Below are 57671 nucleotides of genomic sequence, written 5' to 3'. Positions count from 1 at the left end.
CAGTAAGAATTTAACCACTCTTTTTTTTCTAATCGCTTTAATGCAGGGTAAAGGGTCCCTTCACTCATCTCATAAGTTCCTTGACTCTGTTCCTTTAACGCTTTCGTTATTTCATAGCCGTACATATCATTCTTAGATACAAGGGAAAGTAAAAGAATATCAATGCTCCCTTTCATAATTTCCTTATCCATCATTCATCCCTCCATCCTCTATAGGATACTAACAATGCTATCGTAACACGATGTACATCGTATAACAAGGATAGTTTAAATAAAATAGTGACCCATTCATACATGCCTCTCTAGATCATTTATACAAAACTACATTACTATAGTTATCCTGTTCACTATATGGGAAAATAAGTAAAAAGAAATCAATAAATATACTATAATATACATTAATTCGACATGGTTCTTGTTCTACATATAGATCTTATCCTCGATGTTTGTCTTATATTGCGCTTGCCAAGGAAATAATTTATTTATTCCCTATAAAGAACGATGAAGCATTTATGCATAGAGAGTAAATTTTATGGATTATTACTAATTGATATTTTACAAAAAGATTAACGATTTCTTCTTCTATTTGATAAGGATATTTTGTGGAATAGGCTATCTGAGGTCAAAAAAATACCCATCACCAACACGAGTGACAGGTATTTTATCATAATTTACTTATATTAAAGGTGTAGATTTTTCCCATAACTTTCGTATAGAATCTTTTCTTCTTTTTTTGTAAATGGGTCGCCTAATTCAAAGAATGGTCCATTTTCAATCTGGTCTTTCGTAAGGTCGACAGTAACACTACTATCTTTCCAACTAATATCTTGAATCCAATCGACGGAGAGAACAACATACTTTCCTGGAAGCCAATTTCCCGTTCCAACAACGAAATAGCGGATCTTCCAGTTCTCGTCATCTATTAGAAAATCAGCAACATTTCCAATCTCCCCATCAATTGTATTTATTTTGTATCCAGTAAACTCACCTTTTAACTCCTTTGCACTTCTAAGTTTATTCGTTTGTTCTACTTCTTCCGGATCAAATACTTCAGGCATTGTTTCCTGTTCTTTTAATTGATGTGGTGTGTTGTAATTGCCCCAGTATCTTTCCGGTTCATAATAGCCCCAATAAAGAGGCCAACTGTAATAGACACTTAATCGTGCTTCATATTGTCTTGAAACTGGTTTGTGTTCATCAATCGGAGGGCTTTCTTTTATTTTTTCTTTTGTTTCCAAAATATTAACCTTTTCATTTTCAAAATCAATGTGATCGAATGCTATTGGAGATAGTAATACCTTTCTTCCTGGTAACCATTTCAGTGTATCAATAACTAAATATCGAATAACCCAATTCTCTTCATCAAAATAAATATCCTTTACTTTTCCTAACTCACCATCTGTAGCTTGTACATGAAATGTTTCCAATCGTTGTCCAAACACTAACATTAAATATACCTCCATATTCGAGAGTTTTAAGAGTGATGGTTTAGTATAGTTATTCATGTTATTGTTTTTCTAACCATCTAGTATTTCTTTAACCGTTAAGTGGAATTAGTAAACATATTGGAAGGTAGTATAAGTAATGGATAGTTGATACTTTGAAAAAACTAGTAATATATTTCATTGTGGTTGTATCTTGTATACCATCATACATAAACACTCACTTGTATCCCGGCCTACCAGACTTCACTCCCTCTTTTTACAATATACTGCTAACTGGAATTGACTTTGCATTCCTGCTTTTTCGTAAAGTCTATTCGCTCCCGTTATACTATTCGCATCTACCATTAAGGAAATTCTTTTTATATTCATCTCATATGACTTAAGGAATAGCGTTTGGAGCAGTGCTAGACCAAGCCCTTTATTACGTGCGGCCTTTTTAACCCCAAGTAAATCTATAAATAATCCATCCGGTATGATCTTACTAATAACATATCCAACAAGATCCTTTCCGGAATATGCCACATACCAAAATTGTTTATCATAATCCGAGCCATTTTTTTCTTCCATCCACTCATCGTAAGAGATGGGACGGAATTCTCTTGTGTCTTGAAAAGTCTCCAAGTAAGCTCTCCAAACGGATACTCCATCACGTTGCTCCTCATAAGGACAGATGATACTTTGTCCAGTTTTGCAAGGGGGATCAGGTTCCTTTGTTAATACCACTTCCATCTTGCTATGGAGACGTTGAAATACAAATTCCCTTGACTCAAGTAAGTGTCGGGCATCTGCATTAAGAGCTGGGATAATATTATTCCATACAAAGCTTTTCCCTTTTTTTTCGTAAGTTGTCGCATAGGTTGCTATCCTTTTTTCCATCATATTTAACAAAATGGTACCTATGCCTTTGCCTTTGTCACTTGGATGAACATATCCATAAGAATCTAATCGTCCTTCCGAAACTTCTTCGAGAAAACCATAACCTGTAATTTTATCTTCCTCATTTCTAATAACCCAAGTATTTGTCTCCATTGGGATATCATTCCAAATCTCCAATAAATCATCAAGAGAAAAATCTGGAACTCCAAATTGTTCTATATCACAGGCGATGATCAAATCAGCGATTTCCTTTGCATCTATTAATTTAGCAGCAACAACTTGATAAAAGTGTTTTCCCATTTGCATCTTTCATTTCGTCCTCTCGGGTATGTATTTTTCTCATAGATTAATATAATTCTAGACAAACACGTCAGCATCCTTTAACAGAGGATGATTCTTATCTTTATCTGATAATATAGTATTATCTTTAGGCCAAGAAATCCCAATATTGCTATCATTCCAAAGGATGCCCCTTTCTAAAGTTCGAGAGTAATTGGCATCCACTTTGTAGATAACTTCTGTATTATCCATTTTCGTGCAAAAACCATGGGCGAAACCTTTTGGGATATAGAGTTGTTTTTTGTTATCTGACGATAGCTCCACTCCAATCCATTCCCCAAAGGTAGAAGAACTTTTTCTTATATCTACAACGACATCAAAAATAGCCCCCCTAATAACACGGACGAGTTTCGTCTGTGCCATCGGGGGAAGCTGATAGTGTAAACCTCTGATTGTGCCTGTATGATAAGACATAGAATGATTATCCTGAGAAAAAACAGTATTTAACTTATATTTAGTTAGTTTCTCGTATTGGTATGTTTCCATAAAAAATCCACGATCATCATAATGAGCTTTAGGAGTTATCAGTTTAACTTCTCCATTAAAGAATGTTTTTGTAACTTTCATCTGTCTCCCTCCAGACTCAGTATAGGAGAATTACGTTATCTGATAACAGTATATTCACATATCTCGTACGTTTTTCCACCAAGACTTATTATTTTTATACCATAAGATTGTTTCGGTCAATCCTTCGTAAAAATGAATAGAAGGCTCCCATCCCAATTTTTTATGAATCTTGGATGAATCAATCGCATAACGCCGATCATGACCTTTTCGATCTTCCACATAATGAATTAGCTCTAAAGGTTTGTTAAGAATGCGGAGTATTTGAGAGACGATAGATATATTTTCTTTTTCATTATTTCCGCCAATATTATATATCTCCCCTGGTTCCCCGAGATGTAAAACACGATCTAGAGCAGTACAATGATCATGTACATGCAGCCAATCCCGTATATGTAGTCCATCACCGTAAATAGGCAATTGTTTATCTTCTATTGCATTTGTAATCATTAATGGAATCAATTTTTCTGGATGTTGAAAAGGGCCGTAGTTATTGGAGCATCGAGTAATATTTACATTCAATCCATATGTTTGATGATAAGCCCTAACCATCATGTCTCCAGAAGCCTTACTGGCAGAGTATGGGCTGTTCGGATTTAGTGTGGTTTCTTCTGTAAAAAGTCCAGTTTTCCCAAGTGTGCCGTATACTTCATCTGTGGAAATCTGAATATATTTTTGAATAGTATATTCCTTTGCTGCCTCTAGTAAGGTTTGGGTCCCAAGGACATTAGTTTTAACAAAAATACTTGGTGAAGTGATGCTTCTGTCCACATGGGATTCTGCAGCAAAATTGATGATAGCATTAATTTTTCGTTCTCGGATGACGTTTCCTACTAAACTGGAATTACAAATGTCCCCTTTGACAAAGTGATAGTTTTTAAGTTTCTCACAATCCTTTATGTTCTCTATATTCCCGGCATAAGTTAATTTATCAAGGTTCGTAATCGAGTATGTGGGGTATTTTTTCATTACATATGTGATAAAATTACTCCCGATAAAGCCAGCCCCTCCAGTTACTAATAGATTCATCCTTCTACCACCCCGTGAATTTCCATTTTAGATTCATTTCAAAATAATTAGGATATCTCAGATTTTTTCCTTGTTTTCTCCCCGTTAACATTAGATATGGAAATGGTATTTATTCTTCCTACGATATATTTACCAAAACTCAACTTGTTAACAAAATATATAACTATCATCGATAATATGATACTAGTAATAAAAACATACAATGTAAACCCGTAGCTATTTAAAATTGGCATAGGTTTTAAATAATACATGAAGATTTTGTGAAGTAAATATATTCCAAACGAGTAGTTACTGATTTTAACGATGATGGGATGCAAGTGTTTGACACTAGATGACAGATAAATAAGTAAAAATATCATAGTAGTTGTGTAAAAGATTATATCTATTCGCTTAGAGGATACAACCCCTATGATTTGAGTATAACTTAGGATCAAAACGAGCAAAAACACAGGTATTGGAATGAAGAAGACTAATTTCTGAAATTTAGATAAAATCATCTTAAACTCATGATAATGTCTGCCGCAATAGTATCCCAAGGTGAAATAAAAAAGCCATCCAGGGAACGGCAGCCAGCTTAAGTGGTACCATAAAAAGTCTACATTGGGAATAAAGGATATTGGGGGCACAAAGTTAAAAAAGGCAAGATATAAGAGATTTATTATTAAACTTGTAATCAAAACAATGTTTCGATTCCATGTTTTTAGATAGCTATGGAGGAAAAAATGCAGTAGATAAAACTGGAATATAATTAAGACAAAATAAACAGTAAAATCTGCCAAGAATATATTTTTTAGAACTGCAATAAAAACAGCATTTAAACTTTCGTTTGCATGAAAGATTACTCCATACACAACTGCCATGGAAAGGTATGGAAGCAATAAATACTTTGCACGGGTGGACAAGAAGTTTGCAGGGAGATCCCCCTGATACGACTTAGCTAAAAGTAATTCGGATAAGAAAACAAACGTTGGAGTACCAAACATCATGGCCATTCTAATGGTGTGATAAAAGAGAGTTTCGATGGTAGATAATTCTCCAGTGTAATTCTCTAAACTTGTTTCAATTGCATGGATCATGACAACGGCAAGACAAGCTACAAATCGTAATATAACAAGTTCCGATATAATTGGACGATTCTTCTGCTGAACTATGCTATTCTTCATCCCCATTACCCCTTTTTAGAAATACGTCAAATATAATCACTTAACGATGGTGGTTTTATTTGACGATGACAGAACTACAAATGTATCGTACCTGACCATTGTTTTTCCTTCCGCATATGGCCCGGAATATTCCTCTGTGGGAACTGAACTAACCCCCTGTAAATTAGAGATAATCTGGGTGATAAAATTATTCCCCATTTCATGGGCGTACGGATATCCCCCACCAAAACGGGGATTGATTTCAGAGATCACATACCCCTTCTCTGTTTTAAACCAATCGATGTCAATCGGTCCCACAGGTTTTAAGATAGTGACTAACTCCTTTGTTAATTGAAATAACACACTGTCATGGATTTCAATGGATTTATCTGTCTCTCCAGAGCGCATGTTTAATTTTCTTTTACTGAAAAAACTGGTTATTTCGTGAGTATAGATGTCTACGTAGCACTCTACACAAAATTCATCCCCTGATTGGAATGGCTGAATAATATAATCATCATGATTTTTCATAAACTCCGAAAGTTCTTTTAAGGATGATATTTTGTGGACCCCTATACTCGCACTTCCATATTTCGGTTTTACAATAAATGGGCATTGTATTTTACTTTTTGTGACTGCCTCTTTAACAGAATGGAAGTTATCATATGTTGGAATATTGGGAAGCCCTTTCTCTTGTAAAAATAAAGATGTCAAGTATTTATCATAACAAAGGTCCACAATCCATTTGTCAGGTAATATAAGAGAGATTCCTTCCATCTGAAAGCAATCTTTATAAGTTGACAATAAAGACAATTCAGGATCTATTAGGGAGAGAATTCCTTTTATTTCGTGTTTTTTACAAATAGTTATTAGCGAATCCATATAGTCTGCGTGAGTTATGCGTGGAACAAGCTCATAACTATCAGCATGGTATAAGGCTGGTGCTGTCAGATCACAGTCAACCGCAACCACTTTCCCTCCAATTTTATTTAACTCTTCTCTAAAATAATTCACTAATTGTACACGACGTCCTACACTGCACAATAAGATATTCATGTTAAACCCCCTTTTTGTTTAAGTTATCCTGAAAAACACAGTATTAGTTGAAACCACTATAGACATCTCTATGGTTTGAGTTGAACGAAAGTTTTGTTTCTATCATCAGAACTGGTAGAGTTTGTCGTTAAAGAATTCTTTAAAACTTTCTTTTTTTCTAGCAATTGTTGTCTTTCCGTCATAAAATGCAACCACAGCGGGCCTTTCTTTGATGAATGGAGGATTAAACACAAGGGTATATGCCCCAACATTCTCAAAAATAATAAAATCACCAATCAATGGCATTTGACTTTTTACATCACATGCTAAATAATCCTTTTCGAGACATGTATAGCCAACAATATGATAGGTATCGGATCTATTGGATCCATCATCGACGGAAGAACGAATGACTCTCATAGGTAAATTTTTTTTGTGCATTGTAGGTTTAATATTATGGACACTTCCGTCCACCAATACGAAGGTCTCATTCCTTATATTCTTGGTTTCCACAACTTTTGCCACGAACTGGAATGTATTGGCCACCATTGAAATACCCGGTTCTAGGATTAAGTAAGGTTTTTCTTTTTTATCCCCGAACTCCTTGTTCATAATTTTACATACGGCTTCTCCGTAATCATCAAATGTTGGTGTATTACTAATCAATGATCGAGGAACTTCTCCAAATATGCCACCGCCAATGTCTATATACTCCAGGTCTGTTAGCTTATACTCTTTTACGATGTCACATAAACTTTGTGTAATTTTCTCAAATGTACTCACACTTCTGTTAGCGGTGGAAAAGTGACCGTGTAATCCAGTTATTTTGAGATTAGGAAGTTCTTTTAATTGTTTCCATACTAATTGAAAACTGCCATTTTCTACACACATTCCAAACCTGCTTTTTTCAAAACCTTCCACAAGTGGACTGACACCATTAGTGGAAATATCAAAATTAACTCTGAAGCCTACCTTGAACGAAGTGTCGGGATTTTGTAAGCAATGTTCCTTAACGTATTTCATTTCATACGTAGAATCGATATTTAATATGCTGCCCATATTTAAAGCTGTTTCAATATCATATTTTGTTTTTAGAGGACCATTAAATATTATTTTTGTTGGAACTACTCCAATTTTTAATGCTAAATCGTATTCCAGTTTAGAAACTACTTCTGCATAAGCCCCTAATTTATCAAGTTCCTTACATAAATAGGGTATATAATTAGTTTTGTATGAATATCCAATAATAAATTTTTCATATCTGCTTTTAAAAGCCGTTTCCATTTTTTTATAATTCATTTGTAGTCTATCAATGTCTAATAAGTAAAAGGAAGAACCGTGTTCTTGTTCTAAATTAGAGAGTGTTTTATAATTTTGTGAATAAGTACTTAGTTCGGTAGAATTCGTAATCATGGTTTTCATTGATTTCCCCCATCATGTAAAAAAATGTGAAAGACAACCCACTTTTGTTGTTGGTTGTCTTTAAATGGTCAATCCTTTTAATTGAGTTTCTTTGCTGGATACTGTTGCAACTGTTTTCTCAGAAAAATAACTTACAACTTCTTTATCAATGCTTTCATCAAATTTTCTTCCGAAAAATTGATTTGAGTTCTCAATTTGTTCAACATTATTCATCGTTAAATATATTGGTGAATTCGTTTCACCAAATTTTTTACCCCAGATTAAGAAAAGAAGATTGTTATTTGTAATAACATTTGATTTGTATGGAGAGTTCATGATTAAGGTTTGGAAGAACCATTCATCAGGGCACATAGTATCTTGAAAATAGTGATAGTACCATTCATTATCATCGATGAAATCTATTATATATAAAGCTACTTCCATAGGAATTGTAAACCATTGGGATCCCACATAAAACTGAAATTTTTTAGGAAAAGTATTTTTATTTGGATACAAATTAATTCCACTTCGGTATAAACTTTGAATAAGTCTTCGGTAGATTCTAATAGGATGTAAAATTCCATAACGTTTTCTTGTAACTTTCGGCCAATTCATATGCATCAGACCTAAATTAAATTTTGTCACATCTTTTAGAGCGAGAAATATAGAATCTTTGTTTTCGGCTAAAAAATCATGGAACCCCTCTTTCACAACTAGATCCTGCCCGCTTCTTAAACAAACAAAGTCATATTTTACCCCGCTTTTAATTACTTTCTTTAATAGTATAAGGGTGGTTTCCACTTGGCTAAAGTCTCCCCAAATACAGTCAATGGATGTATCTAGAATATAAACATTTTTGTTTTTAATTATTTTGTCTTTTAATTCGTCATAACTTTTTTTATCTATATGTACATAGACGTCAGCTTGATTCCCTTTAATCAACTGCTTAATAAATGTATTGATTTGATCAGCATTTTTATGAACTTGCAAAATATAGGCAATCCGCTGTGGTGAATCCATAATCAAACCTCCATATTAGAGAATTTCATACCATTGTTTTCAAGTCGTTATTTTTACCGTTATCCTTCACACCATGCAGTGCATATATTTCCCTTAATTCTTTTAACACAGCATCAAGTGAATATTGTTTAATTATTTTGAGATTCTTGTCCCCAAATTTTTTCCTTATTTCAGGAGAATAATAAAGCTTTATTATTTTATCAGCAAATTCATCTATTTCATCCAGTTCAACGACATAGCCATTATTGTTGTTCATAACTAGATCTCTATTTCCTCTAGAGTTTGTTACTATTAATGGTAAACCAGTTGCCATTCCCTCCATGAGATTAACTGGCAACCCTTCTTGTCTAGAGGTGGAGACGACAACATCCGCTAAGGACATTAATTTATTTACGTCCTGCCGATACCCTAAGAACTTCACGCAGTTGTTTAAATTAAGTTTTTTAGTCATATCTTTATATTGGTCCATCTTTTTTCCGTCTCCAACAAGGAGAAGTTTTATATCAGGAATAGAGTTATTAACTAACTTCATCACTTGAATAAGCATATCTTGATTTTTGCGGAAGCACATCTCTCCAACATAAATTAACAAGAAATCCTTTTCTTTAAAATTGTATTCTTTTCTTATCTTAGTTTTTAGATTAGAGGTAAGGGGTTGAAACCTCTTCAAATCTAGCCCGATTCCATTAATTTTATATAATGATGCTTTTTTTCTAATATTAAATGTTTTAGCGGAATCAAAATCTTCATCGTTCATTGTGATAATCGTGTCGGTCCATTTCGCTATATACTTTTCAGCAGTATAGTAAACTAGCCAATTGAAAAGAGGTGCACCTTTATAGAAATGAAACCCATGAGCTGTGTATATAACTTTAATGCCTTTGAGTTTTCTACAGGCGAATCTTGTTAGGATCGATGCAATTGGAGTATGGACATGAATTAACTCATATTTCTCTTTTGAGATGACAAGATTTATTCTTCGATATGCTTTAAAGTTTTCTCTTTTTAGTGGGCTTCTCTGAAATGGGATTAGATGAATTTTACAGCCCATTTCCAATAAATCTGGGTGAATTTCTTCTAAAATATTACATGCTATTCCCACTTCATTTCCTTGTTCAATTAAGAGTTTAATATGGGGAATTAAAAACGCATTTATCGTATCTGAAATTGTAGTAATATAAAGAATCTTCATGTTATACTCCTTTTGAAAATCCTTTTTTATTTATAAGAATTTTCTTCATAGTAATAATGATAACCGACATCTTTTTTCTTATTTAATACAACTCCTAATAAATTTCCTCGGGTTTGAAGCAAAAGATCCTTCGCCTTTTTTGCTGATCTCTTATCTGTCTGACCACTGCTTACAACAAGTATGATTCCATCACTTTTATCACCTAAGATTTGTGCGTCTGTAACTGAAAGTATTGGAGGGGTATCTATAATGACATAGTTGAATTGTTTTCTTACTTCTGATAGAAGCCAGTCCATTCGTAACATACTTAATAATTCAGCTGGATTTGGTGGAATTGGACCACATGTTAAGAGGTGTAAATTTGGAATTGGAGTATCATAAATAACATCTTCTAAAGGAATCTTATTTATTAGAACTGTCGATAGTCCAGAGAAATTATCAGCACGAAATGTAAAATGGCTGCTTGGCTTCCTCATATCTGCATCTATTAATAAAACTTTTTTACCTTGTTGTGCTAGTATAATCGCTAAATTAGTAGCTGTAGTTGACTTACCTTCTCCTGGAGATGCAGATGTTAATGTAATGACACACATTTCATTATCCAGACTAGCAAAATGAATGTTTGAGCGAATGGTTCGGTATTGTTCTGCAACTGGTGATTTAGGGTGGTAATGGGAAATTAAGGAACAATTTTTTATCGACTTTTTCCATCTCCGTTTACTTTCCATACTTTCCACTCCTCTGTTTCTTTATTTATAAATGCTAAAGTACTTAATCTAATTTCATAAATCTTTTACTGAGCGGTGATCTGAAACTTTTTTCTTGAATCAATGGAAATGATCTTGTTCATGATATTTGACTTTTCGAGAATTGTACCCCACAAATAGTCATTCATGTTTATGCCTGACTTAAATTTATAGTTTTGCAGTTTTTTTAAATCAAAATCAAATTCATTACTTATCTTATAAAACTTACATTCATTTTCTTTCTCAAATTCCCTTACCCATCTATAATCCGTAGTTATGACTTTTAAATCTAAAGCTAAGTATTCAAGAAGTTTGGTCGATGTTTGGATGTTATAAGGGTACTTATCAGGAATGTAGTTAATTCCGTAAACTCCTTTTGAGGCAATTTTCGGAACTTGATGATAAGGTATTTTCCCAGTGAAGATAAGATTTTTATTTTCTTTATAGTCATTGTATATCTCGTTTTCCACATTACCAATCAAACATAATTTCCCGTTGTTTTTTCCAACAAACTTGTTTAATAGTTTGTCTATTTCTCTATCTTTACTTACAGCACCTACATATATAAAGTCATATTCTTTTCTATTATTTTTTTGTTGAAGGAAACTTTCATCAATACCCATATCCCGATAACAGTAGTCAATCTCATCATTAAATGGGAATCCATTTCTTACACGTGCATTAAGAAAAATACGCAAATCAGGTTTTGGGTTTATCCTTGCTTTTAATCCGTTTTTAATAGTTGGAAATATTCCTGTAGATAAAGATGCATATTCATGTATTAATAGTTGATCTTTTACTTTCATCCCACCTAGACCCTTAAATTCCCATATAACATCAAATTCATTTATTGAAAAGGAACCATCGATCGTTGATGAATCAAAAGCTGTTACTCCTTGGACTGCATTTAGATAATTTAAATAGGCATCTATTTCAGGTAAAAATGCTTTTTCCCCTCTAACCAATAGAATTTTTTTCATTTGGAAGCACCTCATTTAACTTAACTGCATCACTAATCTGTCTTTGCTTAAGTTTGCTTTCGTTACCGGAAAAATTACATATGCCTAAAAATAATGTAAATAACAATGAAGTAATACCAATTCCCCCTAAGTTAATAGAAATGGAATTAGCGTTTATCAGTATTAGTACAATACACTTTATTATGGATTGAGGGATTTCTGTTTTATAGCCCATATAAACAGATTTAACTATTACCAGACTGTAAATCACAAAAGGAATTATTCCGTTTGTCATTATATAATCTAAATAAGCATTATGAGAACTTACATTCGATGCTCCATGTGAATGCAATAAACTCCCGACAGTCCCGTAGCCGTATCCCCATAATGGTTCGTTTTTTATTAGATGAAATGAGATATCCCAGAGATATTCCCTCGAACTAAGGCCTTGAAAAGTTCGAAAAAACATACGTTCTTCTAAGAAACCAATGAAGTAGTATGTTAGAAAGCAAATAAACAAAAAGAACAGGAAGGAGTTAATGGAAACCCTCTTTTTATAAAAATAAAATAAAACGGTGACAATTAGTAAACCAATCATCGCTGCTCTTGAACCTGTATAAAATAAAGCAACGAGATTAAGGACTGCAAAAAATTTGTACTTCCCTTTTTTGTGTATGCTTAAAATAAAACCCATTGCACATAACGTCCCAAAGTAATTAGGGTCAAAAAATATAGAAGATACTCTATTGTAATGGGTATAGGTATAACCCAAAAATTCTCCTCTTAACCCTATAATGATTCCGATAACAGAAAAAAAAGTGATTAAAGAAATTATAAATACTATTAATCTATCTTTGTTTTCAGATATCATTGTTGGTATCAATAAAAAGAATACATATATGCTTAAAATACTTATAATTACATTAATTACTCCATTTGTTGTAACTAAATCTAATTTGAGGGATGAAACAAAAATAGACAATATTAATAAAAGGGATAACAAATGAACTAATAAATTGTTTTTTAGGCTAATTAGATATACATCAGTGATGTCTGGCCCAGAAAGAATCCCTAAAAGTACCATTAATAATCCAAAAGAGAAAACTATTAACAATAATATTTGATATGCATTTGTATAAAGGGTGTATTCATAGGAAATAAAACTAAATATAATCATTAAATAAAAGACGGAAGAATAGATACTTTTATTATTAATAATAATTTTCATTTTTGTTATCCAACACCTTGTATAATAATTATTTGCGCCATTTTCATTTGGTGAATTTATCTAAGGATTTTTTATGAAATTACCCAATGTTTACATTTCCTCTTCGTTGTCGACTCAAGTTTGATTTTTTTCCAGAAGTTTTTCTAATCGTTTTGTCATTTTGCTGATTTATTATCATAATTGATCCAAGTACAGGCAATTCAAGATCCTTTTCTATATCCTCTTCGGTAATAATGGAATTATCAAAAATCTTTTTTAAAAAGATAAAACCTATAGAGATGGCTATACCTAACGCAAATCCAATAAATAAATTCACAGAATGGTTTGGACTTATTGGACTATTTGAAACTTCTGCTGATGTAAGAATGGTTATATTATCTACATTCATTATTTCTACTATCTCTCTTTGTGAAACCTCTGCAATTTTATTTGCAATAACCATTGCTTTTTGAGGATCCTCATCTTTGACACTAATAGATACAACTTGCGATTGACCCTGGTTTCCAATGCTTATTTGATTACTTAATTCTTTATATGTTTGAGGTAAGGAGAGTTCTTCAATTACATAATCTAATATCCTAGGTGAAGTAATAATGACATTGTAAGTATGAATTAGCTCAAGGTTTGTTCTAATATCACTAGAAGAATATATGTCCCCTTCAACTTTTGATTGATTTATTAGAAGTAATGTGGTTGATTCGTATTTAGGTGTAATTAAATAGAAAGATATAAGTGAAGTAGTGACCAAAGTAATTAAAGTAATAGAGAGAATCAATTTTATTTTGTTTTTTATTTCATTAAATAAATCTAAAAAGCTAATTTCTATTTCCATAATTACCCTCCTATTGACTTTTTCCAAGAAAATAAAAAAGCCAGATCATTAAAGATCTGCTTTCAAAATACTGAAAATCGTGGCGTATAAACTAAGAGACATTTTTTTCTTCTGTTCTATTTGTAATTCTTCTTTTAATTTGATTGATAACTATATCTAACTCCCTAATTCTGAAAATGAATATAAAAACAAAGTAAATAACTACACCAGTAAAAACTGCTAGAAAAAAAGAAACTGTTAAGTTCATTTTTGTAAATAAGTACGTAAATGTTATTTTACTTAATACTCCCATTAAAAGAGACGCTACTAACATTTTTATGAGCGAATAAAAGAGATCCCTTATTCCGAAACCTTGTATTTTAGTATGAAGATTTCTAAATAATAACAAAGTACTAAATATTGCAGCTAAACTAGTTGCTAATGCAAGACCAGCTATCCCTAAATATCTGGATAATACAATATTAAGTATGATATTTACTATCATAGATATGGAGGAATTAACCATTGGTGTCTTGCTATCATGTAGTGCATAGTAAACTCTTGTTAATACCATTCTTAATCCAATACTACTTATACCGATAGAATAATAAAACAAGGCAGAGGAAGTCATTGATACTGCGTTTGAATCAAATTCCCCTCTACCAAATAAAACTTGAACAATTTGTTCTGAAAATATCATATACCCAACCGTAGCAGGTAATACTAATAGGTTTATGCCTGTTATAGCACTTGCTAATGATTTCTTTAATTCTTCCATATTATTTTTTTCAGCCATCTTTGTAATTGTTGGAAATAGAACAGTAGTAATTGATGCAACTACAATTCCTAAAATAAACAAATTTAAATTATGAGCATAATTTAAAGCGGATATTCCACCTTCTGCTATATTAGATGCTAAAGTTCTGTCAATAAGAAGATTCAATTGAATGACAGACGAGCCTACTATGGCAGGTGTTGCTAATAAGAACATTCTTTTAATACTACTGTCTTTATAATCAAGTTTTGGATAGTATTTATATTTATACTTATAACTATAAACAGAAAGCAGCAATGCTTGTGACACAATGGCGAGAACACTACCAAAGATAAGAACATAGATATTTGAATTAGCACTAATTACTATAAATATAATAATTATCGTGTTAAACGGAAGGCCGATTATGCCTGGTATAACAAAATTCCCTTTAAGTTGCAGGAACGAAGAAAAAACATAGATTAAACCGGTAAAATAAACGCCTACAATAGAAATTCTAGTAAAAGAAACTGCAAGTAATAATGTGTCCCCTTCAAAACCAGAAGCAAATAACCTCACTATTTGTTCAGTAAATAATAATCCGATAATAAGTATGATCGTACAAAATAGCATGAGAACATTAATTAGATTATTTGTAAATTTATTAGCTCTTTCAGTACCATAATTATTTTCAATTCGGGTATACATTGGGATATAACCAGTTGAAATTCCCTCCCCAATAATGGCGAAAATAACACTAGGAATGGTAAGCGCGATTAAATATACATCAGTTATATTGGACGCACCATAGAAGTAAGATAGAATTATGTCTCTAAAAAAACCTAAAAATTTTGACCCAACTGTCAATACCATAATGATTATTACTGTTTTTTTCATGTAATCGCCTACTAACTATATAAAATAGGGGAAATAAGGAATCTGTATTGTTTTATTTAGTTAACTTTAAAGGTAATTACTAAATGCTTTAGGGGTCTAATCTATTTAGAGAACATTTATAATACAATATGATCATCATTCCTTTTATGATTGTAAATAGTATATTTAATTAGATTAATAACCTTCAGAATATCTTCCATGGACATATTTGACCCTGATGGTAGACAAATACCTGCAAAAAACAGTTGTTCTGAAACACTTCCCCCTTCCTGATGGGGATAATAAGTGCACCCTTGGAACAGTGGTTGGAGATGCAGTGGTTTCCATACTGGACGTACTTCAATATTTTCCTCCAACATGAACTTCATCAGTGAAGTTGGTGAAATACCTGATTCTTTTTCGTTAATGGTAAATGTCGTTAGCCAGCGGTTTGGCCGGGAGTATTCGATTTCCGGCATAAACTGAATTCCAGGGAGTGAAGCTAATGCTTTTTTGTATTTTTCGAAATTACATCGCCTTGCCAAAACCCTTGATTCTAACACTTCCAATTGGGATCTTCCAATTCCTGCAATAATGTTACTCATCCGATAATTAAACCCAAGGGAGCTGTGCTGATAATGGAGGGCAGGGTCTTTTGCCTGAGTTGCTAAGAACAATGCACGATCAGCCTGGTTTTTATCTTTGCAAATAAGCATGCCACCAGATGATGCTGTAATAATCTTGTTTCCATTAAATGAAAAAATACCAAAATCCCCAAAAGTACCACTTGAAATTCCTTTATAAAAAGTACCTAAAGATTCTGCAGAGTCCTCGATAATAGGCACATTAAATTCTGCACACAAGTTGATAATTTCTTCTATATTAGCCATTTGGCCATATAAGTGAACAACAATGACAGCTTTTGGTAGTTTGCCACTCGCATTTGCGTCTTCTAATGCATTTTTTAATGCTTTAGGAGACATATTCCATGTTTCAGGTTCAGAATCAATAAAAATAGGTTCTGCCCCCTGATACAGAACCGGATTTGCACTTGCAACAAAAGTTAAGGTAGAACAAAATACAGTATCTCCCCTCTTCACATCTAACAATAAAAGAGCTAAATGAATGGCAGCAGTTCCGGAACTGACCGCAACCGCATGACCATCTCCAATATAGGATTCTATTTCTCTCTCAAATGCATCAATATTGGGGCCTACTGGAGCAATCCAGTTAGACTGAAAAGCTTCTTCAATATATTTCATTTCATTCCCTGACATGTGGGGCGAAGATAAATGAATTTTACTTTTTAATGGTAGTTTAGGATTTAACATTGTCATCACCGCTCCCGCTTCCTCTGACTGGAGACACTGATCCTGTGAAGTCTTCTGCGCTGATAAAACCTTGTTGACTAATACCTTCCGTTCTAAAAACCTTCACAGCAGTAAGATAAAGAATTTTTAAATCGAGTAAAAAGGAATGATTTTCCACATACCAGACATCCAGTTCAAATTTTTCCTCCCAGCTAATTCCGTTTCGACCATTCACTTGTGCCCAACCGGTAATCCCTGGGAGAACGTTATGTCTTTTTAGTTGTTTCTCCGTATATAACGGCAAATACTCCATTAGTAAAGGACGGGGGCCAACTAAACTAAGATCTCCCTTTAGAACATTAAACAATTGAGGAAGTTCATCGAGACTAAATTTTCTTAAAAACTGACCAAAGGAGGTTATCCTTTCATCATCATCCTTCAATTGTCCCTTTTCATCCCTTTCCTCTGTCATCGTTCGGAATTTGTATAGATAAAATGGTGTATGATTTAATCCAGGACGTTGCTGTTTAAATATTACTGGTGAACCGAGTTTCCATCTTACTATTAGAGAGATGATTACAATAAGGGGAAACAAGAAAAGGAGAAGAAAAATTGAAACAGCTATATCGAAAATTCGTTTCAATTGATATCACACTCCCAACGTTTTTTTTGATTATCCTGGCATTGAATAAGCACTATTTTGATGGTGTTTCCGATTAGCTAACTGAATGAGGGTTTGCCTCAAAACTTCCTTATCCAATTGGCTATATGTTTTCAACAATAGTCCAATCTCTTCCACATAACTTTCGGATGCTTTTCCTATATAAATATTAGGATAGATTTGTTTTTCATGTACTTCGTTATCATTTAACAGTTCCTCAAACAGTTTTTCACCTGGTCTCATACCAGTGAATGATATTCCGATGTCATCAATGGAGTTACCTGATAAGGTCACTAAGTTTTTAGCCAGATCAAGAATCTTTACAGGTTCCCCCATATCAAGGACAAAAATTTCTCCACCCTTAGCAAGACTACCTGCCTGTATAACCAATCTTGACGCTTCAGGAATAGTCATGAAGTAACGGACCATTTCAGGATGGGTTATTGTTACTGGTCCCCCATTTTTGATTTGTTTCTTAAATAATGGGATAACACTTCCCCTGCTACCTAATACATTTCCAAAACGAACAGCAATAAAATTGGTTTTACTTGTTTTGTTCAGGTGTTGAATACTCATTTCTGCTAACCTTTTTGTCGCTCCCATAACGCTAGTAGGATTAACTGCCTTATCAGAAGATATTAAAACAAAAGTTTTAACCTTTGTAAGATGCGCTGCATTCGCCACATTTAACGTACCAAGTAAATTGTTTTTTACCGCTTCCTCTGGACTGTGCTCCATTAAAGGAACATGTTTATGAGCCGCTGCATGATACACCACATCTGGACGATATAAATTCATTATTTGCTGAATCTTCTCCGCATCTTGGATATCAGCAATTTCCGGAAAAAATTTAATTGGTTGTTCTGAATAAAGATCTCTCAGTTCCATTTCGATAGAATAAATACTATTTTCCCCATGACCTAGAAGTATGAGATGTTTCGGAAGAAAACGGGCAATTTGCCGGCAGATTTCTGAACCAATGGAACCCCCTGCACCAGTCACAATAACAACTTTATTAGTGATGTATTCAGATATCCCTTCCATATCTAATTTGACAGGTTCTCTTCCTAATAAGTCCTCCACTTCCACATCTCGGAATTGCTCTATTGACACTTTTCCGGTTACAAGATCTTCAATCATAGGCAATGTTTTAGTATTAATGTTCGTCTTAGCACATTCCTTAAAAATCCTGTTTAATTCTCTACTATTTAAGGACGGTATTGCAATTACAATATTTTCTATCATGAGATTGGATACAGCACTTTCTAATTGATTTACCCCACCAATCACAGGGATTCCCAAGATATCAAGGTTATGCTTTCTATGATCATCATCAATAAACGCAACTGGCAGTAAGGAAGAATCATTATTTTTTATTAATTGGCGGGCAATCATTGTTCCAGCAGCACCAGCACCAATAATCAGTGTTCTTTTTCGATTCTCTTCTGTTTTAAAATAAGAGTCTCTGATTGCTCTCCATGTGAAACGTGATCCCCCAATAAATGACATTTGAATCAGCCAGATAATGAATAGCATTCGGAGATGAACGGCGTTATCTATTGATAATTGTATAATTGCAGTGAAAAAAATGGAGAAAGAAACGATCTTCAAGATGATCAACAGTTCGCCAATACTTGCATACTCCCATGCTTTTTTATATAGCTTATAAACTTTTGAAAAAAAGTGGTGAAAGACAATCAACGACAATAAAGTAGATACTGTTATGTGATGATAAAGATCAAATGTTTCATAGAGTAGAACCTTGCTTAAAAGGAAAGCGACTATTATAAAACTCGAATCAATAAGTATCAGGAGTGACAGTCGTTGATGATAAGCCATTTACTTTCATCTCCTTTCTATAAATGATTAATACGATACTTGTACGTCCGGAATTGCACAAGTACCGTATTAATTTAAAAGGGCATCTAACCCTCCCTCACATCATACTTTTGACGACTAGCATCTAAGGTTTCGTCAACCCACAGTATGATCGAGTGCCTCCAATAGATAATGGCAAGGAGACATCACCAAATGATTTACGGATGTGTTCGTAATAACGAACTAATAACCTAAAAAATATATGTACATCACTTATAATTCTTTTGTGTTCATTATAACGCACGACAATTGTAAAAAAAAGGGGTGAAATAAACTATTTAATATTTTAGTAATATGTATATTTTATTCTTATTCTACTCATTAGTCAATAAATTTTTAATTATTAGTTTTTTCACCAAGATTCCAATTTATGGAGATTCATTAAAGTACTGTAGAGAAATCCACCCGCACGAGTGAAGTCTTAGCAGGTGGATTCGCTGATTTTATTTTGAAAGTTATGTTATATCGGCATAGTAATTAAACCAGCTCACAATCCTTTCAAAGCGGTCATGTTGATGTACAGGTCGAGTTAAACCATGAAATTCATCGGGGTATCGGACCATAATCGCCTCTTTTCCAAGACGTTTTAATGCGATATAAAATTCTTCCGTTTGTGAGATTGCTACTCTTAAATCATTTTCACCATGCATTAACATCATTGGTGTCGTCACATTCTGCACATGTCCAAGGGGGGAATGCCGTTTGAAATGCTCCGTATGCTCCCATGGGCTTCCGCCGTATTCGTATTCATCAGCGAGAGTAATATCAGATGTTCCGTATCCACTGATCATATTTGTAACACTGGCCCCTGCACAAATAGCCTTAAATCGATCCGTTTGCGTGGCTATCCAACAAGACATATACCCCCCATATGACCAACCATGTACAAACATTCTATCTTCATCTATTATTTTACGATCCACCACGTAGTCTACCCCGGCCATTATATCTTTGTAATCCTGATCGCCCCATTTCGTATCAATATGGGATGCGAAATCCTGACCATATGTCTCACTGCCCCTTGGATTTGTATATATTATAATATATCCTTGAGCTGCAAACTGATGTGCCGTAAACATAAATGTGGGACCGTACGAGCCGTGTGGACCACCATGGATTAATAAAACGAGAGGGTATTTTTCTGTTGGCTCATAATTCGGTGGAAAAACGAGCCAACCATCGAGCTTTTCTCCATCGTTACTACTATATTGAAATTTCTCCCACTCTCCAATTTCCACTTTTTCGAGAAAATGCTTATTAAATGAAGTAAGTTGTTCCGTCTTTCCAGAACGAGTTTTAAAATAAATTTCTTGGGCTTTTTCGGGAGAAGAAAAAGTATATGCTATTCCGTTTTCACCAGCATCAATACCAACGATAGAACAGTTATCGTCCCCCAAAATTTTTGTGGGAAACTGATCTAACTTGTCCAGACGTATTTCATAAACTTGACCAGCACCATGGTCTGTGATCACAAAGTAAATTCTGTCCTTTCCCCAAACCACGGCCTTTCCGCCACGATAACCAACATCTGACCCCGCTCCACCAATAGGTCGATCAAGAACTTTGGAAAGATTCTTAGCAGTTTCTCTGTTTATTGGTACCACTTTTCTTTTAGTGTTTATGTCAACGAGGAAGGATCTCATATCAATCAACCATAAATTCATTGTAGTAGAAGCACCAACTTGGTTATCGTGTCCTGTAAATGCAATGTAGTTTCCACAAGGTGACCAGGATGGGTTACTTGTTGGCCCTGGAGAATCATATAATAGATGGGATTTTCCTGTTGGTATATGAATTAACCAGAGGTCTACTTTTTGTTCCATGTCAGCATCCTTAGTATGACGGGAACTTACAACTAGGTATTCCCCATTTGGTGATAAAGAAGGTCCTGAATGGTCGTAGTCTCCTTTGGTGAGTTGTTGGCCTTTTGGTTCCCAGTCTCCAGGAGTGGTTTGAGGCACAGGTGTCGTAAAAATCTGATTCCTAACGTGTCCAAAGTATCCTTGTCCATCAAAACGGTAACTGAATCTAGTAATGATTTTTACTTCGTTTTCTTTTTTCTTATTGTCATCTTTTTCTTTCTCTTGGTGGATTTTATCGGACAGTTCTTTTAATCTCTGTCGATCTTTTACAGGTGCCCCTGGGTAGGGTACCCAATCTAACGAATCATGACTAAATACACTGGCTGAATAAATTAGACATTTTCCATCTGGTGTCCATATTAAGGGAGCTTGAACAGCCTCTTTTGTTTTTAAACACCACGTTTCTCCTCCGTCTAAAGGAAGAATCCATATTTGTGCTTTTTCTGAACGGGAAGAAACAAATGCAACTCTTTTCCCGTCTGGTGAAAAACTGGCATCACTGTCTTTTCCTGAAAAAGTCAATTGTTTTGTTTCTGACGTATCAATATTGATTAAAAATAGATTCGTGACATTTTCATCCTTTTCTTTATCCAGTTCCTTTAAGGTAAATATCATATGTCTGCCATCTGGTGACAATTTTATATCTCCAGGTGCTTTAAATTGAAAAATATCTTCAGAGGTAATCCTTTTTTTCAATGTTACGAATCCTCCTCTCCAATGTTAATGAGTATGGTTTTTAATTGAATCGGGTCAACGAAAAGAGAAATTCTCTGATAGTGTCTCTTTGGAGAGAAAAACTATGTATGATTGATCAATTCTAACATAAGCACGAAAGTTCTGGGAATAATAGGTTATGGAGGTGGAAAAATGACAAAACCTTATTTATGTCCAAGTTGTAAAACGAACCGTTCAAGATTTAACGTAATAAAACAGGTGGCAACCCCTGTAAAAATGGATCCACAAACAGGAACTATAATTGATGAATTCACAAATGATAATCTCGACCCATTTCATGTAGTGTATAAAGGACCGGAAAATAAAGTTCAATGCGGCTCTTGTGGTCTCGTAGAAGATGAAAATTCGTTTATTAAATTTGCTGAGCACAATCAACGGTGATCGACTGAAAAACCACTTACTCAAAAAAGTAAGTGGTTTTTCAGTAACCGCTTTTCTTTAATCACGGCTAATATTTTTTCCGTAATAGATCTCATCCATTTCGAGCTTTAACCGTTCACTAATCTCTTGTTCTTCTTCTGGAGTTAGTTTATCTTTTGAATAGCCGAACAAGTAATTATTGATATCAAATTCCTTTAACCGGCATTTTGTATGAAATATATTTTCCTGGTAGATATTCACATCGATCATATCATATTGTTCTTTCGTTTCATCAGGAATGTAATTTTGAATGGAATTTATATCGTGATCAATAAATAATTTATGGCCATATTTATCCCTTGTGAACCCCCGAACACGGTAATCCATGGTCATGATGTCAGTATCAAAGGAATAAATTAAGTAGTTTAATGCTTTCAAAGGAGATATTTCCCCGCAAGTGGACACATCTATATCCGCACGGAATGTACTGATCCCTTCATCGGGATGGTATTCTGGATATGTGTGAACAGTAATATGGCTTTTATCTAAATGGGCGGTGACCGATTCCGGGAGAGGGCCGGGCGATTCTGCAAAGTTTTCTTTCGGGACTTCCACCACTGGTCCTTCGGAAACGAGAATGGTGACACTTGCTCCCTGTGGTACATAATCTTGCTTGGAAATATTTAAGACATGGGCACCAATAATGTCTGATACATTGGTAAGGATCTTGGTTAATCGATCTGCATTATATTGTTCATCAATGTATTCAATATAAGCTTCCCGTTCTGCTCTTGTTTTCGTATAACAGATATCATACATATTAAAGCTTAATGATTTGGTCAAATTATTAAATTCGTGTAGTTCAATAACTTGTTGTGGTGTTAATTTCACAGTTCTTCCCCACCTTTTTATATTGCTTGGAATATTATAATTTTTGTTTCGGCATTATGTAAAGATGCTGAGCTCTTTGTGCAGTTGTGAATTAGTACATTCTTTTTTATTATAGTACCCACTCTTATAAGAATAAAACAAATATGGTTCTTTTTAAAGGAAGGTTAATTAAGAATAGAAAAAAGTATCATATCTTGTTTATGATACTTTAAAGGAATGGTTATAATTCAATTTTAAAAGAATGTTTAGGATGTTCATATAATAATTGAAAATTCTCATCTTTCATTAGTTCATCATTTAAGTTTTGCGGGGAAAACCATAGTCCATCTTTTTTGAATTCATAATTTGAACCATGATAATAGCAAAGCCAAACGAGCTTTGAACAGTAGATTGTTTTCCATAACTCTTTCATATCATTGGTTGGGACAAAAGAAAATTTTGGCTTTTTTATCCCTTTTTTAATATTTTCTAAATATTGCTTTCGATAATTCAGTCCCCACTTTACGGCTCCTTGGCCAAGAGTAGGTTCCTTAGGGCGGTATGCAGCATACCATTCATGTTGTTTAAAAAAGTGACTGATTGGCTTTCGAGAAATACTATCTCCATAGAAATCCGATTCAAGCATCATATCTTCGTTAATGATTAAAACGGAATGGCCCATATATCCATCTGGTATACCAAATTTATTGTCGCTCGCAACCAAAATGTCTCCTGGTTTGAAGTCGTGACTCCGAATAGGATGAGGCTGTTGTTTTGGTGGAATGGTAATGATATAAGAAGATTCACTGGTTAGCCCAGAATGCGTACCAGAATTGTTCCCTATGATATGAAGTGCATGGCTGCCAGACGGTAGAGCGTGTTTTTTTATTTTTATAAATGGAATTGGTGAAGAAACCGTCAGTGCCTCTTGTTCATTGATATAAATATGGATATGGGAAAAAGTTACAGATGTAACTGTTTGAATGTAGACATGTTCATAGTCTTCCGTCACATAAAAGCATGGATACCCTAAATAATACAAACGAATCCCTCCTCTACCTTTCCAGTCTATGCCGGATCTGGGCAGAGGTGATATGTACACAAAAAGTTCAGGAACCAGGTCCCCGAATTTTTATTCGGGGATCTGGTTCCTGACAAATTTGTGACTATGCTATGCTTTATGTGGATGTGAAAGAGCGTTTATTAACGGTAACGCTCTTCTTTAAAAGGATTCGCTGTCATGGAGTATCCAAGTTCTTCCCAGAATCCTGCCTCATCTTGTTTCATGAATTGAATGCCTGTTGCCCATTTAGTACCTTTCCAAAGATAAAATGATGATGGTGGTATAAAACGTAATGGATATCCGTGTTTCGGGGATATATCCCGCCACTCTCCCTCAATCCCATCTTTCCACCGATGTACGAATAAAGCATCGTCATTTAATAGAGATTCAAGTGGCAGGTTGGAAGAATATCCAAAAGGATCTCCGTTATAGTAGCCGAAAATTTTCACAAACTTTACATCTCCATGCAATGTAACAAGATGAACAAGTTCACGCATTGGGACACCTTCAAAAACAGACCCAAACTTAGACCATGTCGTAACACAGTGCATATCGATTGTGGAAATGGCTTTTGGTAATGCCATCATCTCTGAATAAGTCAAGGTTATTTCCTGCTGAACTTCACCAAATAATTTAAAACTCCATGTTTCCTCATCGAATTCGTAAACATCTCCTTGGTGTAGGACTGGCCATTTTTCCGTTTTAAACTGGCCAGGAGGTAATATATTTTTCATTAAGATTCCTCCCTTGAACTAGGATAATGAATTAATTTCCATATCAAACTAATGATAGTTATATACTCGGTGTAGTGCAAGGATAGATAAGCATTTTATTTTTAAAAGAGACTATTCCTTGATACACTAAGTAAAATTAAACTCCACCATTATCCATTAATAAGGTGATTAACTCTTAGAAAGTAGTGACAAAAATGAGTGAATTAAATAATAATAGTAAACTAAAAGATATAAAATATTCGATACTTGATCTAGCCCCTATCATCGTTGGGGGTTCAGCAACAGACACATTTCAAAATACACTGGATCTTGCAAAGCACACAGAACGCTGGGGTTACCATCGCTATTGGCTGGCAGAACATCACAACATGCCCGGAATAGCCAGTTCAGCAACTTCTATTTTAATTGGGCAAGTGGCGGTAGCAACTTCAACTATTCGGGTTGGATCTGGGGGTATTATGCTTCCTAACCACTCTCCACTTGTGATTGCGGAACAATTTGGTACATTGGAATCTCTTTTTCCGGGACGGATTGATTTAGGACTCGGACGGGCGCCAGGGACGGATCAAAGGACTATGCACGCTTTGAGAAGAGACCATGGAGGCAATGGGCATGATTTTCCTCAGCAATTAAGTGAATTGCGGTCCTATTTTAGCCCAATCGATTCTTCAAGGTCTAACAGCGTCAAGGCTATACCAGGTGAAGGCCTGGATATTCCAATTTGGTTATTAGGTTCAAGTGGATTTAGTGCTCAGTTAGCTGCCCAATTAGGGTTGCCATTTGCATTTGCAAGTCATTTTTCACCGGAAAACACATTACCTGCACTTGAACTTTATTATAATGAATTCCAACCATCTGAGGTATTGTCAGAACCTTATACGATGGTTGCAGTGAATGTTATCGCTGCCGACACCCAAAAAGAAGCAAATCGATTGGCAACTTCCATGCAACAGCAGTTTTTGAATTTAGTGCGTAACACCCCAACGAAACTTCAGCCACCTGTAGAGAACATGGATGAGATTTGGAATGACTTTGAAAAAAAAGCATTACAACAACAACTAGGATCTTCTATCATTGGGGATCGTACTAAGGTGAAGGAGAAATTAGAGGATTTTATTGCAAATACAAAAGTAAATGAAGTTATGATAAATGCACAAATATATGATCAAAAAGCACGATTACGTTCTTTCGAAATTGTTTCTTCTCTTTGGACTGATTTATAACAAAGTGGAGTGTCTTATGTAAATCTACAAAGGACACTCCAAAAAATCGTTTCTATAAGTCAGTTAATTATGATTTGTACCTTTTATAACTGGAAGTGAAAAAGAAAAAGAACTCCCTTCTGTAAGACGACTTTCCACCCAAACTGTACCATCATGAGATTCTATAATTGATTTTACAATAGCAAGCCCTAAGCCTGTTCCACCATGCTCTCTTGATCGTGATTTTTCCCCTCGATAAAACCGATTGAAAATGTTGGGTACATCCTCCTCTGAGATTCCAGGTCCATTGTCCTTCACATGGACGGTTAGTCTGTTAGCCTCCTTATCTGTTTCGAAATGAACAACAATCCTTTTTCCTCCATATTGTAGGGCATTATCAATCAAGTTGGTAAATACTTGTTCAATACGTTTTGGATCCATATGTAAAACGACAGACGGGATAGAGCCCTCCACCTTTAATTCCACATCATGTTGTTGACAATCAGACTCAGCATCTTTTAATAAAGTTGTAAAGAACTTCCCACTATTTATAAGGATTTTATCCATGACTAGTTGATCTAGCTCTATTTTTGAAAACTCAAACAGGTCCTCAATTAATCGGTCTAACTGCTCTGTTTTAGATAAGATAACTTGTAAGTATCTTTTTTTCATTTCTTCATTTTGAACGATGCCGTCATTTATTCCCTCCACATAGCCTTTTATCGATTGGAGCGGAGTTCTAAGATCATGGGAAATCGTTGCTATGAGTTCTTTTCTGTTCTGCTCATATTGTTGCTGCTTTGCAATTGACTGCCTTAAATGATCTCTCATGGTGTTAAACCCATTGATAAATCTACCTATTTCATCTTTCTTCTTATATTCTATCGGATAACTCAGGTTCCCTTCGGTCATCTCTTCTGTTGCCGTGTAAATTTGTTTTAACGGCTGTAATATTGTCCGCGAAATATATATCGTCCACACAATGACTAAGATAATTAATAATAAAATCCCACTTCCGACACTAATAAAAATTGTTGTGATGATTTTATTGTATGACTGATTAGGAGATAAATCTAACGTATTGGATTTAATTTCAATATTATAGATGTCACCACTCAATGTTTGCACCTGAGATTGCCTCATTGTAAACATGAAGTCATCATCCACAGGTTTAATGTCCTTTGAATCGAATAATAATTCCCTTTCTTCCGATGTTATTATTATTTCAATATTGTATTGCTCCAAGATGTGTTCAATTTGGCTGAAAAAAATTTGTGTTTCTGAAATGGAATGATAATTTTCGATGATCTCCTGATTAATTTCAGAGAGAATGTTATCGATTTCTAGATTTTGTTCTTCACTCAATTGATCTAATTGATAGGAAAAAAACGCAAAAAATCCAATAATCGTGACAACAGGAAGAATAATGATACTAAGAAACGCAGTAAGGAGTCTAACCCGAATACCCATCAGGAAGAACTCCCGTTAAATTTATAACCAATTCCCCAAACCGTTTCAATAAACTTTGGTTTTGATGGCATGACTTCTATTTTTTCTCTTATCTTACGAATATAAACGGTAACGGAACTCATATCTCCATATGAATCGTACCCCCAAATTTTTTCGAAGAGTTGTTCTTTTGAAAATACTTGTCCCTGATTTTTTGCCATAAAGTGTAGCAATTGAAATTCTTTAGCAGACAGATCAATTTTTTTCCCAGAAAGGGTTACGGTGTACCCCTTCTCATCTATAGTTAAATTCTGATACGTCAAAAGACTGTTACTGTTAGAAACATTTACGTTAGAAAATTCTGTATACCTCCGTAGTTGTGCTTTAATTCTAGCTACGAGTTCTCCAGGACTAAAGGGCTTTGCTATGTAATCATCTGCTCCAATTCCTAAGCCGATGTTTTTATCTGTTTCACTCTTTTTTGCACTCATCATAATGATAGGCACATTGGAATCCAATCGAATGTCACGGCAGACATCAATTCCATTCCTTTTAGGGAGCATGACGTCCAAAACAACTAAAATGGGATGATTTTTTTTGAAGATGGATAATGCTTCTTCTCCGTCGGTGGCAATAAGAACATTATATCCATTCGCATTTAAATAGTCCCTTACCAACTCGCCGATTTCCTTTTCATCTTCCACAATTAAAATAGTCCCTTCACCCATAATTCTCCCCCTTTTCCAAAATAAATCTATAACATTTTTCACATATATTATACTCCTGTTTAAAAAGGAAAGGAAATCTAGATTGTACTAGATTTCCTTATATAAGGCTTGAATTTATTATGCTGCCACATCTCGTCTCTCAAAGATGATCCAGGACGTAAATACAAAGCAGATGAAATAAGCGATCAACACTGTTATCGAAAAGGTCATGGTCATTCCATCTACAAGCGGAGTACCACTTATATATTGAACTAAGTTCGTATTTGCAAAAAGAATGTATTTTACCCACTGATATTCACTTAACAACATCACCATTTGTTGTCCTGTAAACATTAAGAATAAAGAGAGCCCAATGGCTAATGAACTATTCCGGAATACAGTGGAGATCATAAATGCGAAAGTAACCATCATTATCATATCCACACTGTTTAACCCATATAAACTGAGAATATGGGTAATCATATTCCTTTCAATAACTTCCCCCCCAGAGTAAACTAAGTAAGGTAAATCCAACCTATCAAACCCATATAAAATACTTCCAACTACGAATGACCCGGCGAACATGATGATTAACATAAAGATAGCAAAAATAATTGTGGCAATGTACTTAGATAATAGTATTTTTGCCCTGTTTACTGGCCGTATTAATAATAGTTTAATCGTACCAGTCGTAAACTCAGTTGCTACAATACCAGCTCCAATTACAATAACAAAAACTGCAGCAAAGGAGGTAATATCTGACAAGGAACTCATGAATCCCCAAATAGTTTCATTCTCGACTGGAGGAACATTGTTTTCGATTCGATACTCATTGATGACTAATTGTTCTTTTAATGGTTTAATCGCATTCCCAACCATTGGCATTGATTCATATTCATTAATCTGTTTTTCTAATTCCATACTTTGATATTGAAGTTCCTCTTGCCAAGTTCCCTCCATATTGGAACTTAATAAGAACTTGTCTACTAAACCTGAGATGATGACGACGAAAATGATTAATCCAACCATCACCCAAGTACCTAAACGTTTATATATTTTCATATTCTCATTTTGAATGAGACGGATCATGTTATACATGTAAATCTCCCCCTGTAATTTCAATGAATTTTTCTTCTAATGTTTTTTGTTCCCCGTGTATGCCAGAAAGTTTAAACCCATGATTAACGATGACTTTCGTGTATTCTGTAATGTCTTCTTCCCGAATGTTTAGAACCAATCGTTCCCCTTTGATTCGTGACAGTGTATGTGGATAGCGTTCTTGAATAAATTTGAATGCTTTGTGTAATGGATGAACAAGGAAGTGAACAGAAACTTCATTCTGTTCTTCCACCATGTTTTTTACAGTTTCCACGCTGATCAGTTTCCCATTATGAATGATTCCAATGCGGTCACACAATAACTGCATCTCTGATAAAAGGTGACTGGAAACAAATACTGTAATATTCTCCTCAGCAGCTATTTTCCGAATGTATGTGCGAATTTCACGAATACCAGCAGGGTCAAGACCATTTGTTGGTTCATCTAAAATCAATAGTTTCGGAGAGTGTAGTAATGCCTGAGCCAAACCTAATCGTTGTCGCATTCCGAGTGAATATGTTTTTACCTTTTCGTGAATCCTCTTTTCCAATCCTACTAACTTTACTATTTCATCAATTTTATGTTTTTTGATCTTTGGAATCATTCTGGAGTAGTGAATTAAATTATCATATCCAGATAAAAACTTATACATCTCCGGATTCTCAATGATTCCGCCTACATGTTCAATAGCTTTTTCAAAATTTTTCTGTACACTAAACCCGTTTATGAAAATTTCTCCTTCTGTAATTTTCATAAGTCCTACCATCATGCGAATGGTTGTGGTTTTTCCTGCACCATTAGGTCCAAGAAAACCGAATACTTCTCCTGGGAACAGGTCTAATGAGATGCCATGAATAATCGTTGTTTTCCCAATTTGTTTTTTCAGATTTTTGATTTGTACAATCGGCTTGTTTTTCATTTGGATTCCTCCCCGTTTTCTATACTTGCATTATGAACGGGAAAAATTAATCTGCACTTATAAAATTATTAAAAAAGTATTAATGAAACCTAGAAGTTTTATTATAGAAGTTGAAGAATATATAAGTAGAGGAATTTCAAGAAGATAGAAGTGGAGATTTCCATAATATATTTAACAAAAAGTCAGATAGGAGAAAATTAGGGAGAGTAGAAACTTAGGACCCATTAAGGAACGGATTTCCATAAAGAATAGGAGAGTAGGAAACTAACGCGATAATACTATGGAACAGGAAAATCGCGTTAGTTTAGCTGAAAGCTTTCTACTAATGTAAAACAGAATTCTAATTAACAACTATCGAAAAGAATCCAGAATGGGAAACAATTCTTCCAGATGCTGTATTTCATAAGTTGGTTCCACCTCATTACGTTCCTTATTATGTCGGTTAATCCATACTGATCGTATGCCAACTCGGGAAGCACCGAGGATATCGGTCATCAAATTATCACCGACCATGATCACTTCATGTTTATGTAGGGAGACTAGTGACAATGCATGTTCGAAAATAGACGGGTCTGGTTTTCCCCGTCCGAATGCACCAGAAATAACAATCTGATCAAAATAAGGAACTAATTCAGGTGTAATTTTCAGTTTAGTTTGTTGAAGATCCGGAGAACCATTGGTTAATAGAAGTAATTTATAGTTTCCCTTCAATTTATCTAAGACCTTAAATGACTCTTCATATACATGTGGGGCATTACGACGTTCCTGCGGGAAACGTTCCCCTAGTTCTTTTCCAAAAACAGGGTCGTCAATCCCCAATACTTTTAATCCCCTCGTCCAAGCTTCTTTTCGGTATGTAGGTACAATCTTTTTCATTTTTTGGAAATTCTCCTCATTGTCCAGGAAGTTACCCCATAATCCTTCAAATGGATTAATCCCGATCAATTTTGTGAATTCATAGGTTTCATAAGAGGCATATAGTTTTCCCGCTTCCTCTCTTACTGCTTCTTCGAGGGCAGCAGGATCAATGCCATATCTGACTTTGGCAACCTCACACGTTGCTTCAAAGGCATCTTTTACACTCTTTTGATCCCACAAAAGTGTATCATCCAGATCAAAAAAAACAGCTTTTATCATGACTAGAGTCTCCTATTCCTAAAAAATTTGGTGTTGTATTATCTAATAGATTACCTTTATTTTTGACTTGTGTAAATGTAATAGTTTATGTGTATATAAGAAAAGTTTTCGTTTAAAAATCTGAGATATTTAAACATTTGTTTTAAAAAAAACGACCTCTATCGTAATAGTAGAGGTCATCTTGTTACTGATGATTTGTTTAAAGATGAGAATATATAAGTTTTGGCACCTTCGGGCAATGTCTAGCTCCAGCGACTACTCGCTGCGGGGCACTTCGGAAGTGACAACTGAAGTCTAAGAGCGGACTTCTGTTGTCATTCCTCCACTGCCCTACGCTCGTGAGCATAGGCGCTTGCGCTTTTCTTATAATAACGTAACGGACACGGAAACATCCAGAAGATGCTTTCCGCCACGGTACACACCTTGTAACGGACTGACATCCGCATAATCTCTGCCTGTGCCAACTCGAATGTGATTCTCCAACGCCTCCACATTGTTTGTGGGGTCTAAACCAACCCATCCAATTCCAGGAAGCATAACTTCTACCCACGCGTGTGTAGCAGTATCCCCAATTAATGCAGAGTTTTCACCAACATATAAATATCCACTTACATATCGACACGGTATTTTTTTTGCCCGTAAAACGCCAAGCATGATATGCGTAATATCCTGACACACTCCAGTTTTTAACTCAAATGATTCCTGGGCGACTGTATCCACATTTGTAGATCCTGACTTATACGTAAATGTGTCATGTAAATATTTCATCACATTGAGAGCAAACAAAATGGGATTCGTCATATCCCCAACACAATCGATTACTTCTTGAATATGATTTGGACTTAAATACGTATAAGGCGTTACATTTAAATAGGATAAATAATGATCATGAAACAGTGTAGATGTAAATATTTCATCCATTTCAGGTGAGTAAATTATTTGATGGATAAAGGGACTCCGCTGAATACTAACGATGGACGTTGTTTTAACTTCCAGGCGTTCATGCTGATCTGGAATATAGAATTCTTCCACATGATTTCCCCAAATATCAATGTGTTGTTTCGTTAAAGAAGATGGATTAATCTCCGCTCTGTATGATATAAGACGTTGACATTCATCTGTTCGTGGTTTTAACCTGACTGTATTCATGCTCTGTTCTACCGGTGTCTCGTAAAAAAATGAACTAGTATGTTCAATTTGAAATTTCATGTATCATCTACTCTCCATCTGCAAATAAGTTATACTACTCTTTGCTTTCCATTGGTTCTATTAAATAATACGTCTCAGAAAAGATTTTGCCAATATCATTACAACGATTTTGAAAATAATCCAAGAAATCACTAAGTTCGTCCAAGTTAAGTTCCTTAATTTTCATTTCGTTGAACTCCTCCCCTAATTCATCCAGAGCAGCAAAAATCTCTTTTGAATAATGGGAAATCTTTCCTCCTTCAATTTCTGATATTGATTCCCGTACATGATTAATACAGTACCGTATGGATCTCGGGAAGGACTCATCCGTTATTAGAAATGATAAGATGAGTTTTGGATCCATTGTCGGTGGATGGGATTTTAAGTACGCCTCATATCCATTTAACGCTTGGAGTGCAGCACGCCAATTATAATAATTATTCCTATGCACCTCTTCTCCATCCTCGTTAGAATGATTACAGACCACATTTAAAATTCTAGCAGTTTTTTCAGCCCTTTCTAACCACTTCCCTATTTTGATGAAACGATATGCAATCCCCCTGGACATGGAAGATTCAATGGCACCTTGAGCGGTTAAGGTTGCTAATTTAATGCGGTTTAAATAATCATGGATATCCCTTTTAGATAGGCTCCCTTTCCTTAATCCTTCAACAGATAAGTAGAAGTCATTCCAAATACCCCAAAGATCATCTGGTAAATGATCCCGTGAAATTTTGGCATTTTCTCTTGCAATATGGATACAGTTCATAAAGGAATTTTGGTTCTCCTTAGAACAAGCTAAATAATTGATAATGTATCTTTCTTCTAATTTGTTATTCTCTTTTATATTCTCTAATTCCTCAAATGATGTGCAAATTTCTAAAACCATATCCCAATCATGCTGTGCCAATGTTTCTTCTGCCGATGCCTCAAGAATTTGAATGAGTTGGTTTCTCAAGACGCGAGCATTACTTTCTGTTCTTTCAATATTTCTAGACATCCAATATAATGAGTTTGCCACACGGCTTAACATGATGGATCACTTCCATTTCCTTTTAATACCCAAGTATCCTTGCCTCCGCCACCTTGAGAAGAGTTCACGACTAAGGATCCTTCCTTTAAAGCCACACGGGATAGTCCACCTGGTAAAACATGTGTTTCACTTCCACGTATGACAAATACCCTAAGATCCACATGACAAGGATAAAATCTAGCGTTTTGAAATGATGGTGCCCGAGATAACTTTATCGTTGGCTGTGCAATATATTGGTGAGGTTCTTCTATAATCTTTTTCCTGAACAACTCAATTTGTTCTTCGGAAGCGTGTGGTCCCACCAACATATCGTATCCCCCTGATGCCCCTACATTTTTAACAACAAGCTCTTGTAAATGTTCTAGAACCCATTCCCGTTGATCAGGTTCTCTAAGTTGATAGGTTTTCACATTTGAAATAATAGGGTCTTCCTTTAAGTAATAACGGATAATATCAGGTACGAAGGCATAGATGGCCTTGTCATCTGCCACACCATTCCCAATACCATTCAATATCGCCACATTTCCCTCTTGGTATGCTTCCAGTAATCCCGGTACACCTAGTGTAGAATCCTTTCGAAAGCTGACTGGATCTAAGTAATCATCATCAATTCTTCGATAAATGATTTCCACCCGTTTTAAACCATGAATGGTTTTCATGTAAACTAGCTTGTCCTTTACAAGTAAGTCTCTTCCTTCCACTAATTCAATCCCCATCTGCTGTGCTAAAAAGACATGGTCATAATAGGCAGAATTATACATTCCCGGTGTTAATAGAACAGCTGTGGGTGAATTTGCTGATTCAGAGTTTGGTGGGATATGGGACAATACGGCATCATGCATATACGGCATTTGATGCTCTAATGTATGAATGGAATGATTCTCAAAAAATTCAGGATAAACTTGTCTCATAACAAAACGGTTTTGAAAAACGTAAGCCATACCTGAGGGATTTCGTAAATTATCTTCTAAAACATGATACTCTCCCTGTTCATCACGGATTAAATCTATTCCGGCAAGGAAAATATGATTTTTTAACGGAATATTAATCCCCTGCATTTGTTGATGGTAATAATAAGGATTTTCTTCAATCAATTCCCTTGGAATAATTCCATCTCTAAGTATATTTTGCTCATGATAAATATCTTCTAAAAACAAATTTAAAGCTTCCGTTCTTTGAATCATCCCTTTTTCAATTTTCTTCCAATCTCTTGGTGGAATAATGACTGGGATAAAATCAAATGGCATGGTTCTCTCAGTACTGATATTTTCGTTGTATACAGTAAAAGTAATTCCTTGTCTTAAGAAAGAAAGTTGTGCTGTCTCGTGTTTTTCTTTTAATTCTTCTTCAGAAAACTGCTGTAATATTTGATGAAAATTAGTGTAATGTTTCCTTGGCCCCCCATTACTTTTCAGCATTTCATCATAAAAGGGTTCCGTTTTATATGGCTTGAACATTGCAATCGCTCCTTTGTGATGAAATTTTAATCACAATCTGATTTTTCTTTCTATACTTTTTGTGATTATATATACATTTTCGATAATTTTAGGATTCATTCCTTCTTTTCAGAATGTTTGAATAAATGTATAAAAGGTATCATACTCGATATTCCGGAAAAATAAAAGAGTTGATGAGAGAAAAAGTAGAACTTTCATCATTTATATAACAAAATGTCTGTTTTTGAAAGGAGTACATCGGACATATATATATATTCTTTTCGAATTTAATTAACATAATAAAATTATTGTAAATTATATTTACTATATCGTTTATTATAGATATCTTCCATCATAAACGGACACGATAACAGTGAAATCATCATGTTAGGAGTATAAATTATGTCACTGGATGCATTTATTATGGGATTTGCGTTTATCATTATACATTTGACTGCAAATGAAGTGTTACCATCCAACCGAATACAGCGATTGCGATGGTTTTCGTTCTCAGGAGGTCTAGCAGTATCTTATGTATTTGTTTATGTCCTCCCTTCCCTTCATAAGGAGCAGGTCTTGGTAAAAAAATATACAGATTATTTAACCATGGAATCAGAATTATATTTTATTGGTTTATTAGGAGTATTAATGTTTTACGGCATTCAAAAAATGGTACGAAAAGCCGACAGGGAAGGAGATGGGAAAAAACACACAACTCTTTTTTATATGCAGATCGTTTTTTTTGCAATATATAATATGCTCGTTGCCTATATCACCGTTTCTTCTAATGTAATGGGAGTGCAAGCGGTATTTTATGGATTAGCCATTGGTCTTCATTTTATTGCGATTGCTCATGATATGTGGAGAGAGTATGGAGAAGTTTATAATAAAATTGGTAGATATATCCTTGTGATAGGAATAATTGCTGGGTGGATCATGGGAATGAGGGTTGCTTTGTCACCGTTAACTCAATCTATAATCTTTGCGTTTATCTCAGGGGCAATGATTTTAAATGTTCTAAAATATGAACTCCCTCCAGATGGGGAAGCACACTTTCCAACGTTCGCTATAGGCGTAATATCTTATACCACTATCACCATGTCGTTAAAATTCTTTTTTCAATGGTAATTCTGTGCAGTATACTCATCATTACTCGCGTTTAGACGAGCGTACTAAAGCGAAAATCAACAACAAAATATAAAATAAAACAGAGCCAATGTTAAAAATGGCGTGTTGCTTTTCATGACATAATTCCTCTTTTTACCTTTCGTTAACTTACATATAGCCACTTTTTTTACAGAAAATAACGGGGAAGGAGATGATGAAACGATGGGACGGGCACATAAGCAAAAAGCTCGAGATAAAAACAAACAAAAACTTCCGCAAACTCCACAGAAAGATATTGCTGCTGATGATCAAGATCTCGAATTAGCCAAAGAAGTGGATGATCTCTACGAGTTAAAGGCAAGACCGGGGTATAGTCCAACGGAAGTCAGAAGGAAAAAGTAATCCATTCTCTAAACCCGCCTCAACGTATTTGTATGGATACAGGGGCGGGTTTAATCAATAAGGCTTACGGATTACAAATATAACACTTAGCTGGATCAGCAAGTTCTTTCCCATAAGGAAACATCACTTTCTCTTGATAACGACACTTTTTGCATTCATAGATATGCGCATATATATCGGCGGTTGGGAAGTCACAGCATTCACACCTTAGACCTTTTTTATGCTCCACAACCTCATATCCTGGGGATGAACATTTGGGACATATGGATTTTATTTTGGATACTAAGTCCATTGTAGCAAGCTCTATATTCTTCATCCTGGTTGGGTTATACATCGCTCGCATATCAGTTTCCAGAAAGACAGTTGGCATGGTTTTCTTCTTCCACTCAAACAGGGGACTGTTTTTTTTCTTCTGCATATCCAACATAGAGTTTACAACATACTCCAATTGTTTAGGATCTATTATTCCCTTTACCATCCCGTTTGGATCTGTTTCCGTTTCATTCACTCTTACAATCACTCCGTGTTCAGGAAAACCAACCGATTCAGCAAACTCTTTTGCCTCTGACAAACTGGCAACAGTCTTTTGCGCAAAATTCGTATCCCCATTCGCAACATAACCGGCGATTTCCAAATCCTGCTCTTGATCAAAGAAGAGGACCAGTTCCCTATTAAATGCAGAAAATGGAAAGACTGGATGTGGTCCAAATGAACCTTCACTTGCAATTCCAATAGTTAATTCACTTTTAGCGAACGCTGATTTTATTTTTTGCCTAGCTGCTTCGATCTGATCCCCTTTCCGTTCCACTTCTCTAGTAAATGTCCCAAAAATATCGGAATTAAAATCTTCTGGAAGGATAAGTTTCAAGCCTAACTCTCGGTTTAAGATTGGGGCGATCACCTGCTCCTTCCTGTGCATGGTGGCTATGACAGCTGAATAACCTTCATAGAGTTTCTTAATTTCTTTCTCCAACTTTTTTTCCGCTCCCTTTACACCATCGATTATTTTATTATTCTTTCTGTTTATAAAAAATATGTTCTGCACGAATTTCTTCGGTCACTGTAAGAACACCAAAGGAGTAAAAAGGTAACTTTCGTTTATCCGTTGCTGAACCTGGATTAAACAGTAATGTTTTGCCTGCATATCTCAAATAAGGAATATGAGAATGACCGAAGACAATACAGTCCAATGGGGTTTCGAAGGCTTCCTCTGCTCGTTTTTCCGTCGTTTTCTTCATCCCGTGTCCGTGGACTATACCTATTTGAAACCCATTTACACAGATTGTTGTTTTATCTGGGAATAGTTCTTTTATCTGGGATCCATCCACATTACCTGCTACACCAGAAACTGGGGCATACTGCTCGAGATTTTTATAAACATCAATTGTTTGCCAATCGCCTGCATGTATAATCTGATCTGCCGTTGTTAATTCATGAACTAACCTGTTCGGAAGTTGGATTGCTTTATTAGGCATATGTGTATCAGACACAACAACAATTTTCATTTTAACCACCACACTTCGCATTCTAATGGGAAATTAAATTTCGGAACCATTACAGACTTCCCTGTTTTCCATGATCCACAGCATATATACTATTCGTTCGTTTCTTTAGAGGGGGATGCTGTTTCTTCCATATCCTCTTCTGGAGAGGTTTTTGTAATATAGAAAGAAAAAAAGATTGTAATAAAAGACAGGAATGTAATGACAAAGAATGCGATATTCGCCCCAAAGATATCCGGATCAGAAATTGTTGGGGAATCGGATACGGTGATTGCCGTTGATGTCATCACTGTAACAAGCAAGGCTGTACCGACCGATGCTGCGACCTGACGCATTGTATTATTCATGGCAGCACCATGGGGAATTAACCGTTTTGGTAGTTGATTAAGCCCTGCTGTTGTAGCAGGCATCATAACCATTGAAAATCCAAACATCCTTATGGCAAACATAATTGTAATAAAGGTGATTGATGTATTTGAACCTAAAAGTGAAAAAGGAACCGTTGACAATGTCATGATGATTAAACCGCAAATAGATAGCCATTTGGCCCCAATTTTATCAAATATTCGTCCAGTAATTGGTGACATAAATCCCGAAACAAGCGCACCAGGTAACAAAGCTAATCCTGCCTCCATCGCTGTGAAATCCCTCATATTTTGCATGTAGAGAGGTATAAGAGTTTCCATTCCAATAAGTCCTAAAAAACCAACCATTCCTATGATAGTACTAATAGTAAACACTTTGTATTTAAATACACGAAACTCTAACATTGGTTTTTCCATATGTAGTTGACGGAAAATAAATAAGAAAAGTGATATTATACCAATTCCCAATGTAGTAATTGTCATCAAACTTCCCCATCCATAGTTTCCTGCAGCAGTAAACCCGTATAATAATCCACCGAAACCAAAGGAAGATAACATAATGGATGGTATATCCACTTTTGGGTTTTTCAGTTCTGTTACATTTACTAACTTAAAATGTGAAATAATGATCGTTAAAATAGCTATTGGCAATATAAATACAAATAGTGCACGCCAAGAATAATTGACAATAATCCATCCGGAGAGAGCAGGACCAATGGCTGGTGCAAAAGAAATAACCAATCCTACCAGTCCCATAGCAGCCCCGCGTTTTTCAATTGGATAAATCATTAAAAAAACAGTTTGCATCAGAGGAATCAAAACTCCTGCTCCTGCAGATTGAATCATTCGTGATAATAACAAGATTTCAAAATTAGGGGCCATATATCCAACAACTGTCCCAAGAGTAAAAATGCCCATTGCTGCCATAAAGAGTTGTCTTGTCGTAAACTTTTCAATAAAAAAAGCACTAACAGGTATCATAATTCCGTTCACTAACATAAAGACGGTGGTTAGCCATTGGGCTGTATTAGGTGTAATATTCATTTCATGCATTATTGGCGGGATCGCTGTGATCATTAATGTCTGGTTAAGGATTGCCACAAACGTTCCTCCAAGGAGCAACGCTGATATTAATGGTTTATTTAAGGTTTGGTTTTGGGACTCCACGTACTATTCCCCATTTCAATTTATTTCGAGTGTAGAAGTTTTCTGACGCAATTACCATTTTACTTTTTTTCAATTCATTTGTCATGTGTATTAATTAAGTTCTTTAATAGCAAGTTAAAAACTTATTAATGCAGTAAAACAGAATCTAGCGACAGAAAATGATTTTCATATAAGAAAAGATAAAAGACAAATGCCTTTTATCCTTGTGAGATTTGGTGATTCCCTTTTTGAGTATTAATCTCGTCAAGTCTCTCCTTCACTTCCTCTTCTGTTAATCCGTGTTCTTCAATATAGCGGTTTCTAGGATGGACACGGCATTCGTGGGAACATGCCCGCATATAAATGTGTTCATTTTCTTCAGAAGTAAGAATTTTTTTATTACATTCTGGGTTAGCACAGTTAACGTACCGCTCACATGGTTCCCCAGTAAAATAATCTTTTCCAACTACTACATGCTCTTCTTGGTTGATTGGTACACTGATCCGTTCATCAAACACATAGCACTGTCCATTCCAAAGCTTTCCTTTCACTTCCGGGTCTTTTCCGTAGGTGACGATCCCTCCATGCAACTGGCCCACATCTTCAAACCCTTCCTCCATAAGCCAGCCTGAAAACTTCTCACAACGGACCCCACCAGTGCAGTAGGTTAAAATCTTTTTATCCTTAAACTGATCTTTGTTTTCCCGAATCCATTCCGGTAATTCTTTAAATGTGTTTATATTCGGTCGGACTGCACCTTGAAAATGACCAAGGTCATATTCATAATCATTCCTAGCATCAATCACAATGGTATCTGGATCCTGCAGCTGTTCATAGAATTCTTTTGGATTGAGGTATTTTCCAGTTTTCTCCAATGGATTAATATCATCTTTCAACCTTAGTGTCACTAATTCCTTTCGATACCTAACATGCATCTTTTTAAAGGCGTGCTGATTCGCATCGTCCTCTTTAAATACCATATCATGAAAGCGGGAATCTTTACGCAACGCTTCTTTATACTTTTCCGTTTGCTCCACTTTCCCAGAAACTGTGCCATTAATGCCTTCATTTGCAATTAAAATACGCCCCTTTAACCCTAGATCATTACATAAATCCAAATGATCTTTGGCAAACTCTTCCCCATTTTTTATCGGAACATATTTATAATATAGAAGGACTCTGTAATCGTTGTTGGTCATTTTTATTACCCCTTTATGTTAAGAAAACACGTTATTATTAATACAATGAACAAAATTGAAAGGACTATACGAAGTATTTTTAGTAATTAGATTTTTCAGTGACACTTCTTTTTTTGTTGGACTATGTCTATTCCAGCCTACTAACCCCTAATAGAATCCATTCAACAGGTTCATCTCCATAGTAGATGACATGATATACACTTGTACCCTGGCGAATAATGATGACTGTCCTAAATTCGGTCTCACTTATCCACAATTTATCAAAATTTTTGTGTTCACTTTCTTCATATTGATCCATCGCCCATGAATAGGTTTCCATAAGATCATCTAAAAATTTCTTGGCCAGCCATTCCCAACGAACCTCATATCCAAAGGATAAAATTGTAGGACTATATGTACCGCTATTATCGTTCCAATTCAAATCTGGAACGACAACATTTTCCATAAGTTCATATTGTTTTGGAACAAGAAGGCTCCTTTCTTTTCTGAAATAATTTAAAGGATCTCCATTCCCGGTATGTTCATAATCATAATCCGTTTGCTCAAGGATGTCTGACATACTAATAATAGGGAGTTTCCCTTCAGGAATTTCAGGATAATTGTCCATGGTAATGGTAATAGCCAGGTTCACCAATACATACAATAACCACGCTCCTGCAAGAAAAATAATAATCCCTGCAAACACTTTATTTTGAAGCATCTTCCCCTGATATACTTTCCGTTGGAGCAACTGTCCCTTTTCTATTTTTTTCCTAAGTTTGGATATGTGAAACATCGCCCTTAACATGACAGATGAAATCCCAATATATATAATAAGGTAAATGAGTACTTCCAAATAGCCATCGTCTAGGTAATTAGAAATTGGATATATTTGTAATTTCCACGCGAGTATTCCTATCATGAGTATTGTTAGTATTACTGTCATAATACTTCGCCACATCATATTTTTTTTCAGGAGGTTGAGAGTATTCGACTGACTTTCTAAATGGTCCGTTTGTAGTGTTGATGATATCACTTCATCTTTCTTCCGAAATACTTGGAGAACACCCCTATCTGCAACATGTTCCCAGCCCAGTTTTTCGTAAAAATCCAGTTGGACACTTTCCGAATCCCCGTCTTTGGATAAAATAAGGCACCGAAACTCCGCCTGTTGTGGTTCACACTTTTCAAAAATCCCATACCATTTTTGGATATCTATTAACATCCAGCCTTGCTGTGCCATGTGGGCAAACCATTCCTGCTGTTCTTCTATATCCCATATATCAAGCCAGAGGTATTTCTTCAATTGTTTATTATCTTCCATCTATTTCTCCTCATCTCCTAAACGCAGTTCCCATCTTTAAACATAGTAACATGGATAGTAGAGGGAGAAAACTTTGAGAGTTCACATGTAGAATGTTGTGAAAACATTTAAAAGAAGTGGGATCGGGGTTGGATGATACCAAATAACATTGGAAACAATAAATTATGTTTTTTATTAATCTATGAGGAGCGAGATATTTTGTTTTCAGAAGACTACCGAAAGGAAAAAGACACGTTAGGAGAAGTGCAAGTGCCCTCCGATGCTCACTATGGGTCGCAAACACAGCGGGCAATCGATAACTTTCCAATCAGTGGTGTACGGTTACCAAGATCCTTTATTCGAGCTCAAGGAATTATTAAAGCAGCAGCAGCAAAAGCTAATATGGATACTGGATCACTTGACAAAAAAATTGGTGAAGCTATCATTCAAGCATCGGAAGAAGTAATCGATGGAAAATGGGATCATCAATTTTTAGTTGATATTTATCAGGCAGGTGCAGGCACATCACAAAATATGAATGCCAATGAGATCATTGGTAATCGCGCATCAATTCTATTAGATATTCCCTTTGATGAGAAAAAAAAACGAGTACATCCCCATGACCATGTTAATATGTCTCAATCTACAAATGATACTTTCCCATCGGCATTAAATATAGCAGCAGTTGAATATCTAGTACATCACCTCCTCCCATCGTTAAAAGATTTGCAAACTGCAATGGAGAATAAATCAGAGGAGTTTAAAGATGTCCTAAAAACTGGCCGGACACATTTACATGATGCAGTTCCAATGAGATTAGGTCAGGAATTTTCAGGATTTGCAGCTACAATAAAGGAGTCATATGAGAGTATCCATCATACTACTGACGCATTATATGAACTGGGTTTAGGCGGCAATGCGATAGGAACAAGTGTTAACTTAAATCCTGACTACATTCCAAACGTTATTTCAGATATTAAGCGACGGACAAGTCTCCCATTCAGAGAACCAGAAAATCTTTTCAGCTTTATGCAGAACAGAAACGCCCCGATCCGTACCATGATGGCTTTAAAGGAATTAGCAATCCACTTAATTAAAATAACAAGCGACCTTAGGTTACTCAGTTCTGGTCCTAGAACTGGGTTATATGAAATTACTCTTCCCGGTGTACAACCTGGTTCCACGATTATGCCAGGAAAAGTTAATCCAGCTATTTTAGAAATGACACATATGGTTTGCTGTCAGATTATAGGGTATGAAACAGCAATTACCACTGCTGGAATCGCTGGCCAATTGGAGATCAATGTGATGATGCCTTTGATTGCGTATACCTTATTGCAATCCATTGAAATTATGACCAATGCAATTACCACTCTTGAAAAAAAATGCATTAATGGAATTAAAGCGAATAAAGAAAACTGTCAGATCTGGATGAATGCCAGTCTTTCCGTTGTTACAGGCGTTAGTCCTATATTTGGATATGACCTCGCCTCTCAAATTGGGAAACAGGCGGATGAAGAAAATAAAACGATCCGTACTGTTTTGGAAGAACGTGGGCTCTTAACAGAGGAAACGAAAAAGGCAATTGATCCAAGGGGAATGGTTTAGTAAGAAAAGCGGTAGTGCCCCGTAGTGAATATGAAGCAACTGAAAAAGTTTAAAACCACTTTTTCAGTTCCTTTTATTTGTATGGCAATGGCTGAGCTCGTCGCTCGCCTGATAGGAGAAAACCACTCCTATCAAGCTTTTTAAAGATTGCGACGGCTACGCTCATTGCTTAGGGACTGTAAAAGTGGAAAAACACCACTTTTTCAGTTCCCATGCGAGTAGGCGCTGGAGCTAGACAATGAAAAGCGGAAGCGCCTAGCCGAAGAAACCAAAACTCATAAATTTTCATCTAAAAAAGGTGGCCGAATAGGCCACCTTCCTATGAGCTGATACTGGATACTCTGGGGTCAAATCGATGTTTATCTGCCGTAAACATCTCCTTTTTCGTACGATTCCTAATCCCTAGAAGCGTTTGGTGCCTGCTACTTGTTCAAGCTAACCACCCCTCAAGGTCTTTTTCACGACGAATCCCTTTTTCCGTATCACTCTCTGAAGAAGAACTTTCATTCCTCTTCAATAATATGATGTGCAATAGTGGACAGTTCCATTCAGATAAATGGTGATTCCAGTTATTTCATGTGATGGTTGAAAGATGTTGGGAGAATGTTTAATTTTAATTAGTTTTTTGTGATAAAACTTCTTTAGTGGTTTTCCCATGTTTTATTTTTTCTCGATCAGGTTTATCCTATAATAACTGGTAAATTAAGAAGTTCTTTCAGGTGCATTGGAGGTGGATCGATGTTAATTTATTTAATGCTGGCAGTAGTTGTGACATTTACACCATTATTGAGAACTGTTTTCGGAACTTTCAACACATTAGTTCATGAAACAGGTCACGCAATCGTAACACTTCTTACTAGTGGAAAGGTATATTCTGTTTCCCTCTTTTCTAATCTGGAAGGGGTAGCGATTACTGGATATAGATCCTGGTTCAGCGGACTAATTATTTTTTATTCGGGGTATACATTTTCTACATTAATGGCTATAGCATCATTTCATTTTATATACTTGGAAAACAGTATGATGTTGTTCTATCTGTTGGTGTCGTTTGCTTTAGTAAACCTCCTCCTTTGGGTCCGTAATCCATACGGCATCTTCTGGCTTTTGTTGTTCTTACTATTTGCGTTTGTTCTCGAGCTACAAGGGTTAAATCAAATACGAGAAATGTTTATCATGTTGATTGCAAGTATCTTATTGATACAATCCATCACAACGGCATTTACAGTGTTTATATTGAGTGTGATGAAATCTAAACAGGCAGGGGATGCCACCGAGCTCGCAAAGTTAACCTCGATTCCGGCATTTATTTGGGGCATGGTGTTCTTTGGCCAATCAGTTCTCGGTGCTTATTATGTTTTTGATAATTATTTTTAAGGTCGCCTATACCACCTTAATGCAACATCAACGTATAGGGGGTACTCAGGTAAGTTAGGCTTACATAATATTATTATGTAAACTAATTCTGTTTAACACGGATACCACTCCTCTCTCGCACTTGAAATGCAAGAATAAATTGGATTAGGCCAATATATCATGATAACCGTTTATACGTAATATGAACCTGTTTCATAAACTAGTGTAATGAACTTTTCTACCATAACTGCAGATGAAGGAGTTGAAAATATGTTCGGACCTTTAGGGCAATTGGCTTTAGGTTACTTTCTTGGCCAAAATCCATTACAACAATTTTTAGGGGGAGGACAATCCGGTCAAGGAGGGCAAAGTCCATTGCAACAGTTATTAGGGTTTGGTTCCAATCAACAAGGCCAACAAGCACCTCAATCGTGGCAACAACAGGCACCTCAACCCTGGCAGCATCAGCAATGGGGGCAAACGCCAAGACCACAACAGTACCAACCGCAACAGCAGTGGGGACAGCAATACCCAGCACAACAATGGCAGCAGCATAATGTTGGTTATCCTTATGGAGGGGCACAACAATATCAACAAAATCAACCATGGCCACAATCTCCGGGGCCAAGACCTAGACCTCAACAGCCACCAATGTCGTGGAGATAAGTCAAATATGAATTCAACCTGCAATGTTTTCCAGCGTCTCACAATTAAGTGAGGTGCTACATAAAAAAGATAATCTCATCTCTTTTTTTAATTTAGTGCAACCCATAAGAGATAGCCTTCTCTCCCATTCCACAGCAAAACCCCTAATCTAAAATGATTAAGGGCTTCTACGTTTCGAACGTTTGCGGAGGAGTTCCATTTTACCCCGTATCCGTTCTTTTGTTTCATTCGTTTCCATGTGATCAATTACTGCGGATTGAAACTCACCATTATCAGACATCGTTACTTTTATCCAAGTCCCTGCCATCGCTTCTTCTGGCAAATGAGATTTTTGGATGATCAATTCTTTTTCCTCATCTCCCACCAGTAGGACAGCCTTGTCTTCTACGATCCGGTCAATGACCGCTTTTTCTTCCATAACGATTCCCTCCTACTCTTACTTCACACAAGCCAATCCTTCTTCTATAATATCACTCAATCTTCCTGAACCGATTCCATTAATCCGTGTTAACCCATCAATGGATTGAAAAGGACGCAGATTAATTAGTTCTTCCGCGCGTGCATCGCCGATATGGGTAATTTGAATTATTTCCTCTTTAGGAGCAGTGTTTATATCGATACAGTATTCTGAAGACGCTGTTCCGTCCCCTTGTTTCTGTTCTCCAGTTCCATTATCAGATTCGTCAGGTGAAACGGTAATATCTCCATCCATCTGTGTATAAACCCTGTATGATTTGCCGTCAGTATGAACGATAATCGTACCATGAATATCAGTACCATATAAAGGGATTCCCATTTTGTTTATACGATTCACCACTTCATTGTGGGGATGACCATAACTGTTATTTAAACCTGCACTATAGATCGTTATTTCAGGTTTAACGGCATTTAGAAAACTTTCCGTGTTCGATGTACTAGAACCATGATGCCCCAATTGAAATATATGTGCCTCTAGATTATGTCCCCTATTGATCATCGCACGTTCTGTCTGGTGTTCCGCATCACCAGTAAATAGAAGTTTTATCTCTCCATAGACAACCCTTACAGAGATACTTCCTTCATGAAAGTCTCCTGTTAAGCGATCAGGATTTACCACTTCCACTATAAGAGATCCGAAGTTGTATCGTTCCCCTGCCCTAGGTTCATGATAATCAGCATCACTGTCGAGTATGGCGTCAAGCACCCGTTCAAACGTTCGACTAGTGTGTTCATCTCCTGACATCCACACTTCTTTCACATCCAGTTGTTCAAGGACTTTATCCATTTGCCCGATGTGATCCGCGTGGGGGTGTGTACCGATGACCAAATCTAAAGAAGTGACACCTTCGTTTTGCAAGTAGGGTACTACATCATTTCGGTCATGACGACCTGCATCAATTAAAATGGTGAAATCAGGACCTTTTAATAACGTCGCATCCCCTTGACCAATGTCAATAAAATGAACTTCCATTTCTCCCGAAACTGCTGTACTGTCGAGATCTGATGAATCATCCTGTCCCTTTTTTTGAGTATCATCAGATTCGTCTGATTTTTCCTCTTCTTGTACCTCTGATTCGGTATCGATTGAATCAGCTTCCCTAAAGGATGGATCATTACTCTCCATATCCCCACATGCTCCAAGAAGGACTATCATGGAAAAAATAAGTGTGAATAAAAACTGATACGATTTTAACCTGCTAACGATCATGTGTATTTAAAAACTCCTTTCTTTACCTCCAAACATATTTTTATCATACCATCCCTTTCCCCAGACTGGATAAAAAGTTTTCCGAAGTGAATAAACACCGTTTGTTTAAGATGTAACTAAGACTTATATAATCATAAATTAGTTGTCTTTGGAGAAACTAACCAAGTATAAATTTTTAGGAGGTTCAACATTTTTCATGAATAAAAAACCAGCCTTTACTACGATATGTTCTCTATTTTTCCTAGTAATGATTCTTTCCAACACTGCGACTGCCAATGAATCAATGTTAATGGAAGCACCTATTATTATTGATGGGCAGACGTTTCGAACACCGTATATCATGAGAGACGGTCATTTACTCGTTCCAGCTATTTTCGTGAAAAATACTGGTGCTTATGTTGACAAAAATGAAGCATTTCATTCAATCGTATTTAGCAGAGGGGAGACGAAATTTGCAATCCCAATTGGAAAAAATTACTCAGATGACTTTGACCGGTTAACCGGAAATTGGATTCGTAAACCATTGGCAACGTCATCCATTGAATTTCAAGGTGTCCCGTTTATTCCTTTAATCGATGTGGTGAAGAAGTTAGGAATGAATGTGCAGTATGATGCGAATCTTGGAAGGACGTTTATTACCACTAATTTCCACATAAAATCTAATGTCGTAAGAAAAGCAAATACAAAAGAAAAACTTGTGGCATTGACGTTTGATGATGGACCAGAGGATTATTATACTCCTCAAATAATAGATGTATTAAAACAAAAGAATGCACCTGCAACTTTCTTTGTCGTTGGCAGACAGGTTCAATTATTTCCAGAAGTAATGAAACAAATTGTTAAAGAAGGTCATGGCATTGGAAATCATACATGGAACCATCCAGATTTAAGGAAGGAGTGGTCTGGGAAGGTCAAGGAAGAAATCAGAATGACTCAAGATGAAATGGAAGGTGTCGTTGGAAGGAGACCACATTTGTTTCGTCCACCTTTTGGAGCTATTACAAAGTCTGATATGAGGCTCTTAAATGACCTGGGAATGAAAAATATGCATTGGTCTGTAGATACCCTCGATTGGAGCGGTCTTTCAGCAGATGAGATATTGGAGATTGTACATCGTGACGTTTCTCCAGGCGGTATCATTTTACAGCATAATTTCCAATCAAATGTCCGGATGTTAGACGGAACCGTAGAAGCACTTCCGCGGATCATCGATGAATTAAGAGCAAAGGGCTATACATTTGTTACACTACAAACGTTACTGGATATGGAACAGGAAGAATGACAATATAAATTAACCTAGGAAGTCGAATGATGTAAAGTATCAACGTGAAAGTCACTGCAATGATAGTGACAGGGACTTTTAGTCCTATGGAACAATATTAATAAGCTTTTCATTTCTTTTTCTCCGAATGTAAAAAAAGATTCCTATACCTATGGGGACGGCTAATATCCCGATTGTGGCACCTACTAAGAGATAGTTAATGGAAAAGTAGTCAAAGATCTCCTGATAATGATTGGTTATTACCACATTCTCACGGCGCTTCTCTAATATTATGTATGGTACGTCCTTATGGTAAACCAGTGGATTCTTGTGATTGTAGTAATAAATAGCATTTATCTCTTCTCTCTTCAGGAGTGATTGGAACTCTTCATCGTATCTATCCATTGGGAATTCCAGTGTTTCCAGTTCGTTGTATCTCCAACTGCTTGAGGTTCCGTGATTTATGTAGTGGATATAAGTCAACGGGGCATCAGGATCACTAATATAGGCACCACTGTATGGTAATTCTGTATCATAAATGACAAGTTCATAAGGACGGTCCAAGTTTTCAAACGCGATGGAAACTAAGAAATAAGGTAGGATTATTAGCGTTATAAAACTTTTTAGCAACATAAGAATACCTCTGATTTTTTTCGACTTAAGATAATAAAAGGGCTTAAGATGTATAATTTGATTATTAAGTTTTATAGTAGTGTAAAAGTGGTATCCTGTCTAGTCAAAGAAGTAAACGCCTTCTATCCTTTCATCAATCTCTTTTATGTACTTAAACTACTATATGGAATCAACTTATTTTTTTGATTTACGTCCTTCTCCAATTCCATTATAGTAGATGGGTATCCACAAATTGGGGATTAGAAAATGGTTAGTACCATATTGAATGGGGAGTTTGTTCATGCAACTGGAAATAATGATCGTATTTTTAGGAATAGGTTTGTTTTTGCTAGCCGGATTATTCGGCGGATTAGGAATCTACTTTTTTTTGAAAAAGAACAGACGTGTGTTGTCAGCGGTGTTTATGGGAATTGGCTTTTTACTAATTGTTGTTTACATCATCTCCCTGTTGATGGTTTTATAAAGGGTATTGTACTATTGTTCCAAGGCATGGAAGAAAACAATAGAAGAAAACCTTACTTCTATTATGGCAAGTAAGGTTTTTTTACGAAACTATAAGATGTTTCTTCATTCTAGCTACAACCTGAAGCTTGTGGGTGAAGATACAAGGTGCTATGGATCTTCTCATTGCTTATTTGGCATTAAAGTATTTTGGTGCTATCGTGCTATTTTATATATTTCCACAATATCATCTCTTGTAAGTTTTAAGAAATTTCCTTGAGGTCCGTCCTCTGTCGCTTTATCAGCCATTTCTTCAAAATGCTGATCATTAATATCCACCTCAGATAATCGAATAGGCATCCCAATGGAGCGGAGAAATTGTTCCATTTTTGTAATTCCTGCTAATGCGGTCTTCTCCAAGTAGTTCCAATCAATATCGACTCCCCATACGCGGTTCGCGAACTGTACAAAACGATTTACATCATGGCTGTAGACATATTTCATCCATGCAGGAAAAATAATTGCCAAACCTGCACCATGGGCAATATCGTATATTCCACTTAGTTCGTGTTCGATATTATGGCTAGCCCAGTCCCCGATTCGCCCTGTCCCTAATAAATCATTATGTGCAAGGGTACCAGCCCACATGATCTCTGCTCTTGCGTCATAATTCGTTGGTTCCTCTAACACCGTTTGGGCATTACTAATAATCGTTTGTAATGTTGCTTCACACATACGGTCCGTCAGCTCTACATTCTTAACGTTTGTAAAATAACGCTCTAAAATATGTGCCATCATGTCTGTGATACCGCACGCAGTCTGATATTCAGGCAATGTAAAAGTAAGAACTGGATTCAGAATCGAAAATTTTGGACGCAAGGAGTCGTGCCCCATTGCCCGTTTGTACCATCCTTCTTCGTTTGTAATCACCGTTCCTGCACTTGTTTCACTTCCAGCAGCAGGAATGGTTAGAACTACTCCGATTGGAATACTATCAGTAACCTGGCTTATACCTGTAAAGAAATCCCAGACATCACCGTCATATGTTGCACCAGCAGCAATTGCTTTGGCGGAATCTATGACACTACCTCCGCCTACTGCCAATATCAGATTGATATCATTCTCCTTACATATTGCAATTCCTTCTCGAACCAAACTTACTCGCGGGTTTGGTTGAACACCACCCAATTCGAATATTTCCAGGTTTTTATTTTTTAATGATTGAAGAACTATATCATATAATCCACTACGTTGGATACTTCCCCCACCGTAATGCAACAGAACTTTCTTGCCAAAAACAGCACTCTCTTGACCAACTAAGTTTTCTTTCTCTTTGCCGAAGATGATTTTTGTTCCATTTTGAAATACAAAATCCTGCATCGATTCAGCCCCCTTCTTTCCTATATTAATAGTTGAAAGAAAGATTCGCAAGGGAATCTAAACAGAGATTGTTACTAGTTTATGAAATGTTTATATACATTAATCCAAATATCATAAACTTTCAGCACTATAAAAACTTTGATACATTACCTCCCAATACGTTCATTTATTATTGACCTCAACCATACAATCCAATAAAATAATAAATTAACTATAGAAACGAACACTATCATAATAATAGTAAAGAAATGGATAAAAAGACAACAAACGTTCTACAAGAATCCGTATTTTATACATCATTAATCAACCTTATTTATATATCAACAGCCTAAAAAATTCTCCATCTCATTCCTGAAACCCACAAAAATGAAATCAAAGGAGGTAAAGAGCATAATGACAATTACAAAGGATCAACTGAAGAAACGGATCCGTGTAGCGGCCAAACAAGAACCTGCTGATATCGTCATTAAAAATGGTAGAATTGTTGATGTCTTTAACCTGGAAATCATTGAGGAAGACATTGCAATCTGCGATGGTGTTATCGTAGCTATTGGTACCAACTATGATGGACATCATGTCCTCAATGCCAAAAACCAAATTATTACTCCTTCCTTCATTGATGGGCATGTTCATATAGAATCATCGATGGTCACTCCATCCGAGTTTTCCAAAGTGGTTGTTCCCCATGGAGTGACTTCCATCATCACCGATCCCCATGAAATCGCAAATGTTTCAGGGGCAGAGGGCCTTCAATTTATGCTGGATGACGCAAAAAATACCATTCTTGACATTCACTTTATGCTCCCTTCTTCCGTACCGGCAACTAGTTTTGAAAACGCAGGAGCAGAATTGAATGCGGAAGATCTACAACCATTTTTTCACCACCCGAATGTTCTCGGACTTGCTGAGGTCATGGATTATCCTGCCGTCATGAACACGAGTGACAATATGATCGACAAACTTATCGCTGCCCACAACGCAACGGACTATATTGACGGTCATGCCGCCGGTCTGAACAGTACAGGTGTCAATATATACCGGTCAGCAGGGATTGGAACCGACCATGAATGTGTGACACCCGAAGAAGCGAAAGATCGCTTACGAAGGGGAATGTATGTGATGATCCGCGAAGGTTCAACAGCCAAAAACCTTGGAGACCTTATTCAAGTTGTTAACCCGTCAAATTCTAGACGTTGTTTATTCTGTACAGATGACAAACATCTCGATGACCTTATTAATAATGGGAGCATCGATCATAACGTCAGATTAGCTGTTCACCTCGGCCTAGACCCATTAATGGCCATACAAATGGCTACCTTAAACGCCGCTGAATGCTTCGGATTAAAGACAAAAGGTGCGATTGCCCCTGGGTACGACGCCGACTTTCTGGTCATTGAAGACTTCGAGAGTATTAACATCCATCAAGTGTATAAAGGGGGAATGCTGGTGGCAGAAGACGGTCGAGTTATTTTCGGGGAAAACAATAAGAATAGCACTCCTACCAGCCTCACCAACACTATACATGTCCCTGATATTAAGGTGGAGGACCTTCAGATTAATTTGGAGGATAAACAACAAGCACATGTTATCGGGATCATTCCTAATCAAATCGTCACCCGTAACCTAATACAGTCCGTGGATGCGGTTCAAGGTTGTTTTATTCCTAATATTGAAAAAGACCAGGCCAAGATTGCGGTTATAGAAAGGCATAAAAACTTAGGAAACATCGGGTTGGGGATTGTAAATGGACTTAGCTTGAAAGGTGCCATCGCCTCAACCGTTGCCCACGATTCTCACAATTTGGTCGTGGCAGGAACGAACGATGAGGACATGATTACAGCGATAAATGAAATTAAACGAATTAATGGTGGGCTTGCCGTTGTCCATAATGGTAATGTACTGGGATCGCTCCCTTTAGAAATCTCAGGACTGATTTCCACGAAAAATTTCCAAATAGTTAATGAAGAACTTCAGGAGCTTCACAAATCCTTACATCAAATCAGTTCTTCAAAAAGTGATTTTAATCAGTTTTTAACATTGGCTTTTCTCAGTTTACCTGTCATTCCAGAACTCAAACTAACAGATCTCGGTTTATTTGATGTAAAACAATTTAAACACATCGAAATTGCAGCCCAAATAGAAAAAACTCCCCTTTCATAAAGTAGAAAGGGAGTTTTCGTTTTTTTTCACTAATTTCTTACATTCCAGAACTTTTAACTTCAACAGTCCATCCAAATTCGTCATATATTTTGCCAGTCTGAATGCCTGTAATAGTTTCATATAGTTTTTTTGATAAATCACCAGTTTGTCTGTTATTGATTAAATACTTTGTATCTTGATACCGGAATTCCCCGACAGGAGAGATAACAGCTGCAGTTCCTGTTCCAAATACCTCTTCCACTCTCTCTTCCTGGTATGCTTTAACAAATTCATCAAACGAAATTTTCCTTTCTGTAACTGGAATTCCCCATTCTTGTAGTAATTCGATGATGGACATTCGCGTGATTCCCTCTAAAATACTCCCATTTAACTGTGGTGTAACCACTTCCCCATCAATCTTAAAGAAGATGTTCATGCTCCCTACTTCTTCTATATATTTTTTCTCAATGCCATCAAGCCATAGTACTTGAGCAGCACCACTTTCACTGGCCTTTTGTTGTGCCTTGTAGCCTGCACAATAATTCCCTGCAGTTTTTGCAGTTCCCGTTCCCCCGAGTACGGCACGTGTATATTGTTTTTCCACATTTATTCCCACTGGATTAATCCCCTCAGGGTAATAAGAACCCACTGGAGATAAGATGATGACAAATTTATAAGAACTAGCAGGTGCTACCCTTAAATTGGTTTCTGTTGGAAGAATAAAAGGTCGAATGTAAAGGGATGTTCCTTCCGTTGTGGGGATCCAATCCCGATCCACTTGGATAAGCGTTTTTAATCCGGATAAGAATGCCTCCTCTTCCACTTCAGGAATGTTCAAGCGGGAACAAGATCGATTAAGTCGCTCCACATTTTTTTCCGGACGAAAAAGTAGTGTTCTGCCATCTTGACTGTGATAGGCTTTCAACCCTTCAAACACGGTTTGCCCATAATGAAAAACCATGGTGGCAGGATCAAGTGTAATTGGTTGGTACGGTATCACACGGGGACTATGCCACCCGTTCTCTCTATCATAATCCATAACAAACATATGATCAGTAAAGTACTTTCCAAACCCCAAATGATTGGGATCAGGTCTCGCTTTCCCATTTGTTGTTCTTACCACGGTGATCTCTCTCTTTGACATAATGCATGTTCCTCCCCATTGTTCTAAAAATCATTTCACTTTATTAGATATTACTTTGTCTTTTTAACGTATTAAAAAACCCTGTTTTGACTATTCTAAAAACTATTCCATTAAATTACAAGATAAATCTGAAAATAATACAAAAAATTTTAAAAATCCATTGACTTTTAACTTGTTTCTGTCAGATAATAATGAAAATAATTCAATACGGTAAAGTGATGAAAGGGATAAGTAAATAGTTCGTTGTACAACAGAGACTGGAATCCGCCGGCTGAAAGGTTCCAATGCTGCAACCCTATTGAACCTGCCCTCGAGCAGTTGGTTTAAGCTAACCGTTCTTCCTACGTTATAAGGATTGAAGTGGGTAATATGACATTACCAACGAAGGTGGTACCGCGGAAATTAGTCCGTCCTTTTTTAGAGGACGTTTTTTTTATTTCTGGAGTAAAAAATCTCCGGAATATATACTAGTTACACCTTTGATTGATTTATGTTAATTAAGTATTTATTATATAAGTCTATTATAAGTATGGACTGTGGAATTTTTCTAAGGAGAAAAAGAGGGATGGATAATGAAGAATCGAATCGTTGTAAAAATTGGGAGCAGTTCATTAACAACAGACAAAGGAGAATTATCCCGCGACAAATTGGAGGAACATACGAGCGCTATTGCCGCATTAGTACAAAACGGACATGAAGTTATTTTGATTTCTTCCGGTGCTGTGGCAGCAGGTTTTACAAAACTGGGATACCCTTCCCGGCCAGTGAAAATTGCTGGTAAGCAAGCAGCGGCTGCAGTTGGTCAAGTGTTATTAATGCAAGGATATGGAGAAGAATTTTCTAAACATGATCTTCGTGTTGCACAACTTCTATTGACTAGGAACGATTTTGTAAATCAAGATCAATATCGAAATGCCTATCAGACACTCACGGAGCTTTTAAAAAGAAATATCATTCCAATTATCAACGAAAATGATTCCACTTCCATTGAAGAGCTAACTTTTGGAGACAATGATATGTTGTCTGCCCTAGTAAGTGGTTTGATACATGCTGATTATTTGATGATTTTAACAGATATAAACGGCTTGTATGATGAAGATCCCAGAAAAAATCCTTCAGCAAGAAAATATACGTTCCTCCCTTCCATTTCGAATGAATTATTAGAAAAACTAAAGTCTACAACAAAGTCAAAGCTAGGAACCGGCGGGGTGCGATCTAAAATAGAAGCTGCTAAAACGGCCAGTTCATTTGGAGTAAATACGATATTTATTGGAACAGGAAAAGGGGAACGGAAACTTCTGGATATTTATAACGGTCAAGGAGACGGGACGTATATCGGCAGATCCAATCAAAAGGTTGTGAACAACAAAAAACAGTGGATCGCATTACATTCTTCTGTTAAGGGGAGAATTGTAGTTGATCATGGGGCATCTAAAGCAGTAACCGAAAATGGGAAAAGTCTGTTACCAGTTGGTATTGTGGAGGTTATTGGTGAATTTGATGCTGGAGATGTAGTTGATGTAGTGAATGGAAAAGGGATAGTTATTGGTAAAGGTCAAGTGAATTACTCTTCCCATCAATTAGATGAAATAAAAGGAAAGGACAGTCAAGAAGTTGGACGTTTGGTGGAAAAATCGGTTGTAGAAGCGATCCACAGGGACCATTGGATTACATTTACTAGATGAATGTTGAATTTAAGGAGAGGGTTTGTATGGGTATGGATGAATTAGTGAAAAAGGTAGTCCGTTTAAAAGGGGTTACAGCAAATTTGGGGGCATGCTCTACCGAGGATAAAAACGATGCCCTCCTCTCAATTGCAAATGAACTTATTGAGGGAATAGACTACATTTTAGTGGAAAATCAAAAGGATATTGCTGCAGGAAAAGATAAAGGCTTTTCCAATACATTACTGGACCGGCTTACACTATCTGTTGAACGAATCCAGGACATGAGTCATGCTTTAAAACTCTTAACAGAATTGAAAGATCCTATCGGAGAAGTGATATCTGAAACGACGAGACCAAACGGGCTATTGTTAAAAAATGTCCGTGTTCCCCTTGGTGTCATTGGGATGATTTATGAAGCAAGGCCGAACGTAACAGTAGATGCAGCTAGCCTTTGTTTAAAAACGGGTAATGCTGTTCTACTTAGGGGAAGTTCTTCAGCATCGTTTTCAAATAATGCCTTAGTAAAGGTCATTCATAAAGCGCTTGAGAAATCGAAAGTACCGAAGGATGCGGTTCAGTTATTAGAAGACAGTAGCAGGGAAACAGCAGAAAAAATGTTCACATTAAATGACTATTTAGACGTACTGATTCCCCGCGGTGGTGCCTCCCTGATCCAGTCTGTAATTGCTAAAGCCACTGTCCCTGTGATAGAAACTGGTGTTGGGAACTGTCATGTTTACATTGATGAAACGGCTAACGTTGAAATGGCTATGGATATAGTAGTAAATGCAAAAACACAGCGTCCATCCGTTTGTAATGCCGCAGAAACCCTACTTGTTCATAAAAACTGGGCAACTAATCACTTAACCGAATTAGTCGATCGACTGGTAGATAAAAACGTTACCCTTAAAGGGGATTCCAAAGCCATTACTCTTGATAAGCGCATTAATCCAGCAACGGAAGAAGATTGGGAAACAGAATATTTAGGATTAGAATTAGCAGTGAAAACAGTTACGAATGTAGAAGAAGCCATTGAACATATCAGCACGTATGGAACAAAGCATTCAGAAGCGATACTTTCTGAAAACACCTCAAATGTTGAAAAATTCTTTACTTTTGTTGACGCTGCTGCTCTTTATCATAATGCGTCCACCCGGTTTACAGATGGGTTCGAATTTGGTTTTGGAGCTGAAATTGGAATTAGTACTCAAAAACTCCATGCACGTGGACCAATGGGTCTGGAAGCATTAACGTCTTCTAAATATTTAATCTATGGAAATGGTCAAATAAAATAAGCCTATCTGAAAAGGAAAGTTTGAGTCCAATGAGTGGGGAGCAATGTCTTTGCTCCCTATTTTTAAAAGGTAAGAAATTATTAGTTTTGGCACCTTCGGGCAAGTTGTCTAGCTCCACTGCCCTACGCTCGTGAGCTTAGGCGATTACGCTTTTCTTATTGTCTAGCTCCATCGCCTACTCGCATGGGAACTGAAAAAGTGGTGCTTTTCCACTTTTACAGTCCCACTAAGCAATGAGCGTAGCCGTCGCAATCTTTAAAAAGCATGATAGGAGTGGTTTTCTCCTATCGTGCGAGCGACGAGCGCAGCCATTGCCATACAAATAAAAGGAACTGA

The 57671-nt window shown here is 36.2% G+C and carries 52 protein-coding genes and 1 other annotated feature (1 of these 53 running past the window's edge); of the genes, 11 read left to right on the top strand and 41 right to left on the bottom strand.

Annotated elements, in window-relative coordinates; genetic code table 11:
- The 19 genes from KS419_RS10535 to KS419_RS10445 form a co-directional block, all read right to left on the bottom strand.
- Positions 1-191, bottom strand: partial view of a PadR family transcriptional regulator gene (locus tag KS419_RS10535; protein WP_217066363.1) — the 5' portion only. 133 nt of this gene lie to the left of the window's left edge; the window shows 191 of its 324 coding nt (coding positions 1-191); its start codon is at positions 189-191; its stop codon lies off the left edge, out of view.
- Between the two features lie 488 nt (positions 192-679).
- Positions 680-1447: a PRC-barrel domain-containing protein gene (locus KS419_RS10530; protein WP_217066362.1), complete on the bottom strand. Its 768-nt coding sequence runs from the start codon at positions 1445-1447 to the stop codon at positions 680-682.
- Between the two features lie 240 nt (positions 1448-1687).
- A complete protein-coding gene (locus KS419_RS10525) occupies positions 1688-2626 on the bottom strand; it encodes a GNAT family N-acetyltransferase (RefSeq protein ID WP_217066361.1) in 939 nt (312 codons plus the stop codon).
- Positions 2627-2677: 51 nt separating this feature from the next.
- Positions 2678-3226, bottom strand: a complete 549-nt coding sequence (gene rfbC / locus KS419_RS10520) for a dTDP-4-dehydrorhamnose 3,5-epimerase (protein ID WP_217066360.1) — start codon at positions 3224-3226, stop codon at positions 2678-2680.
- 54 nt (positions 3227-3280) lie between these two features.
- Positions 3281-4252, bottom strand: coding sequence for a dTDP-glucose 4,6-dehydratase (rfbB, locus tag KS419_RS10515; protein WP_217066359.1), 972 nt, complete (start codon positions 4250-4252; stop codon positions 3281-3283).
- Positions 4253-4299: 47 nt separating this feature from the next.
- Entirely contained in the window at positions 4300-5415 is a 1116-nt protein-coding gene (locus KS419_RS10510) for an acyltransferase family protein (RefSeq protein ID WP_217066358.1), read from the bottom strand.
- Positions 5416-5451: 36 nt separating this feature from the next.
- Positions 5452-6450, bottom strand: a complete 999-nt coding sequence (locus tag KS419_RS10505) for an ATP-grasp domain-containing protein (protein ID WP_217066357.1) — start codon at positions 6448-6450, stop codon at positions 5452-5454.
- A 105-nt stretch (positions 6451-6555) separates the two neighbouring features.
- A complete protein-coding gene (locus tag KS419_RS10500; RefSeq protein WP_246593777.1) occupies positions 6556-7851 on the bottom strand; it encodes a type III PLP-dependent enzyme domain-containing protein in 1296 nt (431 codons plus the stop codon).
- 60 nt (positions 7852-7911) lie between these two features.
- Positions 7912-8850, bottom strand: a complete 939-nt coding sequence (locus KS419_RS10495; protein WP_217066356.1) for a beta-1,6-N-acetylglucosaminyltransferase — start codon at positions 8848-8850, stop codon at positions 7912-7914.
- A 25-nt stretch (positions 8851-8875) separates the two neighbouring features.
- The gene (locus KS419_RS10490) at positions 8876-10042 is read right to left on the bottom strand and encodes a glycosyltransferase family 4 protein (RefSeq protein ID WP_217066355.1); all 1167 of its coding nucleotides are present in this window, start codon (positions 10040-10042) and stop codon (positions 8876-8878) included.
- Positions 10043-10068: 26 nt separating this feature from the next.
- Positions 10069-10770: a CpsD/CapB family tyrosine-protein kinase gene (locus KS419_RS10485; protein ID WP_217066354.1), complete on the bottom strand. Its 702-nt coding sequence runs from the start codon at positions 10768-10770 to the stop codon at positions 10069-10071.
- A gap of 65 nt (positions 10771-10835) precedes the next feature.
- A complete protein-coding gene (locus KS419_RS10480; RefSeq protein WP_217066353.1) occupies positions 10836-11768 on the bottom strand; it encodes a glycosyltransferase in 933 nt (310 codons plus the stop codon).
- Positions 11746-12975 (bottom strand): O-antigen ligase family protein, encoded by a 1230-nt coding sequence (locus KS419_RS10475; protein ID WP_217066352.1) that lies wholly within the window; start codon positions 12973-12975, stop codon positions 11746-11748. Before KS419_RS10475 ends, KS419_RS10480 begins: the two co-directional genes overlap by 23 nt.
- Before the next feature lie 79 nt (positions 12976-13054).
- Positions 13055-13807 carry a YveK family protein gene (locus KS419_RS10470; RefSeq protein ID WP_217066351.1) on the bottom strand — a complete coding sequence of 251 codons (753 nt, stop codon included), beginning with the start codon at positions 13805-13807 and terminating at the stop codon, positions 13055-13057.
- A 91-nt stretch (positions 13808-13898) separates the two neighbouring features.
- Positions 13899-15437 carry a murein biosynthesis integral membrane protein MurJ gene (gene murJ, locus KS419_RS10465; RefSeq protein ID WP_217066350.1) on the bottom strand — a complete coding sequence of 513 codons (1539 nt, stop codon included), beginning with the start codon at positions 15435-15437 and terminating at the stop codon, positions 13899-13901.
- 116 nt (positions 15438-15553) lie between these two features.
- On the bottom strand, positions 15554-16747 hold the full coding sequence (locus tag KS419_RS10460) for an aminotransferase class I/II-fold pyridoxal phosphate-dependent enzyme (protein ID WP_217066349.1): 1194 nt from the start codon (positions 16745-16747) through the stop codon (positions 15554-15556).
- Complete coding sequence (locus KS419_RS10455; RefSeq protein ID WP_217066348.1) at positions 16734-17369, bottom strand: sugar transferase; 636 nt, start codon at positions 17367-17369, stop codon at positions 16734-16736. The genes KS419_RS10460 and KS419_RS10455 overlap by 14 nt, the downstream gene beginning before the upstream one ends.
- A gap of 30 nt (positions 17370-17399) precedes the next feature.
- Positions 17400-19226: a polysaccharide biosynthesis protein gene (locus tag KS419_RS10450; protein WP_217066347.1), complete on the bottom strand. Its 1827-nt coding sequence runs from the start codon at positions 19224-19226 to the stop codon at positions 17400-17402.
- A 494-nt stretch (positions 19227-19720) separates the two neighbouring features.
- Positions 19721-21823, bottom strand: coding sequence for a S9 family peptidase (locus KS419_RS10445; protein WP_217066346.1), 2103 nt, complete (start codon positions 21821-21823; stop codon positions 19721-19723).
- Positions 21824-21994: 171 nt separating this feature from the next.
- On the opposite strand from KS419_RS10445, the gene KS419_RS10440 reads away from it, so the two are divergent.
- Positions 21995-22243 (top strand): DNA alkylation repair protein, encoded by a 249-nt coding sequence (locus tag KS419_RS10440; RefSeq protein ID WP_217066345.1) that lies wholly within the window; start codon positions 21995-21997, stop codon positions 22241-22243.
- 57 nt (positions 22244-22300) lie between these two features.
- On the opposite strand, the gene speD is transcribed toward KS419_RS10440, so the two are convergent.
- The 3 genes from speD to KS419_RS10425 all read right to left on the bottom strand — a co-directional run bounded on the left by speD (position 22301) and on the right by KS419_RS10425 (position 24889).
- The gene (gene speD, locus KS419_RS10435; RefSeq protein ID WP_217066344.1) at positions 22301-23113 is read right to left on the bottom strand and encodes an adenosylmethionine decarboxylase; all 813 of its coding nucleotides are present in this window, start codon (positions 23111-23113) and stop codon (positions 22301-22303) included.
- 220 nt (positions 23114-23333) lie between these two features.
- Positions 23334-24134, bottom strand: coding sequence for a hypothetical protein (locus KS419_RS10430; RefSeq protein ID WP_217066343.1), 801 nt, complete (start codon positions 24132-24134; stop codon positions 23334-23336).
- A gap of 161 nt (positions 24135-24295) precedes the next feature.
- Complete coding sequence (locus KS419_RS10425; protein WP_217066342.1) at positions 24296-24889, bottom strand: molybdopterin-dependent oxidoreductase; 594 nt, start codon at positions 24887-24889, stop codon at positions 24296-24298.
- Between the two features lie 194 nt (positions 24890-25083).
- Here KS419_RS10425 and KS419_RS10420 point away from each other — a divergent pair, with 194 nt between their 5' ends.
- Entirely contained in the window at positions 25084-26112 is a 1029-nt protein-coding gene (locus tag KS419_RS10420; protein WP_217066341.1) for an LLM class flavin-dependent oxidoreductase, read from the top strand.
- A 63-nt stretch (positions 26113-26175) separates the two neighbouring features.
- Here the strand turns inward: KS419_RS10420 and KS419_RS10415 are convergent, their stop codons facing one another.
- The 8 genes from KS419_RS10415 to KS419_RS10380 form a co-directional block, all read right to left on the bottom strand.
- On the bottom strand, positions 26176-27561 hold the full coding sequence (locus KS419_RS10415) for a sensor histidine kinase (RefSeq protein WP_217066340.1): 1386 nt from the start codon (positions 27559-27561) through the stop codon (positions 26176-26178).
- Entirely contained in the window at positions 27561-28310 is a 750-nt protein-coding gene (locus tag KS419_RS10410; RefSeq protein ID WP_425514152.1) for a response regulator transcription factor, read from the bottom strand. The genes KS419_RS10415 and KS419_RS10410 overlap by 1 nt, the downstream gene beginning before the upstream one ends.
- Positions 28311-28385: 75 nt before the next feature.
- Entirely contained in the window at positions 28386-29345 is a 960-nt protein-coding gene (locus KS419_RS10405) for an ABC transporter permease (RefSeq protein ID WP_217066339.1), read from the bottom strand.
- Positions 29338-30264 (bottom strand): ABC transporter ATP-binding protein, encoded by a 927-nt coding sequence (locus KS419_RS10400; protein ID WP_217066338.1) that lies wholly within the window; start codon positions 30262-30264, stop codon positions 29338-29340. Before KS419_RS10400 ends, KS419_RS10405 begins: the two co-directional genes overlap by 8 nt.
- A 351-nt stretch (positions 30265-30615) precedes the next feature.
- Positions 30616-31401, bottom strand: coding sequence for an HAD family hydrolase (locus tag KS419_RS10395; RefSeq protein WP_217066337.1), 786 nt, complete (start codon positions 31399-31401; stop codon positions 30616-30618).
- Between the two features lie 363 nt (positions 31402-31764).
- Positions 31765-32610 (bottom strand): transglutaminase family protein, encoded by an 846-nt coding sequence (locus tag KS419_RS10390; RefSeq protein ID WP_217066336.1) that lies wholly within the window; start codon positions 32608-32610, stop codon positions 31765-31767.
- A 34-nt stretch (positions 32611-32644) separates the two neighbouring features.
- Complete coding sequence (locus KS419_RS10385) at positions 32645-33622, bottom strand: alpha-E domain-containing protein (protein WP_217066335.1); 978 nt, start codon at positions 33620-33622, stop codon at positions 32645-32647.
- A complete protein-coding gene (locus KS419_RS10380; protein ID WP_217066334.1) occupies positions 33616-35079 on the bottom strand; it encodes a circularly permuted type 2 ATP-grasp protein in 1464 nt (487 codons plus the stop codon). Before KS419_RS10380 ends, KS419_RS10385 begins: the two co-directional genes overlap by 7 nt.
- Before the next feature lie 381 nt (positions 35080-35460).
- Between KS419_RS10380 and KS419_RS10375 the strand changes: the two genes are divergently transcribed.
- Positions 35461-36186: a hypothetical protein gene (locus KS419_RS10375; RefSeq protein WP_217066333.1), complete on the top strand. Its 726-nt coding sequence runs from the start codon at positions 35461-35463 to the stop codon at positions 36184-36186.
- A 201-nt stretch (positions 36187-36387) separates the two neighbouring features.
- Positions 36388-36567 (top strand): YfhD family protein, encoded by a 180-nt coding sequence (locus KS419_RS10370; RefSeq protein WP_217066332.1) that lies wholly within the window; start codon positions 36388-36390, stop codon positions 36565-36567.
- Positions 36568-36631: 64 nt separating this feature from the next.
- Here the strand turns inward: KS419_RS10370 and KS419_RS10365 are convergent, their stop codons facing one another.
- The 5 genes from KS419_RS10365 to KS419_RS10345 form a co-directional block, all read right to left on the bottom strand.
- On the bottom strand, positions 36632-37540 hold the full coding sequence (locus KS419_RS10365) for a DUF6671 family protein (RefSeq protein ID WP_217066331.1): 909 nt from the start codon (positions 37538-37540) through the stop codon (positions 36632-36634).
- 37 nt (positions 37541-37577) lie between these two features.
- Entirely contained in the window at positions 37578-38072 is a 495-nt protein-coding gene (locus tag KS419_RS10360; protein WP_217066330.1) for a metallophosphoesterase family protein, read from the bottom strand.
- 89 nt (positions 38073-38161) lie between these two features.
- Positions 38162-39535: an MDR family MFS transporter gene (locus KS419_RS10355; RefSeq protein WP_380086471.1), complete on the bottom strand. Its 1374-nt coding sequence runs from the start codon at positions 39533-39535 to the stop codon at positions 38162-38164.
- Positions 39536-39798: 263 nt separating this feature from the next.
- The gene (trhO, locus tag KS419_RS10350) at positions 39799-40779 is read right to left on the bottom strand and encodes an oxygen-dependent tRNA uridine(34) hydroxylase TrhO (RefSeq protein ID WP_217066329.1); all 981 of its coding nucleotides are present in this window, start codon (positions 40777-40779) and stop codon (positions 39799-39801) included.
- A 127-nt stretch (positions 40780-40906) separates the two neighbouring features.
- Complete coding sequence (locus KS419_RS10345; protein WP_217066328.1) at positions 40907-42082, bottom strand: DUF2812 domain-containing protein; 1176 nt, start codon at positions 42080-42082, stop codon at positions 40907-40909.
- Positions 42083-42214: 132 nt separating this feature from the next.
- Between KS419_RS10345 and KS419_RS10340 the strand changes: the two genes are divergently transcribed.
- Together KS419_RS10340 and KS419_RS10335 are read left to right on the top strand one after the other, a co-directional pair.
- Positions 42215-43669, top strand: a complete 1455-nt coding sequence (locus tag KS419_RS10340; protein ID WP_217066327.1) for a class II fumarate hydratase — start codon at positions 42215-42217, stop codon at positions 43667-43669.
- A 738-nt stretch (positions 43670-44407) separates the two neighbouring features.
- Positions 44408-45043: a M50 family metallopeptidase gene (locus KS419_RS10335; RefSeq protein ID WP_217066326.1), complete on the top strand. Its 636-nt coding sequence runs from the start codon at positions 44408-44410 to the stop codon at positions 45041-45043.
- A 217-nt stretch (positions 45044-45260) separates the two neighbouring features.
- On the opposite strand, the gene KS419_RS10330 is transcribed toward KS419_RS10335, so the two are convergent.
- From KS419_RS10330 to KS419_RS10320, 3 genes are all read right to left on the bottom strand, one after another.
- On the bottom strand, positions 45261-45629 hold the full coding sequence (locus KS419_RS10330; RefSeq protein WP_217066325.1) for a hypothetical protein: 369 nt from the start codon (positions 45627-45629) through the stop codon (positions 45261-45263).
- Between the two features lie 216 nt (positions 45630-45845).
- The gene (locus KS419_RS10325) at positions 45846-46106 is read right to left on the bottom strand and encodes a DUF3006 domain-containing protein (protein WP_217066324.1); all 261 of its coding nucleotides are present in this window, start codon (positions 46104-46106) and stop codon (positions 45846-45848) included.
- A gap of 18 nt (positions 46107-46124) precedes the next feature.
- Positions 46125-47375 (bottom strand): MBL fold metallo-hydrolase, encoded by a 1251-nt coding sequence (locus KS419_RS10320; RefSeq protein ID WP_246593776.1) that lies wholly within the window; start codon positions 47373-47375, stop codon positions 46125-46127.
- Between the two features lie 196 nt (positions 47376-47571).
- On the opposite strand from KS419_RS10320, the gene KS419_RS10315 reads away from it, so the two are divergent.
- Entirely contained in the window at positions 47572-48657 is a 1086-nt protein-coding gene (locus KS419_RS10315; protein ID WP_217066323.1) for a polysaccharide deacetylase family protein, read from the top strand.
- Positions 48658-48741: 84 nt separating this feature from the next.
- Here KS419_RS10315 and KS419_RS10310 read toward each other — a convergent pair whose 3' ends face one another.
- Positions 48742-49269, bottom strand: coding sequence for a hypothetical protein (locus KS419_RS10310; protein ID WP_217066322.1), 528 nt, complete (start codon positions 49267-49269; stop codon positions 48742-48744).
- 280 nt (positions 49270-49549) lie between these two features.
- On the opposite strand from KS419_RS10310, the gene KS419_RS10305 reads away from it, so the two are divergent.
- Positions 49550-49732 carry a hypothetical protein gene (locus tag KS419_RS10305; RefSeq protein ID WP_217066321.1) on the top strand — a complete coding sequence of 61 codons (183 nt, stop codon included), beginning with the start codon at positions 49550-49552 and terminating at the stop codon, positions 49730-49732.
- 194 nt (positions 49733-49926) lie between these two features.
- Here the strand turns inward: KS419_RS10305 and KS419_RS10300 are convergent, their stop codons facing one another.
- Positions 49927-51090 carry an iron-containing alcohol dehydrogenase gene (locus tag KS419_RS10300; protein WP_217066320.1) on the bottom strand — a complete coding sequence of 388 codons (1164 nt, stop codon included), beginning with the start codon at positions 51088-51090 and terminating at the stop codon, positions 49927-49929.
- Positions 51091-51483: 393 nt separating this feature from the next.
- Between KS419_RS10300 and ade the strand changes: the two genes are divergently transcribed.
- On the top strand, positions 51484-53250 hold the full coding sequence (gene ade, locus KS419_RS10295; protein WP_217066319.1) for an adenine deaminase: 1767 nt from the start codon (positions 51484-51486) through the stop codon (positions 53248-53250).
- Between the two features lie 37 nt (positions 53251-53287).
- On the opposite strand, the gene KS419_RS10290 is transcribed toward ade, so the two are convergent.
- The gene (locus KS419_RS10290; protein WP_217066318.1) at positions 53288-54373 is read right to left on the bottom strand and encodes a branched-chain amino acid aminotransferase; all 1086 of its coding nucleotides are present in this window, start codon (positions 54371-54373) and stop codon (positions 53288-53290) included.
- 209 nt (positions 54374-54582) lie between these two features.
- Positions 54583-54791 (top strand) — a binding site (T-box leader).
- Positions 54792-54942: 151 nt separating this feature from the next.
- Between KS419_RS10290 and proB the strand changes: the two genes are divergently transcribed.
- The gene (proB, locus tag KS419_RS10285) at positions 54943-56058 is read left to right on the top strand and encodes a glutamate 5-kinase (protein WP_217066376.1); all 1116 of its coding nucleotides are present in this window, start codon (positions 54943-54945) and stop codon (positions 56056-56058) included.
- Positions 56059-56090: 32 nt separating this feature from the next.
- Positions 56091-57335 (top strand): glutamate-5-semialdehyde dehydrogenase, encoded by a 1245-nt coding sequence (locus KS419_RS10280; RefSeq protein WP_217066375.1) that lies wholly within the window; start codon positions 56091-56093, stop codon positions 57333-57335.
- Positions 57336-57671 lie beyond the last annotated feature (336 nt).

Origin of the sequence: Evansella tamaricis (assembly GCF_019042215.1) — a bacterium.
Taxonomy (GTDB): Bacteria; Bacillota; Bacilli; order Bacillales; family Salisediminibacteriaceae; genus Evansella; species Evansella tamaricis.
The sequence above is the reverse complement of the archived record's forward strand: the minus strand, read 5'-3'. Positions and strand labels throughout refer to the sequence as shown.

What these genes read in the sequence shown, in the direction of transcription:
- KS419_RS10530 (WP_217066362.1), bottom strand. Translation starts at nt 1,447, where the DNA reads ATGTTAGTGTTTGGACAACGATTGGAAACATTTCATGTACAAGCTACA.
- KS419_RS10525 (WP_217066361.1), bottom strand. Translation starts at nt 2,626, where the DNA reads ATGCAAATGGGAAAACACTTTTATCAAGTTGTTGCTGCTAAATTAATA.
- rfbC (WP_217066360.1), bottom strand. Translation starts at nt 3,226, where the DNA reads ATGAAAGTTACAAAAACATTCTTTAATGGAGAAGTTAAACTGATAACT.
- rfbB (WP_217066359.1), bottom strand. Translation starts at nt 4,252, where the DNA reads ATGAATCTATTAGTAACTGGAGGGGCTGGCTTTATCGGGAGTAATTTT.
- KS419_RS10510 (WP_217066358.1), bottom strand. Translation starts at nt 5,415, where the DNA reads ATGAAGAATAGCATAGTTCAGCAGAAGAATCGTCCAATTATATCGGAA.
- KS419_RS10505 (WP_217066357.1), bottom strand. Translation starts at nt 6,450, where the DNA reads ATGAATATCTTATTGTGCAGTGTAGGACGTCGTGTACAATTAGTGAAT.
- KS419_RS10500 (WP_246593777.1), bottom strand. Translation starts at nt 7,851, where the DNA reads ATGAAAACCATGATTACGAATTCTACCGAACTAAGTACTTATTCACAA.
- KS419_RS10495 (WP_217066356.1), bottom strand. Translation starts at nt 8,850, where the DNA reads ATGGATTCACCACAGCGGATTGCCTATATTTTGCAAGTTCATAAAAAT.
- KS419_RS10490 (WP_217066355.1), bottom strand. Translation starts at nt 10,042, where the DNA reads ATGAAGATTCTTTATATTACTACAATTTCAGATACGATAAATGCGTTT.
- KS419_RS10485 (WP_217066354.1), bottom strand. Translation starts at nt 10,770, where the DNA reads ATGGAAAGTAAACGGAGATGGAAAAAGTCGATAAAAAATTGTTCCTTA.
- KS419_RS10480 (WP_217066353.1), bottom strand. Translation starts at nt 11,768, where the DNA reads ATGAAAAAAATTCTATTGGTTAGAGGGGAAAAAGCATTTTTACCTGAA.
- KS419_RS10475 (WP_217066352.1), bottom strand. Translation starts at nt 12,975, where the DNA reads ATGAAAATTATTATTAATAATAAAAGTATCTATTCTTCCGTCTTTTAT.
- KS419_RS10470 (WP_217066351.1), bottom strand. Translation starts at nt 13,807, where the DNA reads ATGGAAATAGAAATTAGCTTTTTAGATTTATTTAATGAAATAAAAAAC.
- murJ (WP_217066350.1), bottom strand. Translation starts at nt 15,437, where the DNA reads ATGAAAAAAACAGTAATAATCATTATGGTATTGACAGTTGGGTCAAAA.
- KS419_RS10460 (WP_217066349.1), bottom strand. Translation starts at nt 16,747, where the DNA reads ATGTTAAATCCTAAACTACCATTAAAAAGTAAAATTCATTTATCTTCG.
- KS419_RS10450 (WP_217066347.1), bottom strand. Translation starts at nt 19,226, where the DNA reads ATGGCTTATCATCAACGACTGTCACTCCTGATACTTATTGATTCGAGT.
- KS419_RS10440 (WP_217066345.1), top strand. Translation starts at nt 21,995, where the DNA reads ATGACAAAACCTTATTTATGTCCAAGTTGTAAAACGAACCGTTCAAGA.
- KS419_RS10425 (WP_217066342.1), bottom strand. Translation starts at nt 24,889, where the DNA reads ATGAAAAATATATTACCTCCTGGCCAGTTTAAAACGGAAAAATGGCCA.
- KS419_RS10420 (WP_217066341.1), top strand. Translation starts at nt 25,084, where the DNA reads ATGAGTGAATTAAATAATAATAGTAAACTAAAAGATATAAAATATTCG.
- KS419_RS10415 (WP_217066340.1), bottom strand. Translation starts at nt 27,561, where the DNA reads ATGGGTATTCGGGTTAGACTCCTTACTGCGTTTCTTAGTATCATTATT.
- KS419_RS10405 (WP_217066339.1), bottom strand. Translation starts at nt 29,345, where the DNA reads ATGTATAACATGATCCGTCTCATTCAAAATGAGAATATGAAAATATAT.
- KS419_RS10400 (WP_217066338.1), bottom strand. Translation starts at nt 30,264, where the DNA reads ATGAAAAACAAGCCGATTGTACAAATCAAAAATCTGAAAAAACAAATT.
- KS419_RS10395 (WP_217066337.1), bottom strand. Translation starts at nt 31,401, where the DNA reads ATGATAAAAGCTGTTTTTTTTGATCTGGATGATACACTTTTGTGGGAT.
- KS419_RS10390 (WP_217066336.1), bottom strand. Translation starts at nt 32,610, where the DNA reads ATGAAATTTCAAATTGAACATACTAGTTCATTTTTTTACGAGACACCG.
- KS419_RS10385 (WP_217066335.1), bottom strand. Translation starts at nt 33,622, where the DNA reads ATGTTAAGCCGTGTGGCAAACTCATTATATTGGATGTCTAGAAATATT.
- KS419_RS10380 (WP_217066334.1), bottom strand. Translation starts at nt 35,079, where the DNA reads ATGTTCAAGCCATATAAAACGGAACCCTTTTATGATGAAATGCTGAAA.
- KS419_RS10375 (WP_217066333.1), top strand. Translation starts at nt 35,461, where the DNA reads ATGTCACTGGATGCATTTATTATGGGATTTGCGTTTATCATTATACAT.
- KS419_RS10370 (WP_217066332.1), top strand. Translation starts at nt 36,388, where the DNA reads ATGGGACGGGCACATAAGCAAAAAGCTCGAGATAAAAACAAACAAAAA.
- KS419_RS10360 (WP_217066330.1), bottom strand. Translation starts at nt 38,072, where the DNA reads ATGAAAATTGTTGTTGTGTCTGATACACATATGCCTAATAAAGCAATC.
- trhO (WP_217066329.1), bottom strand. Translation starts at nt 40,779, where the DNA reads ATGACCAACAACGATTACAGAGTCCTTCTATATTATAAATATGTTCCG.
- KS419_RS10345 (WP_217066328.1), bottom strand. Translation starts at nt 42,082, where the DNA reads ATGGAAGATAATAAACAATTGAAGAAATACCTCTGGCTTGATATATGG.
- KS419_RS10340 (WP_217066327.1), top strand. Translation starts at nt 42,215, where the DNA reads ATGATACCAAATAACATTGGAAACAATAAATTATGTTTTTTATTAATC.
- KS419_RS10335 (WP_217066326.1), top strand. Translation starts at nt 44,408, where the DNA reads ATGTTAATTTATTTAATGCTGGCAGTAGTTGTGACATTTACACCATTA.
- KS419_RS10330 (WP_217066325.1), bottom strand. Translation starts at nt 45,629, where the DNA reads ATGGTTGATTTTGTTGATATTGTTGTGCCCCTCCATAAGGATAACCAA.
- KS419_RS10325 (WP_217066324.1), bottom strand. Translation starts at nt 46,106, where the DNA reads ATGGAAGAAAAAGCGGTCATTGACCGGATCGTAGAAGACAAGGCTGTC.
- KS419_RS10320 (WP_246593776.1), bottom strand. Translation starts at nt 47,375, where the DNA reads ATGATCGTTAGCAGGTTAAAATCGTATCAGTTTTTATTCACACTTATT.
- KS419_RS10315 (WP_217066323.1), top strand. Translation starts at nt 47,572, where the DNA reads ATGAATAAAAAACCAGCCTTTACTACGATATGTTCTCTATTTTTCCTA.
- KS419_RS10310 (WP_217066322.1), bottom strand. Translation starts at nt 49,269, where the DNA reads ATGTTGCTAAAAAGTTTTATAACGCTAATAATCCTACCTTATTTCTTA.
- KS419_RS10305 (WP_217066321.1), top strand. Translation starts at nt 49,550, where the DNA reads ATGCAACTGGAAATAATGATCGTATTTTTAGGAATAGGTTTGTTTTTG.
- KS419_RS10300 (WP_217066320.1), bottom strand. Translation starts at nt 51,090, where the DNA reads ATGCAGGATTTTGTATTTCAAAATGGAACAAAAATCATCTTCGGCAAA.
- ade (WP_217066319.1), top strand. Translation starts at nt 51,484, where the DNA reads ATGACAATTACAAAGGATCAACTGAAGAAACGGATCCGTGTAGCGGCC.
- KS419_RS10290 (WP_217066318.1), bottom strand. Translation starts at nt 54,373, where the DNA reads ATGTCAAAGAGAGAGATCACCGTGGTAAGAACAACAAATGGGAAAGCG.
- KS419_RS10280 (WP_217066375.1), top strand. Translation starts at nt 56,091, where the DNA reads ATGGATGAATTAGTGAAAAAGGTAGTCCGTTTAAAAGGGGTTACAGCA.